The 55529-nt window shown below is 60.9% G+C and carries 39 protein-coding genes and 1 riboswitch; of the genes, 18 read left to right on the top strand and 21 right to left on the bottom strand.

The features are described from left to right. Positions 1–89: 89 nt before the first annotated feature. Together JKL48_RS19180 and JKL48_RS19175 are read right to left on the bottom strand one after the other, a co-directional pair. A complete protein-coding gene (locus JKL48_RS19180) occupies positions 90–884 on the bottom strand; it encodes a hypothetical protein (protein ID WP_201986097.1) in 795 nt (264 codons plus the stop codon). A 198-nt stretch (positions 885–1082) separates the two neighbouring features. Continuing rightward, positions 1083–1814, bottom strand: a complete 732-nt coding sequence (locus tag JKL48_RS19175) for a hypothetical protein (protein ID WP_201986095.1) — start codon at positions 1812–1814, stop codon at positions 1083–1085. 479 nt (positions 1815–2293) lie between these two features. Between JKL48_RS19175 and JKL48_RS19170 the strand changes: the two genes are divergently transcribed. Beyond that, a complete protein-coding gene (locus tag JKL48_RS19170) occupies positions 2294–3694 on the top strand; it encodes a mercuric reductase (RefSeq protein ID WP_201986093.1) in 1401 nt (466 codons plus the stop codon). Between the two features lie 256 nt (positions 3695–3950). On the opposite strand, the gene JKL48_RS19165 is transcribed toward JKL48_RS19170, so the two are convergent. The 14 genes from JKL48_RS19165 to rhaT form a co-directional block, all read right to left on the bottom strand. Next, positions 3951–4271 (bottom strand): PIN domain-containing protein, encoded by a 321-nt coding sequence (locus JKL48_RS19165; protein WP_201986091.1) that lies wholly within the window; start codon positions 4269–4271, stop codon positions 3951–3953. Continuing rightward, entirely contained in the window at positions 4252–4509 is a 258-nt protein-coding gene (locus JKL48_RS19160) for a hypothetical protein (protein WP_201986089.1), read from the bottom strand. The genes JKL48_RS19165 and JKL48_RS19160 overlap by 20 nt, the downstream gene beginning before the upstream one ends. Positions 4510–4570: 61 nt before the next feature. Further along, on the bottom strand, positions 4571–4858 hold the full coding sequence (locus tag JKL48_RS19155) for a DUF2442 domain-containing protein (protein ID WP_201986086.1): 288 nt from the start codon (positions 4856–4858) through the stop codon (positions 4571–4573). Continuing rightward, entirely contained in the window at positions 4842–5075 is a 234-nt protein-coding gene (locus JKL48_RS19150) for a DUF4160 domain-containing protein (RefSeq protein WP_201986084.1), read from the bottom strand. The genes JKL48_RS19155 and JKL48_RS19150 overlap by 17 nt, the downstream gene beginning before the upstream one ends. A 61-nt stretch (positions 5076–5136) precedes the next feature. Further along, entirely contained in the window at positions 5137–5502 is a 366-nt protein-coding gene (locus JKL48_RS19145) for a hypothetical protein (RefSeq protein ID WP_201986080.1), read from the bottom strand. A 73-nt stretch (positions 5503–5575) separates the two neighbouring features. Further along, entirely contained in the window at positions 5576–6841 is a 1266-nt protein-coding gene (gene icd, locus JKL48_RS19140; protein WP_201986077.1) for an NADP-dependent isocitrate dehydrogenase, read from the bottom strand. A 142-nt stretch (positions 6842–6983) separates the two neighbouring features. Further along, positions 6984–9869, bottom strand: a complete 2886-nt coding sequence (locus tag JKL48_RS19135; protein WP_236668916.1) for a M16 family metallopeptidase — start codon at positions 9867–9869, stop codon at positions 6984–6986. 545 nt (positions 9870–10414) lie between these two features. Continuing rightward, positions 10415–11218, bottom strand: a complete 804-nt coding sequence (locus JKL48_RS19130; protein ID WP_201986069.1) for a rhamnogalacturonan acetylesterase — start codon at positions 11216–11218, stop codon at positions 10415–10417. Between the two features lie 135 nt (positions 11219–11353). After that, a complete protein-coding gene (locus tag JKL48_RS19125; protein ID WP_201986067.1) occupies positions 11354–12121 on the bottom strand; it encodes a rhamnogalacturonan acetylesterase in 768 nt (255 codons plus the stop codon). Between the two features lie 160 nt (positions 12122–12281). Then, on the bottom strand, positions 12282–14582 hold the full coding sequence (locus JKL48_RS19120; RefSeq protein ID WP_201986058.1) for a sugar-binding domain-containing protein: 2301 nt from the start codon (positions 14580–14582) through the stop codon (positions 12282–12284). 184 nt (positions 14583–14766) lie between these two features. Next, complete coding sequence (locus tag JKL48_RS19115) at positions 14767–16716, bottom strand: rhamnogalacturonan lyase (RefSeq protein ID WP_201986049.1); 1950 nt, start codon at positions 16714–16716, stop codon at positions 14767–14769. Positions 16717–16878: 162 nt separating this feature from the next. Beyond that, the gene (locus tag JKL48_RS19110; RefSeq protein ID WP_201986047.1) at positions 16879–18396 is read right to left on the bottom strand and encodes a RagB/SusD family nutrient uptake outer membrane protein; all 1518 of its coding nucleotides are present in this window, start codon (positions 18394–18396) and stop codon (positions 16879–16881) included. A gap of 32 nt (positions 18397–18428) precedes the next feature. Next, positions 18429–21557, bottom strand: a complete 3129-nt coding sequence (locus JKL48_RS19105; RefSeq protein ID WP_201986044.1) for a SusC/RagA family TonB-linked outer membrane protein — start codon at positions 21555–21557, stop codon at positions 18429–18431. A gap of 408 nt (positions 21558–21965) precedes the next feature. Further along, positions 21966–23048 (bottom strand): L-rhamnose/proton symporter RhaT, encoded by a 1083-nt coding sequence (rhaT, locus tag JKL48_RS19100; protein WP_201986035.1) that lies wholly within the window; start codon positions 23046–23048, stop codon positions 21966–21968. Positions 23049–23373: 325 nt separating this feature from the next. Between rhaT and JKL48_RS19095 the strand changes: the two genes are divergently transcribed. The 8 genes from JKL48_RS19095 to JKL48_RS19060 all read left to right on the top strand — a co-directional run bounded on the left by JKL48_RS19095 (position 23374) and on the right by JKL48_RS19060 (position 33486). Further along, complete coding sequence (locus JKL48_RS19095) at positions 23374–25482, top strand: bifunctional aldolase/short-chain dehydrogenase (protein ID WP_201986028.1); 2109 nt, start codon at positions 23374–23376, stop codon at positions 25480–25482. Between the two features lie 278 nt (positions 25483–25760). After that, the gene (locus tag JKL48_RS19090; protein WP_236668915.1) at positions 25761–26804 is read left to right on the top strand and encodes a GntR family transcriptional regulator; all 1044 of its coding nucleotides are present in this window, start codon (positions 25761–25763) and stop codon (positions 26802–26804) included. 255 nt (positions 26805–27059) lie between these two features. Then, positions 27060–28340 (top strand): TIM barrel protein, encoded by a 1281-nt coding sequence (locus JKL48_RS19085; protein WP_201986027.1) that lies wholly within the window; start codon positions 27060–27062, stop codon positions 28338–28340. Then, positions 28337–29734 carry an FGGY-family carbohydrate kinase gene (locus JKL48_RS19080; RefSeq protein ID WP_201986026.1) on the top strand — a complete coding sequence of 466 codons (1398 nt, stop codon included), beginning with the start codon at positions 28337–28339 and terminating at the stop codon, positions 29732–29734. The genes JKL48_RS19085 and JKL48_RS19080 overlap by 4 nt, the downstream gene beginning before the upstream one ends. A 188-nt stretch (positions 29735–29922) precedes the next feature. Further along, positions 29923–30663, top strand: coding sequence for a (Fe-S)-binding protein (locus JKL48_RS19075; RefSeq protein WP_201986025.1), 741 nt, complete (start codon positions 29923–29925; stop codon positions 30661–30663). A gap of 145 nt (positions 30664–30808) precedes the next feature. Continuing rightward, positions 30809–32209: a lactate utilization protein B gene (locus JKL48_RS19070; RefSeq protein WP_201986024.1), complete on the top strand. Its 1401-nt coding sequence runs from the start codon at positions 30809–30811 to the stop codon at positions 32207–32209. Next, entirely contained in the window at positions 32206–32775 is a 570-nt protein-coding gene (locus JKL48_RS19065) for a LutC/YkgG family protein (protein ID WP_201986023.1), read from the top strand. The genes JKL48_RS19070 and JKL48_RS19065 overlap by 4 nt, the downstream gene beginning before the upstream one ends. Before the next feature lie 132 nt (positions 32776–32907). Next, positions 32908–33486, top strand: coding sequence for a hypothetical protein (locus tag JKL48_RS19060; RefSeq protein WP_201986022.1), 579 nt, complete (start codon positions 32908–32910; stop codon positions 33484–33486). Between the two features lie 456 nt (positions 33487–33942). On the opposite strand, the gene rhaM is transcribed toward JKL48_RS19060, so the two are convergent. From rhaM to JKL48_RS19035, 5 genes are all read right to left on the bottom strand, one after another. Then, positions 33943–34257 (bottom strand): L-rhamnose mutarotase, encoded by a 315-nt coding sequence (rhaM, locus tag JKL48_RS19055; RefSeq protein WP_201986021.1) that lies wholly within the window; start codon positions 34255–34257, stop codon positions 33943–33945. A 258-nt stretch (positions 34258–34515) separates the two neighbouring features. Then, positions 34516–37365: a glycosyl hydrolase gene (locus JKL48_RS19050; RefSeq protein ID WP_201986020.1), complete on the bottom strand. Its 2850-nt coding sequence runs from the start codon at positions 37363–37365 to the stop codon at positions 34516–34518. Positions 37366–37518: 153 nt separating this feature from the next. Beyond that, positions 37519–38652, bottom strand: a complete 1134-nt coding sequence (locus JKL48_RS19045) for a glycoside hydrolase family 88/105 protein (RefSeq protein ID WP_201986099.1) — start codon at positions 38650–38652, stop codon at positions 37519–37521. A gap of 124 nt (positions 38653–38776) precedes the next feature. Next, positions 38777–40000 carry an oligogalacturonate lyase family protein gene (locus tag JKL48_RS19040; protein WP_201986019.1) on the bottom strand — a complete coding sequence of 408 codons (1224 nt, stop codon included), beginning with the start codon at positions 39998–40000 and terminating at the stop codon, positions 38777–38779. 33 nt (positions 40001–40033) lie between these two features. After that, positions 40034–40834, bottom strand: coding sequence for a polysaccharide deacetylase family protein (locus JKL48_RS19035; protein WP_201986018.1), 801 nt, complete (start codon positions 40832–40834; stop codon positions 40034–40036). A gap of 277 nt (positions 40835–41111) precedes the next feature. Beyond that, positions 41112–41206: riboswitch (SAM riboswitch) on the top strand. Between the two features lie 320 nt (positions 41207–41526). Here JKL48_RS19035 and JKL48_RS19030 point away from each other — a divergent pair. From JKL48_RS19030 to JKL48_RS23645, 9 genes are all read left to right on the top strand, one after another. Further along, the gene (locus JKL48_RS19030) at positions 41527–42285 is read left to right on the top strand and encodes a phosphoadenylyl-sulfate reductase (RefSeq protein ID WP_201986017.1); all 759 of its coding nucleotides are present in this window, start codon (positions 41527–41529) and stop codon (positions 42283–42285) included. A gap of 63 nt (positions 42286–42348) precedes the next feature. Continuing rightward, on the top strand, positions 42349–43260 hold the full coding sequence (gene cysD, locus JKL48_RS19025; protein ID WP_201986016.1) for a sulfate adenylyltransferase subunit CysD: 912 nt from the start codon (positions 42349–42351) through the stop codon (positions 43258–43260). A gap of 117 nt (positions 43261–43377) precedes the next feature. Next, positions 43378–44667, top strand: a complete 1290-nt coding sequence (locus JKL48_RS19020) for a sulfate adenylyltransferase subunit 1 (RefSeq protein WP_201986015.1) — start codon at positions 43378–43380, stop codon at positions 44665–44667. Between the two features lie 145 nt (positions 44668–44812). Beyond that, complete coding sequence (gene cobA / locus JKL48_RS19015; RefSeq protein WP_201986014.1) at positions 44813–45619, top strand: uroporphyrinogen-III C-methyltransferase; 807 nt, start codon at positions 44813–44815, stop codon at positions 45617–45619. Between the two features lie 46 nt (positions 45620–45665). Beyond that, the gene (locus tag JKL48_RS19010) at positions 45666–47486 is read left to right on the top strand and encodes an assimilatory sulfite reductase (NADPH) flavoprotein subunit (RefSeq protein ID WP_201986013.1); all 1821 of its coding nucleotides are present in this window, start codon (positions 45666–45668) and stop codon (positions 47484–47486) included. Positions 47487–47837: 351 nt separating this feature from the next. After that, positions 47838–50762, top strand: coding sequence for a TonB-dependent receptor (locus JKL48_RS19005; RefSeq protein ID WP_201986012.1), 2925 nt, complete (start codon positions 47838–47840; stop codon positions 50760–50762). Between the two features lie 8 nt (positions 50763–50770). Then, positions 50771–51535 carry a DUF2490 domain-containing protein gene (locus JKL48_RS19000; RefSeq protein ID WP_201986011.1) on the top strand — a complete coding sequence of 255 codons (765 nt, stop codon included), beginning with the start codon at positions 50771–50773 and terminating at the stop codon, positions 51533–51535. Between the two features lie 176 nt (positions 51536–51711). Continuing rightward, positions 51712–53412: an NADPH-dependent assimilatory sulfite reductase hemoprotein subunit gene (locus tag JKL48_RS18995; RefSeq protein WP_201986010.1), complete on the top strand. Its 1701-nt coding sequence runs from the start codon at positions 51712–51714 to the stop codon at positions 53410–53412. Positions 53413–53462: 50 nt separating this feature from the next. Further along, entirely contained in the window at positions 53463–54956 is a 1494-nt protein-coding gene (locus tag JKL48_RS23645; protein WP_317191971.1) for a TSUP family transporter, read from the top strand. The last annotated feature ends 573 nt before the right edge of the window (positions 54957–55529 follow it).

Here is a 55529-nt window from a genome sequence, read left to right as displayed (position 1 = left end):
TCCATCAGCCAGCAAAAAGCCCCGCCGGAAAATCCGAACGGGGCCTTATACCTGTCAACCTTTAGCCGGACGAGACATAGTGGGTTGCGTTATTTCTTGTGCCCTATCAGTAAATCAGGACGTAAAATAATGCCGGCGCTTAGCAGGTACGAGGTAGAGGACGTGCGATTATCGGAGGGATTGGCCCGGTCGCTGCCAAGAGGCATCGACAGTCCGATGGCGGTGTAGAACCGTAGGGGCCCCTGGCCGAAGCGCAAGAAAGCCGACGGCTCCACGTAGACGTGGGTACTGGCCACAATGGGCACGTCGGCATACGTCAGGCGGGTGTAGTCAAGCCAGACGGCCCGCAAAGAACCGCCAATGCGCGGGCCGCTGTCGTCGTCGGCGCTGGCAAAATACACCTGGCCGTAGTACCGGCGGTAGCGGGCGTCGTACACGCCCTCGCTGGTGGGCAGTGGAAACGGGAAGAAAGGCGAGGCAGGCTTGTAGTTATCGAAGGCAAAGAAGTTGCTGCGCCCCCAGCCAATGCCACTCATCACGGCCAGATAACCGCTTTTCGCACTGGAGTTATAAAGGCCCAGGCCCAGGCCGCCTTGCCCATGCGTGTCCTCGTAAGTATTGGTGCCGCCCTGCCCATTGCTTGTGCTGCTGACGCTTTTGCCAATGCCGGTGGCTAGCTCGCCGGTAAGCAGCACGTGGGCCACGGGCGACCACGCGGCCTGCGCTTCGGCATAGCGCAGGGTCCGGAGGCCAGCCGCTACTTCCACCTGGCCTTTTTCGAGAAGCGGTGTGCTGGGCGTGGTGGGCACGTATACCGCCGCGCAGCTGCTGAGCAGTGCGGTGCTGGCCAGCAGCAAGGGAGCAAGTGGTAGCGGGTTTTTCATGGGCGGAGCGGGTATGGAGCGGCAGTTGTTCCAAAGAAACGCGCTGCTATCGTCGCCCTCAAATCAATTTGTTGTGACACCTGACTTTACAGCCGCGCTACGCTACGAGCAGAATCCCGCACAGCATCGAATCAGCCAATCCGCAGTGGCCAATACGCCGCTTCTAAAGGATTTTACAATACGTGCATGCTCTACCACTCAATCCAACGTGGTGTTTTTGTCCAGGTTAATCACAATGCCTACCTGAAAGACCGAATTGGCGGCTTTCAGGTACTTGTTGCTGCGGAAGCCGAAAATCTGTCCGCTGATGAGCTGCAGCTGCACAGGGCCGGCTATTTGGGTGCGGGTGAAGGTGATGGGCTCGAAAAACACGTTGTTTTCGCCGGGCGTGGGCATCTTGTCGATGGTGAAATTATTGAGCTGCATGTAGCTCAGGCGCAGGGCCGCGCCGTAGGTCAGCGGAAAATCGTGGTTGAACAGGTGCAAGTTTTGCTTCTTTTTGCGGGCGTAGTTCACCTGGGCAAATACCTTGGACAAGCTGCCGTCGAGGGTGCGGGTGGTAATCTGGGCCTCGTTGCGCTCGAGGCGCTGGGTACTGCCGCCGCCGCCGCCCACGTACACCTCCAGCACGCGCTTGTCGGGCAGGCGGGTGAAGTAGCCGAGGCTGGCTTCACCGAAGTCGATGTCCTCCGTGCGGTCGCTTTTCTTGCGGTGCAGCGAGGAGAAAGTCCCGGCCACTGCCAGGTGATTGGTGAGGCCATAAGCCGCCTGAAAGGCATAATTGGTGTGCTGGTTGGTGCTGACTGAGCCGTAGAATTCGCCTTGGTGCGTGAGCATGGGGGCGTGCGGAGGTGGCGGAAAGTAGAGCGAGGCACAGCCCGTGAGGCCCGTGAGAATGAGCAGAAAAGCTACGCGCAGCAGGTGCTTCATAGGGTCAGGATATGGAGAACATGAATCTTCGTGTCATCCTGAGCGGAGCGAAGGACCTTATCACCGTTGAACAGCACTCGTTCGGTGAAAGTCCCGAGGGAATAAGGTCCTTCGCTCTGCTCAGGATGACAGATTTTAAAAAGCGAATTACTAGGGCAGTTTTGGTATCAGTGTACATTCCGAAGCAACGGCAGTAGTAGCGCGAACGGTGTAGTTCGCGTACTCCGCGCCGTTAACCCGTGCCGTGAAGAAAGGGCAAACGGCGCGGCGACGCGAACTACACCGTTCGCGCTACTATACAATGACCCCGAAACTGCTCTAAACAGCTTCAGAAGAACAAATAGTAGCCAGGCAACGCCTGATACGGCAATTTCGTGTTTCTGCCGGACTTCGTCCTGCTTTTCTACGCCCCGTTCCGGCGCCCCGACAAGCATAACCGTATGTAACCCGACTGTTCTCTTTCCAAACTGCGCCACACCATGCCCGCCGATACCTTTGATGCTCTTATTATTGGCGCTGGCCAGGCCGGCACCCCCTTGGCCTACGCGCTGGCCGAAGCCGGCCGCCGCGTGGCCTTCATCGAAAGTGATTTTCTGGGCGGCTCCTGCATCAACTACGGCTGTGCACCCACCAAGGCCCTGCTGGCTTCGGCCCAACGCGCCCACCACGTGCGCACGGCCGGCACGCTCGGCATCAAAGCGCCCGAGCCGGTGGTGGACTTCGCAGCCGTGATTGAGCGCATGCATACGCTGCGCCAGCACTCGCGCGACAGCCTGCACCGTAAGCTTACGGAGGACCGCGACGGCATTACGCTCATTCGGGGGCGGGCGCAGTTCACGGCCCCACACACATTGCAGGTGGCGCTGGCGGGTGGCGGCGAGCAACAGCTCACGGCCCCGCTCATCTTCATCAATACCGGCACCAGCGCCGCCGTGCCCGACATCGAAGGCTTGGCTGACAGCGGCTACCTCACCAGCGATTCGCTGCTGCTGAACCTGAAGGAACAGCCCGAGCACCTGCTCATCATGGGCGGCAGCTACATCGGGGTCGAGTTCAGCCAGATGTTCCGCCGCCTGGGCACCCGCGTCACGGTCATCGACAGCAAGCCCCGCCTGATGTCGCGCGAAGACCCCGACGTGAGCCACCCGCTGGAAGAACTGCTCACCGAAGCCGGCGTAGAACTGGTGCTCAGCGCCGAAACCCGCCGCGTGAGCCGCGCCGCTGACGGCAGCATCACCCTCACCGTGACTACCAAGGACGGCGAGCGCCGCCTGCGCGGCAGCCACCTGCTGGTAGCCGTGGGCCGTGAGCCCAATACCCAAAACATGGGCTTCGAGCATACTGGCATCAAGCTGGATGAAGACGGCTACATTAAAGTGAACGAGCACCTGCAAACCGGTACGCGCGGCGTGTATGCGCTGGGCGACGTGAAGGGCGGCCCGCAGTTCACCCACATCAGCTACGACGACTACCGCATTGTGCGCGACGCGCTGCTGCACTCCGGCCATCGTACTACCGAGCACCGGCCCCTCCCCTATGTGGTATTCACCGAGCCGCAGCTGGGCCGCATCGGCCTCTCGAAGAATCAGGCCAGGGAAAAGGGCATCCCCTACCGCGTGAGCCGGCTGCCGGCCCGCACCATCGGGAGGGCCGTGCAGACGGGCGAAACCGACGGCTTTGTGGAAGTGCTGGTGGGCGAAGACGACCGGCTGCTGGGCGCGGCCGTGTTCTGCGAGCAGGGCGGCGAAATCATGACCATGTTCCAGCTGGCCATGGCGGGCCGGCTGCGTTACCAGGAATTAGAGGACATGATTTTGGCCCACCCCACCTGGGCCGAGGTGCTGAACAATGCGTTTCAGCGGCTAAAGCCAGGAGAATAGCTGCTGCAAAACCACCGACAAGGTTCGGCTCAAGGACTACACCTTGCGCAACGTGCGCCATCAGGTGCGCAAGAAGCAGGGTAGTAATGCTCCGGCGGGTGGCCAGCAGCCGGGCTAGGCTTTTGAATTAGGCATGAAAAAGGGCACCCGCTTGGCGTGGGTGCCCTTTTTGGTTATTGCATCCAGTTGGCTAATTGCAGCCCCTCAATGCGTTCGAAATGCCGGGTATTACTTGTGGCTAATACGAGGTTATTGGCTAGGCCACGCCGGCAATGAGGGTATCAGTAGCGCCGATGCTCAGGCCCCGGCTACGCAAATCGGCTTCGATGCGGGCGGAATAATTGACCGATTCAACCGTCAGGGGAATTACCCGGTGCAGGCGGGCCAGGGCTTCGAATTGCCCCATCTGCTGCCGGGCATCTTTGTAGAGCAGGCCGCTCGGCGACTCGTAGTAGGTGATGATGCTCAACTGCAACTGCCCGTGTTCCAAAATATACCGCTTGGCGTGGTCAACTACCGAAGGCTGGCGGCGCACGAAGTGCGACATGGTGTCGGTATCAAGCAGCGTCGGCTTCATCGGCAAGGAAGGGGTTGGGCCGCGTGAACAGCTCGGCCCGTAGCTGCCGCTGGTAGGCGTCTATTTCGGCCCAGGTTTCGGCCGGCAGGTCGTCGGTGCCTTGCAGCAGGCGCAGGGTTTCGGCCAGCAGCTTGCGGTTGGCTTCGGCTTTCAACTCCTGCACCAACTGATACACTTTGTCCAGATGCTCTGGCGGCACTTGCTGTAAGTCGTGTACAATGGCTTCAATGGTTGTCATAGCGGGATGGGGCTTGAGAGTGCTATACTAAACTACGCGGCGGGCGGCAAAGGTGCCGGGATTACGCCGCTCGCTGGTCGCCGCCCGCCAGCAGCCCGGCCACTGATAAGTCTTCGTTCAGCTCATCCCAGTGCAGCCCCCGGCCCCCGCCACCAATCTCGACTTGGAGCCGCTGCTCCGGCCGGGCCGCTTGCAGCCTTGGGAACCACAGCAACGGCACGCTCACGGTGCGCCCGTCGGTGAGTTGGACGTGCATGGTAATATCGTCGAAGGTCACGGCCTGGGCCAGGGCCGTAGTGGGGCGGTACGAATGCGTGAGCGACGGCCGCTCGTTAGGCGAAGTAATCATTCCAGGCTTGCAAAAATGTGGGTTGGTATTCCTGAATCAGTTTAGCGACGGAGTTGAGTTCCGGGTTGCTGAAGCCGTGGTTAGCGGCTAGTTCAATAGGAACAAGCCAGAACTTGGCTTCGTTTCCGGCGGCCCGCACATGAATATGCGGCGGTTCGTTCGATTCGTTACTGTAGAAAAAGAAGCGGTAGGGGCCGACGCGGAGGATGACGGGCATGGATGAACGTGTTACGCTTCTAGAAATTCCCGCAACGGTTGTAGTTTGATAATGGCCACAATTAATCACAGGCAGGCTGCAAATGAATTATATATGCCCTACTATTTCTTCTAATGGCTACTTTCAATTCTCCTTGCTTCTTTTTCACGGAATCTCCAACTTCAATAAATTTGTAGAATTTGCCAGTATCATCCCGAAAATTTAAGTCTCTGGTGAATCCTTTTAATTCGCCATCAAGCACAATACGAAGCATCGGATAACCGTGCTGTGAAGGGTCGTTCCATTTCTTACTAACGATGCCTTTATAGTGAGCATCTTTTTGCAATCCGTACTCTGCACATTCAGTTATTCCCGAATCAGCGCGATTAAGCGCATAAATTCCGAGAATGCAGCAAAAAAGAAAAATGAAATAGATAGTAACTCTCATAACTGCAAACCCCCGCGCCAGCCTTGCAGCCGACGCGGGGGTTTTTCTTGTTGCTTAGGCAGCAGCCAAGCTACTACATATTCTTGATAATCTCCTGGCCGAATTCGCTGGTTTTGAGCAGAGTGGCGCCTTCCATCTGGCGTTCGAAGTCGTAGGTGACGCGCTTGCTGGCGATGGCGGCTTCGAGGCCTTTGTTGATGAGGGCAGCGGCTTCTTTCCAGCCCATGTACTCCAGCATCATCACGCCGGAGAGGATGACCGAGCCGGGGTTCACCTTGTCCTGGTTGGCGTATTTGGGGGCCGTGCCGTGGGTGGCTTCGAAGATGGCGTGGCCGGTGAGGTAGTTGATGTTGGCGCCCGGCGCGATGCCGATGCCGCCCACGATGGCCGCCAGGGCGTCGGACACGTAGTCGCCGTTCAGGTTCAGGGTGGCCACCACCGAGTACTCCGCGGGGCGCAGCAGAATCTGCTGCAGGAAGGCATCGGCGATGCTGTCTTTAATGATGAGCTTGCCCTGCTCCACGGCCTGCTTCTGCAGGGCCTCGGCCACTTCCACCCCTTGTTTGGCCACAATTTTATCGTACTGCGCCCAGGTGAAGACTTTGGGGCCAAATTCCTTTTCGGCCAGCTCGTAGCCCCAGGTTTTGAAGGCACCTTCGGTGAACTTCATGATGTTGCCCTTGTGCACGATGGTCACGCTGGGCAGCTTGTTTTCGAGGGCGTACTTGATGGCGGCGCGCACGAGGCGCTCGGTGCCTTCCTTGCTCACGGGCTTGATGCCGAACGAAGACGAATCGGGGAAACGAATTTTCTTCACGCCCATCTCGTCCTGCAGAAATTCGAGCATTTTCTGGGCTTGGGGCGTGCCGTTCATGTACTCGATGCCGGCGTAAATGTCTTCCGTGTTTTCGCGGAAGATGACCATGTCGGTCAGCTCCGGGTGCTTCACCGGCGAGGGCACGCCGTCGTAGTAGCGCACGGGGCGCACGCAGGCGTAGAGGTCCAGTTCCTGGCGCAGGGCCACGTTGAGCGAACGAATGCCGCCGCCCACGGGCGTCGTCAGCGGGCCTTTGATGCCCACGAGGTATTCGCGGAAGGCGTCGAGGGTTTCGTTGGGCAGCCAGTTGTTGGTGGCCTTGTAGGCTTTCTCGCCGGCCAGCACTTCCTTCCACACCAGCTGCTTTTTGCCGCCGTAGGCTTTTTCCACCGCGGCGTCGAACACCAGCTTGGAGGCACGCCAAATATCCGGCCCCGTCCCGTCGCCCTCAATGAAGGGAATGGTGGGTTTGTCCGGGACGGTCAGCTTGCCGTTTTTAATGGTGATTTTTTGCTCTGCCATGTGGGTATCGTCGTTTATGTAAGTCTGTCATCCTGAGCGCAGCGAAGGACCTTATCGCGTCAGGTGTGGTAAGTAAAATTCAACTGAGCGCAGGCGGGATAAGGTGCTTCGCTGCGCTCAGCATGACAATCGTCGGATTGTGCTAGTACCCGAAAATCTCCTTCAGCGTGAGCTGCTGCACCTGGCCGTACTTGGCCAGCTCCTTGAAATTGAGCCGGTCCTTCGAGCCAATCACCAGAATCACCTGGTTCTGGCCCTTAATCTTGGCCTGCTGAAACTTCTTCAACTCGTCGAAAGTCATTTTCTGGGTGCTGGCGTACACGTCGCGGCGGATATCGTAGTCGAGGCCGAGGCGCTTGGCGCGCTCGTAGCTCATCAGAATGTTGCCCTTGGTGATGCGCTCGGTGCTGATGCTGTTGCGGATGGCGTTTTTGGCGATTTCGAGGTTGGCATCGGCCACGGGCATGTCGGTGAGCAGGGCTTCCATGCCGGCCATGGCTTCGGGCAGCTTGTCGCTCTGGGTGCCGATGTAGCTCAGGTTATAGTTGGAGCGGCCCAGCTTGTCGGCGTTCGAGTAGCCGGAGTAGGCCGAGTAGGCCAGCGCCTTGCTCTCGCGCAAATCCTGAAACACGATGCTGCCCATGCCGCCGCCGAAATACTCGTTGTAGAGCGCCACCGTGGGCGCGAGGTCCTTGCTGTACAGGTCACCCTTGGTCAGGAACAGGATTTCGGCCTGCACCATGTTGTAGTCGACCCAATAGACCTTTTTGTCCTTCAGGGGTTGCTCGGCGAAGTCCTTAGCCGCTGGGGTGGGCGTGAGCTTGGCGGGCGTCTGGTGGAATTGCCTTAAAACATCAAAAATGTCGAGGCGGTCATATTCCTCCTCTGCAGCCCGATGTGCCTTCGCTAATTCAGGATTGCCAATTTCATCAGGAGTGACATTGAATTGGGACATGACCTTGACGTTGAATCTGCGTGGGCCATAATACAGCACCCGGTGCTGATACGAAGTCAGCTTCTGAATGAGACTCGTCAGTTGCTCAGGCTTCACCGCTTTCAGCTCTTTCTCGCTCAGGATGTTTGTGAATGGGTTTTTCGGACCGTACTTCACATAGTTCACCATCGCCTGATTCAAAATCACGCGTTTTTCGAGCTTGGCATCCTGGCGCTGCTTAAGAATGCCGGCCACCATGTTTTTCAGGGCGGCGGCATCGGGCTTGGGGGCGTGCAGCAGCTGCTCAAACAGTCGGAGTGCCGGTTCCAAGTTGGCGTCGAGGCCGTTGAGGGTGACAAAGGTGCGGTCGGCCCCGCTGTTCACGCTGAATGAGCAGCCCAGCTTGTAGAACTCCTGCTGCAGCTGCGCGGCCGAGTACTGGCCCGCGCCGAGGTATTGCAGGTAGTCGGCGGCCAGGCCCCAGCGCGGGTCCTGGTTGTTGCCCAGGTCGAACACGTAGTACAGGTTGAACAGGCCGTTTTCGGCGTTGTGCGTGTAGTACAGCGGCAGGCCGGGCTTGATTTCCGTTTCTTGAATGTCCTTTTTGTAGTCGACGAAAACAGGAGTCAGCTCGGTGCTAGGCATGGCCGTGAGCTGCTTGTAGTAGGCCGAGGCCGCGTCGCGGTTGGCCGGCACGGGCGTGATGGCGGGCTTCACCACCTTCACCTTGTTGGGGTCGGTGCCGGTGCGCTTGAACACGGTCACGAAGTTCGGGCCGTAGTTGTCGTTGGCGAATTTCACGATTTCAGCCTTCGTGATTTTGCCGAAATCGTCCTGCTGCTGCAAGTAGTCTTTCCAGTCGATGCGCTCGATGAAGGCCTCGTACATGGCACTGGCGCGGGCCTCGTTGCTTTCGTAGCTCTTGGTGCGCGTCAGCTTCTCGTTGTTGATGATGGCCGGAATCAGCCAGTCGGGGAAGTTGCCGGCTTTCACCTTGGCCAGCTCGCCGAGCAGCAGGGCGCGCACGTCTTCCAGCTTCTGCCCCTGGCGCGGCGTGCCGTAGATGACATGGGTGGAATAGTCGTCGTTGAGGTCGGTGAACGAGGCGGCTTCTAGCACCTTCTGCTGCTGGTTTAGGTCAAGGTCGATGAGGCCGGCCTGGCCGTTGGTCAGGATTTTATCCAGCATGCGCAGCCGCACGGCATCTTTCGAGGCCTTGCCCGGCAGGCGGAAGCCCAGCATCACGTTTTCCGACTGCGGCCCGAGCACCTCCTTGGTAATGGGAGCCGTAATCGGCGCTTCCACTGGCGCGTTGAAGGCCGGCACCGGCTTGCTCGGCATGGCGCCAAAATACTTGTCGATGAGCCGAATGGTCTGGTCATAATCCAGGTCGCCGCTCAGGCACAGCGCCACATTATTCGGCACGTAGTACTGGCCGAAATACTTCTTAATCTCGGTGATGGACGGGTTTTGCAGGTGCTCAATCGTGCCGATGGTCGTCTGCGTGCCGTAGGGGTGCGTGGGGTAGAGCGCACCGTTAAGCGCCTCAAACTCCTTGTTGAAGTCGGAATCGAGCCCGCGGTTTTTCTCCTCGTACACGGCCTCCAGCTCGGTGTGGAACAGGCGCGGCACCATTTCGCGCAGGCGCTCGGCCTGAATGGCGGCCCACTTCTCCAGTTGGTTGCTGGGGATGTCTTCCTGGTACACCGTTTCTTCGTTCGAGGTATGGGCATTGGAACCTTTCGCGCCGATGGCGCCCATCACCTTGTCGTACTCGTTCGGCACGGCGTAGCGGGCGGCCACGCCGGAGATGGAGTCAATCTGGTGGTAGGTGCGCTTGCGGGCGGCGGGGTCGTTGCGCTGGCCGCGGTACACTTCGTAGAGCGCCTCAATCTTGTCCAGCTCCACTTTTTCCTTGGCCCAGTCCTGCGTGCCGAGCTGCGAAGTGCCCTTGAACACCATGTGCTCCAGGTAGTGCGCGAGGCCGGTGGCGGTGGCGGGGTCGTTCTTCGAGCCGGCGCGCACAGCCAGATAGGTCTGAATGCGCGGAGCGTCCTTATAATCTGAAAGATAAACGGTTAGGCCGTTATCCAAGTGGTAGATGCGTACAGCCAGTGGGTCGCCGGGTACTGATTCGTAACGGTATTCTTTCGGAGCCGCAGGAACAGTTGCGACAGCCGGTGCGGGGGCCGCAACTGTGGCAGAGGTAACCGGCTTACTAGATTGACATTGCGTAGCAACACCCAACACCGCCAGGGCCGGAATTAACAACAGAAAATTCTTTTTCACGAAGGGCGCAGGCGGATGCAGTTAGGGATTCAAAAAACAAAGGTAGCTGGCTGATAGGGGAATAAAAAACGAATTTTTTGCCTATCTTAGTGGATTGCTTCGGCCTGAAGAAAGCACCTCATGTAAACATTCGCTTCGCCCCCAATCGTTTGCAGCAATTCCCGCGTCTTTGTAATTTCCCTACCTGCGCTGCTGCCCCCTGCGCATCAGCGCTACCACTGCCGGGCCGCTGAACTGTGCTGTTCCCATACAACCTCCTGCGCAACCCTCAACGCAGGGCTTCAGAGGCGCTAGAAAACATTCACTATGCTGTTTTGCATCGGCTACCCAAAGCCGCACGGAGCAGGTTGTTACCTCTTAAGCAGATAATTCCGCAGCCCCAGCCCCTTAGTGGCCTTGATGCCCTCTGCCACGGTGGCTGCATTCAGCTGCGCGCCGGCTTCGATGGTGTGGGTGTGGTCCTTCGAGGTGAAATAGACGGTGCCCACTTTGTTTTCGCCTTCGCGGTCGTACTTATCAGCCACCAGCTTATTCAAATCGATAAAGTACGCGCCGCCCTGCTTGGCGGCTTCGGCGGCCCACTGGGTGTAGCCGGTGGTGGCGCGGTTCACTTTGCCGTCCTTCCAGCCGTTGCGCGGCACCAGCGAGCAGACCACTGGCGTAGCGCCTTTGGCCTTGGTTTCGCTGATGACTTTGCGCAAATACCAGCCGTAGCTGTGCACCACTTCCTGCTGCTTGGTGAGGGGGTTGTAGATTTCCTGGCTTTCCTCGCCGTTGCTTTTAATGGTGCCGCGGGCGCGGGCGGTGTCGGCCAGCGGGCCGTCGTCGTTGTGGCCGAACTGCATGATGACGAAGTCGCCGGGCTGGAGCTTGGCGCGCACGGCCTCCCACAAGCCCTTGCTTTGGAAAGTGCGGCTGCTGGTGCCACCCAAGGCGTCGTTTTCGATGCGGATGCGGGTGGTATCGAAGTGCGCGGGCAGGTAGTTGCCCCAGCCCCAGAGGCCGCCGTCGCCCTTGCCCTTGCCGTTTTTCACGGTCGAGTCGCCGATGAGGTAGAGGGTGGGTTTGCGTTTGGGCGCGCGGGCAGTGAAGCCGGCCAGTAGCAAGGCCACGAGGACCAGGCCGTAGGCGAGAGTGGTTTTGGTGGATTTCATAAGATGGTGTTTTTAACCGGCTGTCATCCTGAGCGCAGCGAAGGACCTTATCACGGCTGAACAATTTGCAGCAATTATTGCAACCATGATAAGGTCCTTCGCTGCGCTCAGGATGACAAAATTTCCTGGCCGACTTTACTTCTTCAGGTACTTATTAAGCGCCAGCTTCTTCTGGCTCCGGATGCCATCCACCACCGATTCGGCGTTGAGGCGGGCGCCGGCTTCGTTGGTGTGGGTGTGGTCGCCGGGGAAAAACTTCTTCACCTCGTCCGGGCCCAGCTTCTCGTATTTCAGAGCCGTGATGTCGTTCAAATCAATGAACGCCACGCCTTCCTGCTGGGCCACTTCCTGCGCCCATTTACCGAAGTCGTTGCTGGCCCGAATGACTTTGCCATCCTTCCACTCGTTGCGCGGAATCATGGAGCAGACCACCGGCGTGGCGCCTTTGGCCTTGGCTTCGCGGATGAATTTGCGCAGGTAGAAGCCGTAGGTGTTCACCGTTTCGGGGTGGCCGTCGGGCCACACGAGGCTTTTGGTTTCCTCGCCAGTGCCGCGCAGCACGCCGCGGCGGCCGGCCTTGCTGGTGTCGGGCACGCTGCCCTCGTTGTGGCCGAACTGCATGATGAGGAAATCGCCGGGCCGAATGGCGTCGATGGTCGTTTTCCACCGGCCTTCGGTGATGAAGGTGCGGGTGCTGCGGCCGGCCTTGGCGTTGTTGCGAATCTTGATTCTGGTGGTGTCGAAATACGTACTGATGACGTTGCCCCAGCCCATCTGCGGCTTGTTAGAGTTGTTCACCGTCGAGTCGCCGATGAGGAACAGCGTGGGCGGCGGGCTGGGCTTGTGGAAGCTGGCCAGCAGCAGGAAAAGCGCCGAAAGGGCGAGTAGGGTTTTCGTTTTCATAGTTTGACTAATCTAGTGGCCCGTCATGCTGGGCGCAGCCGAGGCATCTCGCGTGCGCAACGCAATCCAATCGGCCCAACGGTTTTGATTACTTCGGCACGCGAGATGCCTCGGCTGCGCTCGGCATGACAGGCTTTTTGTGTCTATTCAATTGCTGTGCCTACTTCGTCGTTTCCATCGTCACGGTGCCCTCGGTCAGGCCCGGCGCGGAGGCCTTCACGGTGATGCCAGGACCGGCCGATTTCGCCTTCACGATGGCGATGCACTGACCTTGGTAGGCTTTGCGCTGGTTGGCCTGGTAGCCCTCGTGGCTGGCCACGTTGCCGTTGTCGACGGCCGCCAGCACGGCCGGACCGGTCATGGTGAAGGTGATTTGGTTATCGGCATTGGGGCAGAGGACGCCGTTGGCATCCACCACGCGGGCGGTGATGTAAGCGGCGTCGTCCCAGGCGGCGCCCAGCTTGGGGCGGCTGGTGGTGAGGATGATGCGAGCGGGCGGGCCGGCGGTTTTCAGCTCATCGGTGGCTACTTCCTGGCCTTTGTTGCGGGCCACGGCGCGCAGGGTGCCTTTGGCGAAAGTCACGTCCCAGGCACGGGGGGCGTCGTTGGCAGGCTTGGGCTTGCTGCCCAGGGACTGGCCGTTGAGGAACAGTTCCACTTCGTCGGCGTTGCTGTAGGCTTCCACTTTGCCATCATCGTAGGTATCGAAGTCGGTGGGCGTCCAGTTGGCCACCCAAGGGCCGGCGCCGGCGTTACCTTCCTTGCGCACGAGGTGCACCACGGGCTTATCGCTCCACCAGCTCTGGCGCTGGTAGGCAATGGGTTTCCAGCCGCCCACGCGGTCGAACAGGCCGAGGTCGGAGGTGGTGGCAGGCCAGTCATTTTCGCCCAGGTAGTCGAAGCCGGCCCACAGGAACTGTCCGGCCATGAACTGGTTGTCACGCAGGGCCAGCCAAGCGGTGAGCGTGTGGCCGTTTTCGGTGCCAATGACCTTGCGCTCGGGCTTGGCCTGGTGGGCAGCTACCAGCTCGTTTTCGCGGTAGTTCTGGCCCACCACGTCCATCGTTTCCACGAAGCCGTTCTCGTATACCTTGCTCTGGCCGGGCCGAAACAGCGCCATCGTGACGGGCCGCGTGGGGTCGAGCTGGTGGATGAGGTCCTGCTGCATCTTGTATTTCTGAAAACCCTCGGGGTTGTTCAGGTTGTCGTGGATTTCGTTGCCCACGCTGTATATCACGATGCTCGGGTGGTTGCGGTCGCGCAGCACCATGCTGCGCGTGTCGGCCTCCCACCATTTGGTAAAAAAGCGGTTGTAGCCCTGCTCGCCGTTGTTTTTGGCCGCCGTCCAAGTGTCAAACGTCTCGTCCATCACCAGGAAACCCATCTGGTCGCACAGGTCCAGAAACTCCGGCGCCACGGGGTTGTGGGCCGTGCGGATGCCGTTCACGCCGGCCTGCTTCAGCAGCTCTAGGCGGTGGCGCCAGCCGTCGAGGGGCACGGCGGCACCCAGGCCGCCTGCGTCGTGGTGCAGGCAAGCGCCCTTTATTTTCAGTGAAACGCCGTTCAGAATAAAGCCTTTGGCGGCATCGAATTTGGCATCGCGCACGCCGAATGGCGTCGTCACCTCATCGAGCACGGCGTTGCCTTGCCGCAACGTCGTCACGGCCTTATACATATTGGGACTATCGGGCGACCACAGCAGGATTGACCGGTTGATGGAGGCCGGCAAACTTATTTCGGCAGATTTTCCCGCTGCTACGGTACTCTTGGCTTCAAAAGGTCCATAGGTCCGGTTGCCGTAGGTGATGGTGGTTTGCAGCACAAACTCGCTGCTGGTGGCCGATTGATTGATTACATCAGCCGTCACATTCACCTTCGCCGTCTCGTGGTTGATGTCCGATGTAGTAACGTACACGCCGCCTTCGCCAAAATGCACGGGAGCGGTGCTCACCAGCCGCACGTGCCGGTAGATGCCCGCGCCAGTGTAATAGCGCGAGGCCGGCTGCACCGAGTTGTCGGCGCGCACGGCCAGCACGTTGGTTTGGCCCTTGCCGAATTTCAGGTGCTTAGTCAGGTCGTAGCTAAAGCTGCTGTAGCCGTAGGGCCGCTGGCCCAGCGACACGCCGTTTATCCAGACCTCGCTGTTGGCCATCACGCCATCAAACTCGATGCGGACGCGGCGCTGGGCGTCGGTAGCGGGCAGCGTAAAGGTTTTCCGGTACCAGCCGATGCCGGCCGGCAGGTAGCCGCCGCCGCGGCTGGTGGGGTTGGCCTGGTCATAGGGACCTTCGATGCTCCAGTCGTGCGGTACGTTCAGCGTTCGCCACTTGGCATCGGCGAAGGCGGGGGCTTCGGCGCCTTTGGCATCGGCTTTCAGAAAGCGCCAGTCGGCATCGAAGGGCGTGGTGACGCGCTGGGCCAGCGCCGGGAAACTGCCGAGTAAAATTACTGCGGTAGCCATGTGGCAGGCCACTAGGAGGAATCTATTCATTAAGTCGTTTTCGGGTGAAAAAGGAGGCTTTTGGTTGTCAAATGTTCGGTTAAATGCGGCTGGCGGCGTCCTGCACTTACCTGCGCTGTAGCGTGGACTTTTAGTCCGCGCCTGTATCAAGCGGCGCTGTTCCGGCGCGGACTAAAAGTCCACGCTACAGGTTCTTCATGCCTTCGCCCAGGAAAAAGCCAGGGTGCGGGGGCTGGTTGTAGCCCACGTTTTCGCGGGCTACGCCGAGGCGGTAGGCGCGGTCCTGCATCAAGGTTACGAGGCGGTGCGTGGTCGGGATGGTGGTGCTGAAGATGAGCAGGGCCGTGTTGTCGGCGGTGCGCCACACCACTTCCTCGCGCCAGTCGCCCAGCAGGTCGGCGCTGAGGCAGGGCGTGGCTTTGGTGCCGTTGCAGGAGGCAGCGCCGAAATCCTTGCCTTCGAGCAGCTTATTGAGTTGGCCGGCCTGGTAGTCCCACTTTTCCACGCGGGTGTCGTTCAGCAGCTCGCGCAGCAGGTCGCCGTCCCACCACAAGCCGAAATTGACGGAGCGCGGCGACGGGCCGATTCTTTCACCCTTGCAGGTGAGCAGGCACAGCTCGGGGTTGCTCACCCACAGCTCGGCGCCGGGGTGGCGCGGGTCGATGTCGGCCGCCATGCCGCGGCCCACGTCCTCGCCGGGCAGCTTCGAGACGAGGATTTTACCGGTGCCGGCGGCGTAGAGGGCGGCGCCGGGGCCGTTTTCGTGGCCGGGCACCTTCTCCTCGTTTTCGTGCACGCCCCAGGCTTCGAGGCCGGGCAGGCTGGGGTCGAGGTCCGACACGTGGAGGGCGTCGCCGTGGCGCAGGCCGGTGCTGAACAAACCCGTGCCGTTGTCGTCGACCACCATCGAGCCGTACACGATTTCGTCTTTGCCGTCGCCGTCCACGTCGTTCACGCTCAGACCGTGGTTGCCCATGCCGGAGAAGGGGTTTTGAGCGTCTTTCGAGTCGAATACCCAGCGCGAGGTGAGCTGGCCGCCGCGCCAGTCCCAGGCGGCCAGCACGGTGCGGCCGTAGTAGCCGCGGCACATCACCACGCTGGGTCGCTGGCCGTCGAGGTAGGCCACGCAAGCCAGCATGCGGTCCACGCGGTTGCCATAGCTGTCGTTGCCGCCGTTGCCGCCGATGCCGCCCCAACCGCCCAGCTCGCCCCGGGCGGGCAGGTAGGGCGTGCTGGCCAGGGCCGCGCCGGTCCGGCCATCAAAAACCGTGAAGTATTCCGGCCCAGCCAGGATGCGGCCGTACTTGCTGTCGCGCGGGCCGGGCACGGGCACGCCATCCGTTGGCACGGTGAGGGAGCGGTAGTCTTTGCTGGCGTCGCCGAGGGTTTTCCCCTGTCCATCCACGGTGCCGTCGGCGGTTTTGCAGGCCACTTCGGCCTTGCTGTCGCCGTCGAGGTCGTACACCATGAACTGGGTGTAGTGTGCGCCGGCCCGGATATTTTTGCCCAAGTTGATGCGCCACAGGCGGGTGCCGTCCAGCTTGTACGCATCGAGAATGACGGGGCCGGTGATGCCGCTGGAGCCGTTGTCGCGGGCGTTGGTGGGCTCCCACTTCAGCACAATTTCGTACTGGCCGTCGCCGTCGAGGTCGGCGGTGCTGGCGTCGTTGGCGGTGTAGGTGTAGGGGCTGGTTTCGGAACCGCTGCTCACGGTGCCGCCAGGCGGCGGCTGCAGCGGCAGGCGCAGGTAGCCGTCTGCCCAGGCTTTGGCGATGGCCGAAGGGTCGGGAGCGGCTTTAGACCCAATTAATTCGACCGTGTAGGTGAAGGGAGCACCTGCCACTTTATCGTATTCGTCCTGCCAATTGGTTTTGGTCGTGATGGGCTCTTTGTTCAGTTTAAACGGCTTGCCATCTCGGCCCAAACGGTAAATGTTAAAGGCAGCGTTGGCAGGGTCGGAAGCCAGCAAGCGCCAGCTGATGAATGCGCCAAAGCCCTGGCTGGCTGGCAGAGCCACCACTCCCCTACCCAAGCGCTCGGGCTGCGCCTGCGGGGCAGCAGGTGTCGGTGCCATCGAGGGGCCGGCGCCCAGCAGCACGGTTGTCAGCAGCAAAGGCAAAAAGCGTGCTTTCATGTACGAAGGTTGGGAGAGCGACCTGTATTAAAAATGAACGTCATGCCGGGCGTTGAGGAAGCATTTCTACCACAAAAGCAATGGTTACTCTTGCGGTAAAGATGCTTCGACTGCGCTCAGCATGACGTTTTTTTGCTACAACCTCAGTTAAAAGCCGGCGGCTTAGTTGTAGCCGGGGTTCTGCTGCCAGAAGCCGGGGTTGATGCGCAGCTCCAGCAGCGGAATGGGGAACAGCAGGTCGTGGTCGTCGAGCTGGCGGGCGGTGAGCGGGGTGGTCAGGCGCTTGTAGGCCGTCATCACCGAAATGGCTTTGCCGGTGCGCACCAGGTCGAACCAGCGAATGCCTTCGGCGGCAAACTCGTACTTGCGCTCCTTCAGAATGGCGTCGATGAAGGCCGTCGCATTGGCCGTTTCGGGCGAGGTGGTGGTGTAGGCGGCGATGCCCGAGCGGGTCCGAATCTGATTCACCAACGACAGCGCCAGCGGCTGCACCGAGTTGCTTTCGTAGGTCAGCACTTCGGCGTACATCAGCATCACGTCTTCGAAGCGGATGATGGGAAAGTTGTTGGAATAGTCGCGGTTGTTTTGGGGCGCGGTGGTGCCTTTTTCCAGGAACTTGGTGAACTGGGCGCGGGTGGTCGTAATTGCGCCGGTGGTGGGGTTCACGTACACGGTGTCGAGGGTGGCGCGGCGGCGCAGGTCGCGCATGGGCCAGTTCTTGCCCAGGAAGTCGGGGCTGGGCGTAATGTCGGTCTGGCTGGGCGCGAAGGGCGACCACCACGACGGAAACACGCTGCCCTGGTCCCACGGAATGGTGCTGCCCAGGCCCACGCCGCCCGAGGCGTACTGAATTTCAAACACCGCGTACTTGTTGTCGTTCACGGTTTTGAAGAGGTCGGCGAAGTTGGCGGCCATCGAGAAGGTGGTAGTGCCGGCGGCGGCGTACACGTCCATCAGCTGCTGCTTGGCCAGCGGCAGGGCGCTGGCGTCGCGCAGCGGGTAGCCGTACATGGTGAGGTACACGCGGGCCAGCATGGCCTTGGCGGCCCATTTGGTGGCGCGCCCCTTGTCGGTGCTGCTGTAGGAAGCCGGCAGGTTGTCGGCGGCAAACTTCAGGTCATCGACGATGAGCTTGTACACATCGGCAATGGGCGAGCGAGGCACAGTCTTCGACTCTTCAATGCCCAGCACGTGGTCCACGATGGGCAGTGGGCCCCAGTAGCGCACCAGGTCGAAGTAGGCATAGGCGCGCAGGAACCGGGCTTCGCCCTTGAACTGGTTGACGCGGGCAAAGCTAAACGGCTGAATTTTTTCCAGCAGGATGTTGGAGCGGTACACCACCTCGAACAGGTCGGTCCAGGTGGTCTGGAGCTGGCTCAGCTGCGAGGTAGCCGTGAAGTTGCTGATGTCGCTGAAGTCGCGCTGCACCGTCTGCACCTGCGCGTTGATGTTGTCGGAGCGAAACTCCGACATGTTCCAGTTCGAGCTTTGCGGAAACGACAGGGCGCCGTTGTAGATGGCGATTACGCCCTGGTTCACCTGCGACTCGTCCTTGTAGAACTCGTCGGCCGTGTTGTTGGCCACGGGCGGAATGTAGAGGTCTTTCTCATTGCAGGCCGTGGCCAGCACCGTGCCCAGGCCCAGCGTGGCGGCGCACGCGAAAAGTTTAAATGCGTTCATCGGAATGTCGGTTTAAAGGGATGGGAAGGCGCTTATATCGACAGGTTGAAGCCGAACGTGTAGGTTTTGGCCTGCGGGTAGCTGCCGTTGTCGTAGCCGCCGGCCTGCAGGGCCTCGGGCGAGTAGCCGCCGGTGTAGTTGTGCCAGATGTAAGCGTTTTCGAGCGCGAAATACACGCGGGCCCCGGAGTAGAAGCGCTTGGTGGGCAGGGTGTAGCCGAGGGTGATGTTCTTCACGCGGAGGTAGTCGGAGCTATACAGCCAGCGCGAGTCGAAGTAGGCACCGGTGGTGGCGCTGATGGACGGCGTCATGCCGTCGCCGGGGCTGTCGGGCGAGCGCCAGCGGTTATTCCAGTTGGTGGCGTGGTTGTAGAGGTAGCCCATGCCCGGCCGGTCGATGGAGCGACCGATGAGCGAATACAAATTGCCGCCCTGCTGGGCGTTCACCAGCACGCTCAGGTCGAAGTTTTTGTAGCGGAAGTTGTTGCTCACGCCGAAGGTGAACTTGGGGTTCGGGTTGCCGATGATGGTGCGGTCGTCGTTGGTGATAACGCCGTCGCCGTTCACGTCGCGGTACTTGCTGTCCCCCACCCGCGAGCCGGCCATTTTGGGGCCCGCGTCCAGCTCGGCCTGGTTCTTATACACGCCAATGGCGTCGTAGAGGTAGAAGGAGTTGATGGGCACGCCCACCTGCAGCAGGCTGGTCAGGCTCTGGAAACCGCCGGGCACGGGGGTGTCGTCGTAGCCCAGCTTGGTCACCTTGTTGTCGTTGTAGGAAGCGTTGAACGAGGTACTCCACTCGAAAGCGCCCACCAGGTTGCGCGAGTTCAGGCCCAGTTCCACGCCCACGTTGCGCACGTTGCCAATGTTTTGCAGGCTGCGCGTGAAACCCGTGATGGACGACACCGGCACCGTGTAGAGCAGGTCGGAGGTATTTTTGATGTAGTAATCCGCCGTCACCGACAGGCGGCTGTTGAGCACGCTGAAGTCGAGGCCGTAGTTCCAGCTGGCCGTCTGCTCCCAGCCCAGCACGTCGTTCTGGAAGTTGCTGGGGCTGTAGCCGGTGGTGGGCGTTTGGTTGGTGCCCAGCGGATAGTTGTTCACGCCGAGCACGGCAAACTGCGAGTTGCTCGGAATGCGGTTGTTGCCCGTCACGCCGTAGCTGGCCCGGAATTTCAGGTCCGAGATGGCCGATACGCCGGCCATGAACTCTTCGCCCGATACGCGCCAGCCCACGCTCACGGCCGGGAAGTAGCCAAACGGCCGGTTGTTGCCAAATTTCGAAGAGCCGTCGCGGCGCAAGCTGGCCGACAGCAGGTACTTCTGCTTGTAGTCGTACTGCGCCCGGGTGAAGTAGGACAGCAGCAGGTCCTTCACCGGTACGGCGATGTTGTTCTGGTTGGTGGTCGAGTTGGCCCGGTCGAACAGGTAAGTCCAGTCATTGGGCAGCTGGGTGTTTTCCTGCTGCGACCGGTCTTCCTGGGTGCGCTCGGCCGAGTAGCCCAGGATGGTGTTCAGGTGGTGGTCGCCAAAGGCGCGGGTGTAGTTCAGCACGCTCTGGAAGAGGTAGCGCTGGTTGAAGGTCTGGTAGTAGCGCGAGCGGCTCAGGGCGCCCTCATTGGTAGCATTGTACCAGGTCACGACCGTGCTGGTGGGGTAAAACTGCTGGTCCTGGTAGTAGCCGTTGTCGAGCGCGCCCAGCAGTTGCAGTTGCAGTCCCTTGTAGAGGTCCAGGTTCAGGCCCATGTTGGCGTTGAGGCGGGTGCGGGTGCCGCTCACGTCGCTACGCTCCATCACCGCCACGGGGCTGATGTAGTTGCCCGAGTAGTTGTAGCTGCGGTAGGGCTGCGCGCCCACGTAGTTGCCGGCCTCTTTGGGCCCCACGGGGGGCATCTGGGCGGCGTTCAGCGCTTGCGCGCCGGTGCCGTCCACGCGGCCCAGGCTGGCCCACTCCATGCTGGGCGCCAGAGTCATAAACAGCTTGATGCCCTTCTTAATCTGGGCATCGAAGTTGGCGCGTAGCGTGGCGCGCTTCAGGTTGGTGCCCAGCACCACGCCGTCCTGGTCCAGATACGAGCCGTTGATGTTATACGTCACGTTGTCGGTACCGCCCGACACGCCCACGGTGTATTGCTGCATTTTGGCTTTCCGAAACAGCGCATTCTGCCAGTCGGTGTAGGCTAGGCTGTCCTGGCCGTATTGCCATTTGGGGTCGTAAGTGTAGCGAATGACGTTGGTGCTACTCGGCGGCACGCCGTTCACGGTCAGGCGCTGCAGGCGCGTGGCGCGGGAGTCTTCCGGCTTGTTCAACGCCGGATTCTGGGCCACCCAGTCGAGGTCAATACCCTCTTTGCGCATCTGAATCCAATCTTCGGGCGACTGCACGCTCAGCTTGCTTTCCACCTTCTGCACGCCCGTGAAGCCCGAAAACTGCAGCTTGGCCGCGCCTTTCCGGCCGCGCTTGGTGGTCACGAGCACCACACCGTTGGAACCGCGCGAGCCGTAGATGGCGGCCGAAGCGGCGTCTTTCAGCACCTCAATGTTGGCCACGTCGGTGGGGTTGATGCCGCGCAGGTTGTCGACCGGCACACCGTCCACCACATACAGCGGCTCGTTCGAGGCGTTGATGGAAGCCGCGCCGCGCACCCGGATTTGCAGGTCGGCGCCGGGTTCGCCCGAGGGCGTTTGCACGTACACGCCGGGCATCTGGCCTACCAGCGCGTTTTCGATGCGGTTCACGGGCCGCTCCTCAATCTCCTTGGCGGTAATGCCCGTCACGGCGCCGGTCACGTTGCCGGCCTTCTGGGTGCCGTAGCCCACCACCACTACCTCGTCGAGGCCCTTGGTGTCGGGGCTCAGCGTAGGGCTGATGGTGGTTTGGCCGTTGATGGCCACTTCCTGGGTGGCGTAGCCCACAAAGGAAAACACCAGCGTGCCGCCCTCATTGGGCACTTGCAGCGTGTAGGTGCCGTCGGGGCCGGTGCCGGTGCCGGTGGTGGTGCCTTTCAGCAGCACCGTCACGCCGGGCAGGGATTCTTTGGTGTCGGCGGTGTTCACTTTGCCGCTCACGGTTCTCGTTTGGGTTTGGGCCAGTGCAGCCGGCGCATACAGCGCCGCCAGCACCAGCAGCAGAAGGCGGGTCAGCTGGTATATTTTGCTCATGGAAAGGATGATTGGTGGGTTTTGAATACGAGGGAGCCACCTGTGAGTGAGGGCTTCCTTAGGTTCTGACAAAGCACGAGCTTCCCACCGCCCACACTCACCTGTGCTCTCCTGAATTTGCTGATTCTTATACTATTTTCCCCTCTTTTCTACAGCATTCAAGCCCTATAAATGAAGAGCCAGCCCTTCACCAAAGAAGTATTTTGCTTGATTATCAACCGCTATTTCCACCCCAATGCCGAGGCTGATGAAAGCTATAATTTTTTGCCGATTTTTATTCGACCCGGCTGCCCAAAAACGAGTAATTCCCCACCACTCCAACATGCCGGACAAGAGCCATTTACAAACGGCAGGCCCCTCCGACAAGTGTTGTCGGAGGGGCCTGCCGTTTGTAAATGGCCGAACGGTTTATTCGTTGACAACGGCCGTTTCCTGCGCTGCCTGGCTGTGCTCCGGCGACCCTAGGTAGTTGCCATAGCCTACTACTACGGTAGAGAGCACCACGGCAATAATGCCCAGCGTAACGGTACGCATGGTGGTCCGGTTGGCGCCGCGCCACTCGTGCAGCACCAGGCCCCACATGCTGCTGAAGGCAATGATGAAGGCCATGTGCAGCGTCCAGCCCGAGAAGCGGTAGGCGCCCATCTGGCTGTCGCCCATGCCGTAGAAGAAAAATTGGAAGTACCACGTGGTGCCGGCCAGCGCGCAGAACAGAATGTTGCGCAGGGCCGGGTACGAGGGGTTCAGGTAGTCGGTATAGGTCTTGTTTTTAAGGTTGAGGTAGAGGCACCAGATGGCGTTGGTGGTGAGGCCGCCGGCCAGAATGATGACCAGAATGGCGTTGTTCACAAACAGCGGGTTGGTGCCGTTGGCTTCGGCCAGCTTGGCAATGGGCTGCCCGGCCGTGAGGCCGAACGAGAAGCAGGCGCTCATGATGCCCGAGAACACGGCTACCAGCAGCCCTTTTTTCAGGTCGAACTCGGCAATGGATTCCTGCTTCTGCTCGGTGGTCAGCGTCTTTTCTTTCAGCAGGCCCGCCCGGCCGCAGATGAGAATGCCCAGCACACACACGCCCAAGCCCAGGATAATGTACCGGCCCGACGGCGTGGCCAGCAGCGCGCCCATCTTGCCTTCGTAAATGGGAGGAACCAGCGTGCCAAACACGGCGCACAGCCCCAGCGTGACGGCCATTCCCAGCGACAAGCCCAGATACCGCATGGCCAGGCCAAACGTGAGCCCGCCCGTGCCCCAGAGTATGCCCCAGAAATACGCCCAGGCAATGGTCGAATTATCGGCCTGATGCAGCACTTCGAACAAGTGCGGCACGGTGAGGTAGCCCAGAATCCAGGGCGCCAACAGCCACGATACGATGCCGCCCACCAGCCAGTAGCTTTCCCAGGCCCAGCCGTTTATTTTCTTGTACGGCAGGTAGAAACTACCGGAAGCGAAGCCGCCCAGCGCATGAAGGATAACTCCCCAGATAACAGCCATAGTTACGTCGATTTTAGGCAAAGCTGCCCGGTAAGTGAGTCCAAACCCTCCTGTGCTCTCCTGACCGCGAAATAACAGCGAAAGCGCCGCCCGGACGACGTAGGGGCGGGGCCTGCCCCCGCCCGGGCGCTCGCGCCGTCTTAACGATTCCGTTCAACGACGGGCGGGGGCAGGCCCCGCCCCTACATCGTTCAGCAGAGAGTATAACATTTTATTTACCTCCGAAGCAGGAGAGTGCAGGATGTTGACCGCCCCGGCCACCGGGCACCTTTGTACCATCGCAAACCTATTTCGAATTCCGGTTAACGCATCTGCACCATCTCTCATGGAAAAAACCCTCACTTTCCAGCACGTCAGCTACCTCTGGGACGAAGCCAAAGCCGCCGAGCTGGCCGGCGACGAAGTAGCCCTTTTCCTCTACCGCTCCAACCTGCTCGGCGCCGACCTGCGCCTGACCAACTACGCCGGCGGCAACACCAGCTGCAAAATCACTGAAACCAACCCCGTGACCGGCGAAGCCGCCGAAGTAATGTGGGTGAAAGGCTCGGGCGGCGACATCGGCACCCTGACCCGCTCGGGCTGCGCCAACCTTTACGTAGAAAAGCTGCACCAGCTGAAAAACCGCTACCGCGGCCTCGAATTTGAAGACGAAATGGTAGGCCTGTTTGAATACTGCCTCTTCGACCCCAAGTGCGCCACGCCCAGCATCGACACCCCGCTGCACGGCCTGCTGCCCTTCAAGCACATCGACCACCTGCACCCCGATGCCCTGATTGCCATTGCGGCCAGCAAGGACGGCGAGCAGATTATGCACGAAATCTGGGGCGATACCATGGGCTGGCTGCCCTGGCAGAAGCCGGGTTTCGACCTTGGTTTGCAACTCGAGAAAATCGTGGCCGACAACCCCGGCCTGCGCGGCGTCATCCTCGGCGGCCACGGCCTGTTCACCTGGGGCGACACCTCGTACGAGTCGTACATCAACACCCTGGAGGTAATTGAGCAGGCCGCCACCTACCTCGAAGCCAACTACGGCAAGAAAGCCCCGGTTTTCGGCGGCGTGAAGCGCGAGCAAACCCTCGACGCCGCCGGCCGCCGCAACGCCGCCGCCGCCGTGATGCCCGTGCTGCGCGGCCTAGCCAGCAGCCAGCGCCGCATGCTGGGCCACTACACCGACGATGCCCGCGTCCTCGAATTCGTGAACTCGCACGACCTGGCCCGCCTCGCCGCCAAAGGCACCTCCTGCCCCGACCACTTCCTGCGCACCAAAATCCGCCCGCTCGTACTCGACGCCGACGTGATGAACGGTGACGCCGCCAGCGTAAAAACCTACTTGGAAGCCCAATTCGAAGCTTACCGCGCCGACTACGCCGCCTACTACGAGCGCAGCAAGCACCCCAACTCGCCCGCCATACGCGACGCCAACCCGGTTATCATCCTGTGGCCCGGCGTGGGCTTGTTCTCCTTCTCAAAAGACAAGCAGACCGCCCGCGTCGCCGCCGAGTTCTACACCAACGCCATCAACGTGATGCGCGGCGCCGAAGCCGTGAGCACCTATCAGGGCCTGCCCGAGCAGGAAGCCTTCAACATCGAATACTGGCTGCTGGAAGAAGCCAAGCTCCAGCGCATGGCTCCGCCCAAAGCCCTGTCAGGCAAAATCGCCTATGTCACCGGCGGCACCGGCGGCATCGGCAAAGCCATCTGCGAGGAGCTGCTGAAGTTCGGCGCCTGCGTGGTAGCCGTGGACCGCGACCGCCTTGAAGAAACCCAGGCCGACCTGCGCAAGCAATTCGGCAAGGACAGCGCCATCACCGCGCCCATCGAAGTAACCAGCGCCGAGAGCATCGCCGAGTCTTTGAAAGCCGGCATCCTCCAATTCGGCGGCGTCGACATCATCGTGAACTGCGCCGGCCTGTCGATTTCCAAGCCGCTGGCCGACACTACCCAGGCCGACTGGGACATCCTGAATGATGTGCTGGTGAAGGGCCAGTTCCTGGTGAGCCAAGCCGCTGTGGCCATCATCCGCCAGCAGGCCCTGGGCGGTGATATTGTGAACATTGCCAGCAAAAACGGCCTCGTTTCGGGCCCCAACAACGTAGCCTACGGCACGGCCAAAGCCGCCCAGCTGCACATGAGCCGCCTGCTGGCGGCGGAACTGGGCGGCGACAAAATCCGCGTCAACACCGTGAACCCGGACGCCGTATTGCGCGGCTCGAAAATCTGGGAAAGTGGCTGGGCAGCCGGCCGCGCCAAGGCCTATGGCATCTCCATCGAAGAGCTGCCGGCCTACTACGCCAAGCGCACCCTGCTGGGCGAAGAGCTGCTGTCGGAAGACATTGCCAAAGCCGTGCGCGTGTTCGTAGACGGCTCGCTGAGCAAGTCGACCGGCAACGTGCTCAACGTAGACGGCGGCGTGGCCATGGCCTTCGTGCGCTAACCTGTTGGCTGCTTGACGAATAATTAGAACGTCATGCAGAGCGTAGCGAAGCATCTTTACCGCAGTAGTAATTGATTTACTGTTGAGGTAAAGATGCTTCGCTACGCTCTGCATGACGTTCTTGTTTGTTAGGGCCGCCCCTCTATTCCCCACCTATCCACTGGCATTGCGGAAAAGGCTACATTTGGGTAACGCCTCGCGTTTTTCCCCTCTCCCACTTTTCTCTTTGCGCTGCTGAATTTCGCCGCTTCCAACCGGGTTTTCCTAAGTAGAAAAGCATGAAATCGCACGACTTGCCCTCCACCTCCGGGATGTATCAACTTCAACTAAAGCCCCTCGATAAAACGCCGAAGTACAAGCAGATTGTGCAGTCGGTCATCATGGATATCGAGCGCGGCGTGCTGAAAAACGGCGACCACCTGCCCAGCATCAGCGAGCTGAGCGTGGAGCACTACCTAGCCCGCGACACCGTGGAAAAGGCCTACCGCGAACTGCGCGAGCGGGGGTTCATCACGTCGGTGCAGGGCAAGGGCTACTACGTGGAAGCCAGCGACACCTCGAAACTGAAGATTCTGCTGGTCTTCAACAAGCTCAGCTCCTACAAAAAAATCATCTACTACGCCTTTCTCGAAACCCTTGGCGACCGCGCCACCGTCGACCTGCAGATTCACCATTATAACGTGAATCTGTTTCAGGAAATCATCGAGAAGAACCTCGGCAAGTACAACTATTACGTGGTGATGCCGCACTTCGCGCTGAACAGCGACAAGGCCCAGTCGCGGGCCGTGCTGAACACCATTCCCAGCCAGGAGCTGGTGCTGCTCGACAAGGACATTCCTGAGCTAACCCACGACTGCCTGCGCGTATTTCAGGACTTCGATAAGGACATTTTCAACGCCCTGGAAAGCTCCGAAGACCTGCTTGAAAAGTACTCCCGCCTGGTGCTGGTGCTGCCTTCCGACGCCAACCACCCGGAGGAGTTGCCCTGGGGCTTCCGCTCCTTCTGCCTGATGCGCAATAAAGAGTTTGCCGTGGTGGAAAACGCCATGAACGAGGTAGTGCAGGCCGGAACCGCTTACGTGGTTATCCGCGAAACCGACTTGGTAGAATTGGTGAAGAAAATCCGCCAGACCAGCTACCTGCTGGGCCGCGAAGTCGGCATCATTTCCTTCAACGAAACGCCCCTCAAAGAACTGCTGAACATGACGGTGATTACCACCGACTTCGAAGCCATGGGCAAAACCGCCGCCACGCTGCTGCTGGAGAAGCAGCGCGTGAAGGTGAAGAACCCGTTTTACACGATTCGGCGGGGGTCGTTGTAGGGCAAGCAGACGAGGAAAGAACGTCATGCCGAGCGCAGCCGAGGCATCTCGCGTGTAGCAGTAATCATAATCGTTAGGCGATTGAGTTGCTACCACAAGCGAGATGCCTCGGCTGCGCTCGGCATGACGTTCTGATAATTAACCCGCTCAAATTTTCCGTCGCCAAAAACAGGAGAGCCCAGAACAGTTCGCCCTCACAGAAACGGGTAATTTGTATCTACCCATTCAACACCGGACATTATTCCCTCGCCAACTATGTTCTCTGACCAACGCCTAGCCGAACTCAACCAGCCGCTGCTGGCCGACCATAAAACGAATTTCCAGCACCTCGCCGAGTCGCCGGGCTTGCGCCATGCCGATGTAGCGGCGGTGGTTAAAAAGCTGATTGATTTTCAGGTGGCGATTCCGAGCTGGGCGCTGGGCACGGGCGGCACCCGTTTCGGCCGTTTCGCAGCTGGCGGCGAGCCCGCGACGCTGGAAGACAAAATCAGCGATGTGGGCATTCTGCAAGCGCTGAACCGCTCGTCGAACTCCATCTCACTGCACATTCCGTGGGATATTCCACAGGACATTCCCGGCCTGCAACAGCTGCTGAAGGAAAAAGGCCTGGTGATTGACTCGGTGAACTCCAACACCTTCCAGGACCAGAAAGACCAGCCGCAGTCCTACAAGTTCGGCTCGCTCAGCCACACCGACAAGGCCGTGCGCGAGCAGGCCATTCAGCACAATATCGACTGCGTGCGCTACGGCAAGCAGCTCGACGCCAAGACGCTGACCATCTGGCTGGCCGATGGCTCCAACTTCCCGGGCCAGTCGCACCTGCGCCGCGCGTTTCTGCGGACGCAGGAGTCGCTGGCGTCCATCTACGAGGCGATGCCTTCCGACTGGACCATGCTGGTGGAGTACAAGCCCTACGAGCCCAACTTCTACTCGATGGTGATTCCCGACTGGGGCACTTCGCTGGCGCTGTGCCAGGCGCTGGGCCAGCAGGCGCAGGTGCTGGTTGATTTGGGCCACCACTTGCCCAACACGAATATCGAACAGATTGTGGGCCGTCTGCGGCAGTTTGGCCGCCTCGGGGGCTTCCACTTCAACGGCTCAATGTACGGCGACGACGACCTGACCACCGGCAGCATCAAGCCATTCCAGCTGTTCCTGATTTTCAACGAGCTGGTAGACGCCGCCCTCGATAAATCGGTGCCCGCCGAGGCCGTAGCTTACATGATTGACGCCAGCCACAACGTGAAAGACCCGCTGGAGGACCTCCTGCAATCGGTCGAAAACATCCTCTCGGCCTACGCCAAAGCCCTTTTGGTGGACCGCGAAGCCCTCGCCGAAGCCCAAGACGCCAACGACGTGGTGCGCGCCGAGGAAATCCTGCGCGACGCCTTCCTCACCGACGTGCGCCCGTTGGTTTCGGAAGCCTACCTGCGCAGCGGCGGCGCCATCCGGCCCCTCGCGGCCTTCCGCGCCGAGGGCGTGCGCGAGAAACTTATCCAGCAACGCGGCAAGCACAGCGTATCGACCGGGCTATGAATCCAGGCATCAAGAAAACTGTTTACGCCGTTTTCGACATTGGCAAGACCAATAAGAAGCTGATTCTCTTTGATGAGGACCAGCAGATTATCAACGAGGAGCTGCACGTGTGCACCGATGTGCTCGATGACGACGGCTTCGTGTGCGACCACCTGCCCCGCCTCACGGAGTGGGTGCTCGACCACTGGAAGCAGCTGCGCCACCACCCGCACTACACCGTGAAGGGCGTGAATTTCACGGCCTATGGCGCCAGCTGGGTGCACCTCGGCGCCGACGGCCAGCCCCTGCTGCCGCTCTACAACTACCTCAAGCCCATGCCGGCTGATATCGAGGCCAAGTTCTACGCCGAACTCAGCCAGTCGCCGGAAGAATTCGCGGCCGACACCTGTTCGCCGCGGCTGGGGCTGCTGAATTCGGGCCTGCAGCTTTATTGGCTGAAATACGCCAAACCGGAGAAATACGCCCAGATTCACACCTCGCTGCACCTGCCGAACTACCTCTCTTACTTGATTTCGGGCGAGAAATTCAGCGACTTCACGTCCATCGGCTGCCACACTGCCCTGTGGGACTACAAGCGCGGCGACTACCACGAGTGGGTGTACCGCGAGGGCATCGACGAGAAGCTGGCACCCCTCACCCGCGATTCCATCGCTTCGGTGGTGGACGGCATCATGGTGGGCGTGGGCTTGCACGACAGCACTTCGGCCGTGATGCCCTACTTGGCCGAGAATGATGAGCCCTTCGTGCTGGTTTCCACCGGCACCTGGTCGGTCACCATCAACCCTTTCAACAGCAACGCCCTGACGCCGGAGCTGCTGCGCCGCGACTGCCTCAGCTTCATGACGCCCCGGGGCGAGGCTACCCGCGCCGCCCGCGTGTTCCTGGGCCGCGAGCACGACTTTCAAGTGGAGCGCATTGCCGCCCACTTCCACGTCAAGCCCGATTTCTACCGCTCCATCGTGCTGGCCCGGCCGTACGATGAGGCGTCGGCCGGCTTCCGCCCCGCCTGCATGGCCGGCACCGGCCCCTTCCCCGACCAACCGGCCGAGGAGTGGGACTTGAGCGGCTTCCGCACCGCCTCGGATGCCTACCAGCACCTCATGCACGGGCTGATTAATATTCTGCTCGAATCCATCCATCTGGTGTGGCAGGGTGAGAAAACCATCTTCGTCGATGGCGGTTTCGCTCGTAATCCGCTCTTCATGCAAACGCTGAGCTGGAACTTCCCGAAGGCGGAAATCCGCACGCTGGAGGTGCCGCAGGCAACTGCTTTAGGTGCTTTGGTGCACCTGGAGCAGGGCGAGGCGCTGAAGAAAACGCAGCCGCTGTTTACCGATGATGAGGACATGCCTACCGCCCTGCGCGGCGATGCCGTGCCCGTGAACAAACATTAAAACGATGTAGAGACGCGTATTCGCGTCGCGTCGTTGTTGAACGAACCCCGAACGTCATGCCGAGCGTAGCCGAGGCATCTCGCTTGTGGTAGTAACTCAATCGTCAGAAAAAGATTAGTGGTGGCACGCGAGATGCCTCGGCTACGCTCGGCATGACGTTCTACTACTTCAAGCTACAAACCCCAAGAATGAAAGTCGCCCTATTCATCCCCTGCTACATCGACCAGTTCTACCCGCAAGCAGCCATTGCCACACTGCAGTTGCTGGAGAAGCTGGGGGTGCAGGCGCACTTCCCGGCCCAGCAAACCTGCTGCGGCCAGCCCCTGGCCAATAGCGGCTGCGAGCGCGACGCCCTGCCCATCTACAAGCATTTTGTAGAAACCTTCAGCGACTACGACTACGTGGTGGCGCCCTCAGGCAGCTGCGTGTACCACGTCCGCAAGCACTTCGACAAGCTGGACCAGACCGCCGACGTGCAGCACGTGCGCGGCGCGGCCTACGACCTGATTGACTTCATCAGCACCGTGCTGAAGGTGGAGAGCTTGCCCGGCGCCTTCCCGCATAAAGTGGGCCTGCACCTGAGCTGCCACGGCCAGCGCGGCCTGCACCAGGCCAACGAATCGGAGATGACGCCCGTGCGCGACGGTCAGCTTAGCCGCCTGCTGCGCTCGCTCGAGGGCATTGAGCTGACCAATCTGAACCGCAACGACGAGTGCTGCGGCTTCGGCGGCACGTTCTGCGTGAGCGAGGCCGGCATCTCGGCCCGCATGGGCCAGGACCGGGTGGCCGACCACGTACTGAACGGTACCGAGGTGCTCACCGGCAGCGACATGTCGTGCCTGATGCACCTCGAAGGCATTGTGCGCCGCGTCAAGCTGCCGATTCGGGTGATGCACGCGGCAGAGATTTTGAATGGTGTCGTGAGTTAAGAACTGTCATCCTGAGCGCAGCGAAGGACCTTATCACCGATGAACAGTTAGCAGTAAATCCAAATGGAACAGGCGTGACAAGGTCCTTCGCTGCGCTCAGGATGACAGATGAATCCGCCTATCCACCAATCCAACAGTTAATTCGATGAACCACGCCCTTCGCGCCGACAAGTTTTTGCTGGATGCCGACCGCACCACCTGGCACGACGAAACCCTCTGGTTCGTGCGCGAAAAGCGTGACCGCGCCGTGTACGCCGTGCCCGAGTTCCAGGACTTGCGCGAGCTGGCTTCTGGCATCAAAAACCACACCCTAAGCCGGCTCGACATGTATCTGCGAGAATTTGAGGCCGCCGCGCAGGCCAATGGCGTGCACGTGCACTGGGCCGCTGACGCGGCCGAGCACAACGCCATTATCCTCGACATCATCCGGAAAGAAGGCGCCACGCGCATCGTCAAAAGCAAGTCGATGCTGACCGAGGAATGCCACCTGAACCCGTACCTAATAAAGCACGGCATCGAGGTGGTCGATACCGATTTGGGCGAGCGAATTATTCAGTTTCGGGACGAGCCGCCGAGCCACATCGTGCTGCCGGCCATCCACCTGAAAAAGGAGGACGTGGGCGACACCTTCCACACGCACTTAGGCACCGACAAGGGCGAAAGCGACCCGCAGCGCCTCACCGAAGCGGCCCGCCAGCACTTGCGGGGCAAATTCATTGCCGGGCAGGTGGCCATTTCGGGCGTCAATTTCGCCATTGCCGAAACCGGCGCCGTGGTGGTGTGCACCAACGAAGGCAACGCCGATTTGGGCGTGAACCTGGCGGCCGTGCACATTGCCTGCATGGGCATCGAGAAGATTATTCCGCGGCTGAGCGACCTCGGTGTCTTCACGCGGCTGCTGGCTCGGAGTGCGACCGGCCAGCCGGTGACGACGTACACTTCGCACTTCACCAAGCCAGCAGCGGGCAAGCAGATGCACATCGTCATCGTCGACAATGGCCGCACGCAGCAGCTGGGCCGGCCCGATTTCCGGGCCTCGCTCAAGTGCATCCGCTGCGGGGCCTGCATGAACACCTGCCCGGTGTACCGCCGCAGCGGTGGTCACAGCTACGATTTTACCGTGCCCGGCCCGATTGGCGCCATCCTGTCGCCCAACATCGACATGAAGAAGCACAGCTCGCTGCCGTTTGCCAGCACGCTCTGCGGCTCCTGCACCGACGTGTGCCCCGTGAAAATCGACATTCACACCCAGCTCTACAAGTGGCGGCAGGTGCTGGGCGAGGCCAACGAAATTCCGGCCTCGAAGAAGTGGGGCATGAAATTTATGGGCCGCGTGCTGGCCAGCACCCGCGTGTACGGGCTGGGCGGGCAGTTTGCGCGCAAGGCCCTGCGCCTGCTGCCGCACGGCCTCACCCACGCCCCTTCGATGAACGCCTGGGCCGTGGCCCGCGAGCTGCCCGAGGCACCCAAGCAAAGCTTCCGCGAGTGGTACGCCCAGCAGCCCGCCCCCGCCGCCCAGCCCGCGCAACCTCAGATTCCCGCATGAGCACCGCATCCCGCGACCGAATTTTAGCCGCCGCGAAGGCCAACAAGCCCGAAGAACTGCCCCTGCCTGCGGTACCCGACTTTGGTGGAGAAGCCACCATGGAGCGGTTCACGACCGTGCTCACGGGCATCGGCGGCACGGTGGTGCGCATGGCGGCACTGGAGGAACTGGGGGAAACGCTGCAACGGCTTTTTCCCGACGCTCGCAATACGGCCGCGGCCCTTTTTCGCGGCACCGTGCCCGTGAATGCCCAGACGCCCACGGGCATTCTGGCGGAAATCGACCTGGCGGTGCTGCAAGGCGAGATTGGCGTGGCCGAAAACGGCGCCGTGTGGCTGCCCGAGGCGAACATGCTGCACCGGGCGCTGCCCACCATCACCCAGCACCTGGCGCTGGTGCTCGACCACCGGCGCCTGGTGGCCACCATGCACCAGGCCTACGCGCAGCTGCCCGACACGGGCGGCTACGGCAAGTTCGTGGCCGGCCCGTCCAAAACGGCCGACATTGAGCAGTCGCTGGTGATTGGCGCGCACGGGGCGCGCAGCCTGGTGGTGCTGGTGTATTAGGCGGGCGCAACCACCCGTAAGTGGGGTAATGGCAACCAGCCGATTGCAGTGCTTGGCCGATGTCGCAAAGCAAACGGTCGAGTTAAACGTCATAATGGGCACGAGGCTTTATCTATTTGCCTCATGCCCATTATGACGTCCTTTCTACAAAGCCCTTTGCTTTGGATGCTGCCGTTTGTGAGACGGCTAACCAAAGCCGGCCAGCAAAGCCCGCGGGCCGAAGCTGCGAAAGAGACAGTTCCAGTCTCCTTCTATCAACTCAGCAGCCAGTTGCACAACGGTCAGCCCTTCCCATTTGCGGCCCTCAAGGGCAAGCAGGTGCTCTTGGTGAACACGGCGCCCAATGCGACCGGCAGCCCGCAATACCAGGAGTTGCAGCAATTGGCCGAGCAGTTTGCCGAAGAGCTGGTGGTGCTGGCCTTTCCAACCGATGACTTTGCGGAATTACAAGCGGTTCCGTTGCCAAACAGAAGCAGCGCCGCTACTATTTCCCTGATGCAGCCCAGCGTGGTGGTTAAAACGACCGAGCAACACCCCGTGTACCAGTGGTTGAGCACGGCCCGGCAGAATGGCTGGAACGAACAGGCCCCGCCCCGCAGCTTTACCAAATACCTGGTGAGCCCGACCGGCCAGCTGGTACACTACTTCGGCCCCACGCTCTCGGCCCTGAGCGAAACAGTTATCGAGTGCATCAAGAACCCGGCTTCCTGAGCCAGCCGTTCTGCTATTCCGTCGCCAAGACAGCGGTACTGGCCAACGGGTTCATCTGGCCCAAAAAAGAAGCGGCTTCCAAAGGAAGCCGCCTCTTTGACTTTGTGTGTTTCACTTTAACTCACATTAAAACTTGTCATTCGGGCTGTTCTGCACAGCTATGCTTGTGATTGGAGGTCGTGTTGCTGCAGTTTTAACCGCTTGGCCTTCGCATTATCATTTTTGGGGGTAACACAACAACACTGACGTGGCCCGCGGCGGTATCTGAAGAGAGAGGACTCCCACCCATCTTGTCTCCACCCGGCCGCGCGCCAGTCAGGTTATTTGCACTCACACTACAAATCTGGAGATTGAGTACCCACTAACCTACCCGCACTCTCCTGATTTTTAGAAAAAAGAGTTAGTTTAACATCAGCGTAATGTAGGTCGCGGCGAACCCAAGGGCCAGTAGCGCGGCTACTCCATGTGGAACACGCGCTCCAGCGGCTGCACCACAGGCGAGCTATCCGGGTTGGTATCCATCAAATCGCCCATGTAGGCCCACCAGCGCTGCATAATTTCGGTGGCCGCCAAACCGTCGGCGGTGTGGCCGGGCACGCGCTTTTGCACGGCAAACAGCCGGCCGCTGGCCGCATCCAGGTAAATCGAATAGTCCCGAATACCGGCCTCGCGCAACAAGGCCGAAAGCTCGGGCCATATTTCGTCGTGGCGGCGCTGGTACTCGGCGGCCACGCCCGGCTTGAGCTGCATCGTGAAAGCGACTTCTTCCATAGAGTTTATTGGTTATTCGTTGTTGGTTGTTGGCTGTCAGTTGTTCGTTGTCAGTTGTTGGTTGTTCGTTGTCAGTTGTCAGGCATTTATTTTCCACCTGTCATCCTGAGCGCAGCGAAGGACCTTCTCACGTTTGAGCCGGTTGAGTTACCACTAACTGTTCATCGGGGATAAGTTCCTTCGCTGCGCTCAGGATGACAGGTGGAAAATAAATGCCTGACAACTGGCAACGAACAACTGACAACCAACAACTAAACCTTACTGAACTGGCGCGTTTACCGAGGTGGGCGTGAGGGTGACGGGGCCAAGCAAACCGGACTCCAACGGCTCCCATTTTTCGGTGGTGAAGAGGCCATCGGCGCCGCGGTTTTCCTTGAGTTTAGCGGGCATGTTGGTGTTATAGAATATTTTCCAGTCGACGTGGTTGCGGTCCATGTCGATAATGCGGTTGGCCATCAAGTTGCTGACCGTCACAGTCAGCGTGTTGCTGGCTTTGAGTTGCGCTTTGGGCACAAATACCTGGTACACCGGCCCCAACAGCGTGGTGGCAGGCTGGCCGTTTACTTGCACGCGGGCGCTTTGGGCCACGCGGCCGAGGTCGAGCACGAAGCCGTCGCCTGCGCCTTGCGGCATGGCAAACGTGGTGCTATAGGTAGCAGTGCCGGAAAACTTTTTACCCGCGTCGCCGGCCAGCGTGGTCCAGGAGGTCAACTCCTTGGTTTGCAACTTGGCGGGCAGCACCGGACCGCCGGAGATGAAGGTGAGGTCCCACGGATTGGTGAGGGGTTGGGGTGCCGCGTCGGACGTGAGGTACGGGTAGGGCGACGCCGCCACCAGTGCCTCGCGGGTGTCGAGCAGGCAGGTTTCGCCGGGGGCTAGTTGCACGTACACTTCGGGCTTGCCGCCGGTGGTGTTGCGCACGCGGGCCAGGCCGGCCTGCTCGGTCATGGGGTTGTAGCAGAGGGCAGCGCTGGCACGGGTTTGCAGCGTAATCCAGCCGCTGAAGGGCTTTTCGCCCCAATTGGCCAGGAAATAATAATGGCCTTGCACGTGCTGCCGCCGCAGAAACTGCAGCCCCTGGTCGGCCAGGGTTTCGCGCTGCACACCGGCCTGCGCCAGCAAGGCCGTCACGTCGTCGCCCAGCAATACCTTGCCCTGCCCGATGGTGGCTTGCCGGATGCCCGTAGCGCCGGGCTTGCCCACCTTGAGCGCGGCCACCAGCTTTTTGAAGTTGACCCGGCGGTTTTCGAGGTTGCCGAGGCCGGGCACATCGGCCGGCAGCTCGCCCTGAAACAGCACCGTGGCGCCGGCCTGGGCCAGTTGCACCACGCGTTCGAGCGTGGGCAGGGGCATGAGGTGGGCGTTGGGCACCAGCAGGGTTTGGTAAGTGGCCCCGCCACTGGTAGTCAGAGCGTTCACGGTTGCTTTCAGCTGCTGAACCTGCTTATCGGAAATAAAGTCGTAGCCGTAGCCTTTGCTGAGCAGCAGCTCGCTGGTGGCCTCAATGGGCAGGCCCTTGAAGCCGTGCTCGATGCCGTCGAAGTGCTGGAGCAGCACCTTGCCGGGCCGGGTGTAGGCGTCCGAAATGGGCAGATAAAGCAGCACGTCATTATCGGGGCGGCCGGCTTGCAGAAACGATTGGGCGCGGGCCGTGTACTGGTTCAGTTTGCCGAAATCGGTCCAGAACGGGTTTTGTGGGTTGAACTCCACGGCGGCGTAGAACAGCCAGCCGGGCCACTTGGCCGAGGGCGGCGAATAGGCCGTGCCGTGGTAAAACACATGGTTGACGCCGCCCAGCAGCATGCGGTCGATGGCCTTTTTCACGTCGCTCAGCTTGCTCAGAAAATGGTCATTCTCCCAGGTCGCCGTTTCGGCCGAGGTCAGCGGCTTGCCCGTGACGTGCGCAGCAGACGACGCAAACTTGATGCGCGTGAGGTTTTCGCCCTCCGTTTCGGGAATGTCGGTGGCGGCGTACAAGTCCAGGATGTTGGCCGGCGAGCCGTGGGCCTGGTTGCGAATCAGGGCGCTGTGGGTTTTGGCCCAGGCCCCCCAGGTTTTGGTGTAGTTTTCGAGCAGCAGCTCCGAAATCGTTTCCCGATAGTCGGTGAGCACGCGCTGGTTCTCATCCTCCGAGGCTTTGTTGAACAGCGCGGGCAGGTGCTGGCGCAAGTCGTAGCCGCGCCGCTGCTGGAATTCGGCAAACATCTGGGGCGTCCAGTTGGCCTCGCCCTGGGCGTCGTCCACTTCGTACGAATCGTTGAAAAACGCCCGGATGGGCTTCACATCGTGGCCCGTGAAGGCTTTGTCGAAATACGCCAGGTAGTGGTCGGTGGCCGTTTTTGAGAAGTGGTCAATCACGTCGCCCTCGCCGCCGGGGCCGGCGCGCTCCACCTGCTTGCCGTGCCCGCCCTGGAACAGCGCGTAGAGCGTCCAGGAGCCTTCCGGCGCCGTCCAGCTCAGCTTGCCATTGGCGCCGACTTTGCTGGTCAAATCCAGCGTCTGGCCTTTGTCGGAATAGGCCATCAGGGTTTGAAGCGGCAGCGGTTTTTCGAAGCGTACCTGCTCCAAAGCCAGCTTCTGCATGTTCTTGTTGGTGGCCACCGGGTCGCTCAGTTCTTTGATATCGACCTTGTGGCCGATGGCCGTGGCAATGGGCTTTTGCATAAAGCTCACCGGTTCCGTAAGGCCCGCGCCGCCTTTTACCTCGTAGGTTTTGTAGGCCACGTACTTCGAGGCATCGGCCGGCGATACCCACGGACCGCCAAACGGCCAGCCCGACGCCTGCGCCACATCAATGCCCAGCCCCAGCCGCTGCCCTTCGGCCAGGGTGTGCGAGAGCATATCCATCCATTTCGGCGAGAGGAAATCGATGAACTGGCTTTCGGCGCCCTTCACGCCGTAGATGGTCGTGATTTCCATGCCGCCGAGGTTGGCTTTCTGGTATTCCGTCATCACGGTGGTGAGGTCGGCTTTGTTCACGGCGCTGCCTTCCCACCACCAGCGCGTCCAAGGCTTGGTTTGCTGGGTGATGGCGGGCCACTTGGGGGCTTGTGCCTGGGCCGTGAGGCCGAGCGTGGCGAGGAAAAGCGAGGGAAGGAGTCGTTTCATGGAGTAATTGGTTGGCCCAACCAGCCGTTCAGTTAAGAACGTCATGCTGAACGCAGTCGAAGCATCTCTACCGCTTCGTTAGTTTATCATTGGTTAGTTGCGCGGTAGAGATGCTTCGACAAGCTCAGCATGACCGTGCAAAGGCATTCATTTTTACTTCAACTTATACACCTCGCTGCCTGCCAGCAGGAAGCAGCCCAGGCCGTAATCCTCAAAATCGGGCTTGCTGGTGAAGGTTACCGGCTGGCTGTCTTTGGGCTCTTTGCCGGTGCCCTGCACATAGCCCAGGAAACCGTCGGGGTGGATGCAGTCGGTTACCATGCTTTTCCAGGCTTTGGCGATGATGGGCTCGTATTTTTTCTTATCGAGCAGGCCGTGGTTCAGGCCCCAGGCCATGCCGTAGACGAACAGTGCCGTGCCCGTCATCTCCTTGCCGCCGAAGTGGTTGGCGTCGTGCAGACTCACATTCCAGAAGCCGTCGGGGCGTTGCAGGGGCGGCAGGGCCTGCATCATGCTCAGGTACATTTGCTCGTATTCGGCGCGGTGCGGGGCATCCTTGGGCATCACGTCCAGCACACGCACCATGGCGGCTACCACCCAGCCGTTGCCGCGGCTCCAGTAGCAGTCTTCGCCGTTGGGCTCTTTGTAAGGGGGCACAAAATCCTTGTCGCGCCACCACAGCTTGTCCTCGGGGTTGTAGAGGCCGTGGCCGCCGTGCTGGGTTTTGGAGTAGTTGTAGATGCGGTACATCTTCTCGTAGTAGGCCGTGTCCTTGGTCAGCACGCCCAGCTTGGCAAAGACGGGCATGGCCATTTGCAGCGCGTCAATCCAGTTCCAGTCGTCGATTTTCGGGCTGTTGACCATGTTGTCGATGCTGGCCTTGATATCGTGCAGCCGTTCCGGTTTGGGGTCAATCTGGTACAGCTCCAAGTAGGTCTGACCGGCGCACTGGTTGTCGGCGTTGCGGTCCGTAATGCCCCGCCGGATGCCCCATTGGTGCTTGGTGCCCCAGTCCACGGCGTAGTCGTAGTAGCGCGGCTGCTTATCGGTCTGGTAAAGGGCCATCAGGCCCTCGTAATACACACCGCGCGTCCAGATGTGGCTGGGCCGGGCAATATTGGTCACGATTTCCTTGCCCGTATCGGGCCACTTTTTCATGAAGTAGTCGTTGGTCAGCGTCATGCTCTTGAGCACGGCTTTCTTCTTCGGCAGCTTCTGGGCGGCGGCGGGCAGCGCCAGCAGCAGCGCGGCGCAGACTAAGTATTTCAGGATGGTTTTTAGGGGCATTGGGTTTAACAGGAACGTCATGCAGAGCGCAGCGAAGCATCTCGCATGCGCAAGTAATTCAATTGTCAATAGATTAGTGGTGGCACGCGAGATGCTTCGCTGCGCTCTGCATGACGTTCATGCTTCACGACGCCGACTTCGCAATTTCTACCGCGTACACCTGCGGCTGGCCCTCAAAGTTGGCCCGAAAAATCAGCCATTTGCCATCTGGCGAAAAATGCACGTTGGGCTCCAGCGCGTAGTCGTGCATCTTCAGGTTGGCCAATTTCTCGGCCCTAAAATGGTCGCCGTCGGGCGTGAACAGGTAAATCCAGTGGCCTTCCGACGACTTGGCCACCGAAGTCGGGTAGCCACCGTCGCCGGCAAAAATCTTCTGGTCGGCCGAGCTGGTGTAGTGCACGCTCCACTCGTCGCGGGTCAGGGCGTAGCTTTTTTCGGTGCCGGTTTGCAGGTTGGTGCCCGTCACGGCGAAGGTTTCACCGCGCGGCTTCTGGTGGTCGAACCAGATGGTTTTGCCGTCGGCCCCGAACCACTCGTGACCGGCAATTTCGCGGTCCAGCGTGCGCTTGTGAATCAGTTTCACGGCCTTGGTTTTGGTGTCGATGGTCCAGATGCGGTCCACCTTTTCCCACGGGCCTTCGTGGCAAAACATGAGGCAATGCGGGTCGGTGGGCGAAAACTGCACGTGGTTCAGCCAAGCCTTATCCGTAAACAGCTTGGTGAGTTGGCCCTTGCCGTCGGTGCTCACCATGAAAAGCGTGCGCGGCAATTTGGCGTCGTAGATGCGGTTGAAGAAGTCCTTTTTGGCCGGGTACTGGCGGTAGATTTCCTTTTCCGCGTCGCTGCCCCAGGCGCCGCCCAGCTCGGTTTCGTCGGCATTCAGCGTGGTAATGTCGGCCTTAAAATCGGCCGGAAACACGAACACCCGGCGCGTTTTCTTCGAGTCGATATGCGTCGCATACACCGTGTCGCCCACCTGATAAAACACTTCCCGGCGCTTCTTCGCCACAATCTCGCCGTGTACCTTGGCAAAGGGGCGGGTCAGCGGTTCGCTCCGGTGCGTCTTCAGGTTCAGCGCATACACCTGCTTGCCGGCCGGCGAGGTGTGGTAGTACACCATTTTGTCGCCCTCGGCCCCCAGGCTTTTCACAAAAGGGTTGTTGTGAAAGTAAAAGCTCTCGTTGGCGCCATCGAGTTGCGTGAGGCGCACCATTTTGTGGCCGGTGTCGGCGTCAATCCACTCGGCGGGCATGGGCTTCTGGCTGCCCGTGGCCAGCTTGGTTTGGGCCTGGCTGCCGAAACTTAGCAGCAGGCTGCCCAGGACGAATACGTAGCGGTTGGTTTTCATTGGGGTGGGATTTTAAAGGAGGTAAGGAAGGCGTTATTTCAGGTTTTCGTAGCGCGGAGTCAGGCGCAGGGCTTCGGCCACGTTCACGTAGCGCGCCAAATCGCGCAGGGCAATGACTTTATAATGGTGCTCGTGCAGGTAGCGCAGGTACTGCTCAAACAGCGCCGGCGGGGTCGTCACCCAGTCGTGGGCCACGTCGGGCACGCCGTGCACGGTTAGTATCACCACGCGGCCATCGTGCGCCTGCCGAATGGCGCCGTACACCTTGGCCGTGTCGGTGCCCGCAATGCTGAAGCTGGGCAGCAGCATGGGGTGGTCGTGGGCGGGGTCGTAGGTCCGGGCGCCGCCGGCGCGGGCAAACCGGTAGCCGCGCTCGGGCAGCAGCGCAGTGGCCGTGGGCGCCGTGTCGTAGGCCGGATACGCGAAGGTGACGGGCCGCGGAATGCGCCAGGCGCGGCAGCGCGCCTCGATGGAATCCAGCTCGGCCCCTAGCTGCGTCCGGTTCATTTTGTTGACGTGCTGGTGCGTGAGCGTGTGGCTGGCCACCTCAAACCCCAAGTTGTGCAGGCCCTGAATCTGGGCCCAGCTCATGTATTTGGTCTTGTCCGCAAACGGCGGCTCCCGGAACTCGCACACGAAAAATGTGCCGCCGAACCCGTATTTCTTCAGCAGCGGGGCCACGTAAGTGGCGTGGCTCACGGCGGCATCGTCGAAGGTGAGGACGATGAGGCGGTCCGGCACGGGCCGGCGCAGCACCTGCGCCGGGCTCCTATTGCCCGCCAGGCACAAGAGCAACAGCAGCAGAACCAGTCGAAAGCCAGCAGGAAGCGCCACGGGAGTTGGGTGGGAGTTGGTGAACCGCTGTGCAAGTACTTCCCAGCCGCTTCCCCAACCTTCCTGTACTCTTCGGTGAACTTGCCGCCGAAACCTTCCTGCCTGCCGCACGGTTCTTCACCCCCAGAACGCGCTACCACGGCTGGCCGCGCGGCAAAAACCACCGCTTTCTCAAAACGCCAGCCGTCCGTGGCCGTCCCAGGAAACAACAAAATTTTGTAGTTACAAAATTTTCGCTATTACCTTTGCAAAATCAATTCTTCCCGAAAAAGGATTGTTTTTATACAGAGGCGTGGAGAGACAGGCTCGACGAAACGCCGGCAACCCTCAGGCTAATCCCTGAAACGGTGCCAAGTCCTGGACATATAAAAACAAGTTGCCGTGGAAACCTCCAACAACTCCCGCCTGCTGACCGCCACCGCCTTTGCCTCGTCGCAAATGTGTTGTTGTATGGTGTGTCTGCCCGTCTGTATGACGACGGCAGCGGGTTGTTGTGCCTAGGTCCACTCCCCCTCCGGCCGGTTTCGTAGCTCCGCGGCGCTGATTTCAGTGCGCCGGGGCTGCGCTCTTTCCTGACTACTTCCGGCGTAGTTCGCCCACGTCCGCCCGGCTTGTTCCGCGCGCTGGGCTCCCCCACTCAAATCGGGCTTTCGCCAACTCCCACCCGGGAAAGCCGCATTCCGTTTGTACGCATGCACCTCGCAACCGAGGCGCTGGTCGATGACCTGCGCCGCTACTTAGTGGGCCAACCCGTGCCCGAAATCCTGAGCTTGCTGGCCGACCACTTTCCCGGCACAGCTTCGTTTTCGACCTCTTTTGGCCTCGAAGACCAGATTATCACCCATTTTATTTTCGAAAACGACCTGCCCATTCGCGTATTTACGCTCGATACGGGCCGCAATTTTCAGGAAACGTATTCGACCTGGAACAAGACGCTGCTGCGCTACGAAAAGCCCATCGAAGTATTCGCCCCGCAGACGGCCAGCGTGGAAAAACTGTTGCGGCAAAAAGGCCCCAACAGCTTCTACGAGAGCATCGAAAACCGGAAGGAATGCTGCAACATCCGCAAGGTGGAACCGCTGGCGCGCGCCCTGGCGGGGCAGAAAATCTGGGTGACGGGCATCCGGGCTGAGCAGTCGGCCAACCGCCAGACCATGCACCCGGCCGAGTGGGACGCCGCCCACCAGCTCATCAAAGTACACCCGCTGTTCGACTGGACCTGGGAGCAGTGCTGGGACTTTGCCCAGAAAAACGGCATTCCGGTCAATCCGCTGCACCAGCAGGGGTTTGTGAGCATTGGCTGCGCGCCCTGCACCCGCGCCATCAAGCCGGGCGAGGACTTCCGCGCCGGCCGCTGGTGGTGGGAAGACCAGGCCGCCAAAGAGTGCGGCCTGCACGCCACCGCCGCTCACCAGGGCCTCGACCCGGTGGTGGAAAAGCTACCCGCTTAAGCAATTATCATCAGCATTTTACTTGTGGCCGCCTTTTTATCGAGCCGGCATTATGACGCACCAATGGCTACTGTTAACCTGGATTATCTGGACCGGCTGGAGGCCGAGGCCATTCACATTTTACGCGAAGTAGCGGGACAGTTTGAGCGGCCCGCGCTGCTGTTTTCGGGCGGCAAAGACTCGATTGCCCTGACCCGACTGGCCGAGAAAGCTTTCCGCCCCGGCAAGTTTCCGTTCCCGCTGGTCCACATCGACACGGGCCACAACTTCCAGGAAATCCTGGATTTCCGCGATTCCCTGGCCGGTTCGCTGAGCGAAAAGCTGATTGTGCGCAAGGTGGAAGACACCATTCGGGAGCGCGGCCTGCGCGAGCCGGGCGGCAAATACCCCAGCCGCAACCCCTTGCAGACCTACACGCTGCTCGACGTGATTGAGGAGTTTGAATTCGATGCCTGCATCGGCGGGGCGCGGCGCGACGAGGAAAAGGCCCGCGCCAAGGAGCGCATCTTCTCGGTGCGCGACGACTTCGGCCAGTGGGACCCCAAGCGGCAGCGCCCCGAGTTGTGGAACATTTACAACGGCCGCATTCAGAAGGGCGAAAACGTGCGCGTGTTCCCCATCTCCAACTGGACCGAGCTGGACGTGTGGAATTACATCCAGCGCGAGAACATTCCGCTGCCCGACATCTACTTCGCCCACGAGCGCCAGTGCGTGGTGCTGCCCAGCGGCCAGCTGCTGGGCCTGAGCGAACACCTCAACCTGGACGACACCGATGAAATCGTGAGCCGCCGCGTGCGCTTCCGCACCGTGGGCGACTCTACCTGCACCGCCGCCGTGGAAAGCGACGCCGTCTCGGTCGACGACATCATTGCCGACCTGCTGCTGGCTAAGGTGAGCGAGCGCGGCGCCACGCGCCTCGACGACAACCTCTCCGAGACGGGGATGGAGGACCGCAAGCGCAACGGGTATTTTTAATTGATTAGTTGTCAGTTGCTTGTTGTCAGTTGTCAGAACTCATACGCTTTTCTGGCTGACAACTAGCACTTATGAACCGACTAACAACTGACAACGAGCAACTAACAACTATAGAAAATGGACCTCCTCCGATTTATTACCTGCGGCAGCGTCGACGACGGCAAGAGCACGCTCATCGGCCGCCTGCTGTACGACAGCGACTCCGTGTCGCTCGATGTGCTGGCCACGCTGGAAAAGCGCCGCCACGCCAGCGGCGACGTGGATTTGGCCCTGCTCACCGACGGCCTGAAGGCCGAGCGCGAGCAGGGCATCACCATCGACGTGGCGCACAAATACTTCACCACGCCGCGCCGCAAGTTCATCATCACCGACGCGCCGGGCCATGTGCAGTACACCCGCAACATGGTGACCGGGGCCAGCAACGCCGACTTGGCGATTGTGCTGGTCGATGCCCGGCAGGGCGTGATTGAGCAGACCCGGCGGCACACGCTCATTGCCTCGCTGCTGGGCATTCAGCACTTTGTGCTGGCCGTGAACAAGATGGATTTGGTGGGGCACGAAGAGGTGATTTTCAACCAGATTGTGGCCGACTACCAGGAAATTGCCGAGCAGTTGAAACTGCCCCACGTGGTGGCCATCCCGCTGAGCGCGCTGAACGGCGACAACGTGGTGCGGCGCTCCCGGCAGCTGGTGTGGTACCAGGGCCCCAGCCTGCTGGAGCACCTTGAAAGCGTGCCCGTGCCCGCCGATGCCAACCCCAATGAGCCCCGCTTTCAGGTGCAGTATGTCATCCGGCCCCAGACCGAGGAGCTGCCGGACTACCGGGGCTACGCCGGCCGCATTCAGAGCGGGACTTACCACGAAGGCGACCGGGTGCGCATCTGGCCGTCGGGCCTGGAAACGGTGATTGATGCCATTGAGGTAAGCCAGCGCGAAGTAGCGACGGCCACCGCCCCGCAGGCCGTGGTGCTGCGCCTGCGCGACGACGTGGACGTGAGCCGCGGCGACACCATTGTGCCCACCACCGCCCACCCGGCGGTGACCCGCGAAGTAGAAGCCACCCTGTGCTGGATGCACGAACGGCCCCTCAAAGCCGGCCGCAAGCTGCTGGTGCAGCACCACAGCGCCGTGGTAAAAGCGTCGGTGACGGCCATTGTGCACAAAACCAACGTGGCCACTTTCGACCAGGTGGGCACCGACACGGCCCAGCTCAACGACATTGTGCGGGTGCAGCTGAAAACGGCGCTTCCGCTGGTGGTAGATGACTACCGCCACAACCGCGCCACCGGGGCCTTCATCCTCGTCGATGAGCAAACCGGCGAAACCCTGGCTGCCGGCTTGGTCACCGAAACCGACCCGGAGCTTTTTGCCACGCCCATTCCGGCCGAACCGGCTTTTTCTATTTGATTTTGATAAAGCTGCAAAGCCCGTCATGCAGAGCGCAGCGAAGCATCTCGCATGCAATAGCGACTCAATCACTAAAAAATTAGTGGCAGCACGCGAGATGCTTCGCTGCGCTCTGCATGACGGTTAAATTATTAACACTCATCCAATGGCTAACTCTCTCTTCATTCCACGCCTGACCGTGGTGGGCGCCGGCCCCGGCGACCCGGAGCTTCTGACGCTTAAGGGGGCGCGGGTGCTGGGCTCGGCCGACGTGGTGCTCTACGATGCCCTCGCCAACGAGGCGCTGCTGGTCCATGTTCGGCCCGATGCACCGCGCATTTTTGTGGGGAAGCGTCGGGGATTTCACGGCCTCACGCAGGCCGAAATCAATGACCTGATTGTGGCGCAGGCCTACCGCTACGGCCATGTGGTGCGGCTGAAAGGCGGCGACCCATTTGTGTTCGGCCGGGGCCGCGAGGAAATGCTTTATGCTGAGCAGCACGGCCTGAGCACGGAGTACGTGCCCGGCATCAGCAGTGCCATTGCGGCGGCGGGCAGCCTGGGCATTCCGGCCACGCACCGGGGGCTGAGCGAAGGATTCCGGGTGCTGACCGCGACCACCGCCGACGGCCAGCTTTCGGCCGCCGTGGCCGAGGCAGCGCAGTCGCCCCGCACAACGACCATCATCCTCATGGGGCTGAACCGCCTGGCCGACATCACGGCGCTGTTTGGCCGGCACGGTGGGGCCGACGTGCCAGCGGCCGTGGTCCAGGATGGCACCTTGCCCACGGCCCGCCTTGTGACCGGCACCGTGGCCGACATCGCCGCCAAAGCGGCCCGCGCCGGGCTGCGGGCCCCGGCCATCATTGTGGTGGGCGAGGTGGTGCGACTGGCGACCGGCGCGGCTGCGGCCTTGCCGGCGGGCCTGGCCGACCTGCTCACGGAAGTTGCGGACTACGCCAAAGTGGCCTGAGTTGGCCCATTCTCTTTGAATATTATCAAGCCCTATTTCCCTTCCCGTGAATCCGACTTTCCCACTTTCGCCCCTGCCGGCGGGCTTCGATGAGGCCGCGCTGAACAACCTTACTACCGGCCTCAACGCCCAGCAGCTAGTGTGGCTGAGCGGCTATTTCTACGGCCAGGCCAGTGCGGCCACGGTGCCCGGTGCCCAGCCCGCCACAGCAGCATCGGCCCCGGCGCCGGCGCCGGGCGAAAAGCTCACCATTCTGTACGGCTCGCATACCGGCAACGGCAAAAAAGTAGCCCAGCAAGCGGCCGAATCGGCGCGGCAGCGCAGCCTGAGCCCGGAGGTGTTCGACATGAACGACTACCCCACCCGCCAGCTGGCCCAGGCCGAGAACCTGCTGCTCATCGTGAGCACCCACGGCGAGGGCGAAGCGCCGGTGGCCGCCGAAGAGCTGCACCGCTTCGTGCTGGGCCCACGCGCCCCGAAGCTGCCGAAACTGCGCTTTGCGGTGCTGGCGCTGGGCGACAAAAGCTACCTGCACTTCTGCCAGACCGGAAAAGACTTTGACCAGCGCCTGGGCGAGTTGGGCGGCCAGCGCTTGCTGGAGCGTGTGGATTGCGACGTAGACTACCATGCCAGCGCCGAGGCTTGGATAAGCGCTGCACTCGATAAAATTTCGGCCAGTGCCCCGGTGCCCGTTGCGGCTGCCGCGGCCCGTGTAGCGGCTGTTAAGGCAGAGCCGGCCCCTTTCCCGGCCATCACGCGCACCAATCCGTGGCCGGCGCGGGTGCTGGAAAGCATTCAGCTGAACGGCCGCGGTTCGACCAAAGAAACCCACCACATTGAGCTGGATTTGGCCGGCTCGGGCTTGGTGTACGCGCCGGGCGATGCGCTGGCGGTGCTGCCGGTGAACGAAGACAGCCTGGTGGAAGAAGTGCTGCGCGCCGCCCGCCTCAGCGACACGGCTCCGGTGACGCTGGGCAACGAAAAAAGCCGTCCGCTGGCCAACGTGCTGGCCAAGCGCCGCGAGCTTACGGTGCTGACCCGCGACGTGGTGGAGCGCTACGCCGCCCTCACGCCCCACGCCGAGCTGCACGCCCTGCTGGCCGATACCACCCGCTTGCAACCCTACCTCTACGGCCGCGACGTAGCCGATTTGCTCACCGATTTCCCCACCGACCAGCTCACGGCCCAGGTGCTGGCCGAAACGCTGCGCCCGCTGCCCAGCCGCGCTTATTCCATTGCCAGCAGCCTGCTGGTGCACCCCGACGAGGTGCACCTGACGGTGAGCGCCGTGCGCTACGACGCCCACGGCCGCCGCAAGCACGGCGTGTGCTCGTCGTACCTGGCCGACCAGATTTCGGTGGGCGACACGGCCCGCGTGTTTGTGGAAACCAACGAATATTTCAAGCTGCCCACCAACCCGGCCACCGACATCATCATGGTGGGCGCGGGCACCGGCGTGGCCCCGTTCCGCGCTTTCGTGGAGGAGCGGGTGGAGCTCGGCGCCACCGGCCGCAACTGGCTGCTGTTCGGCAACCCGCACTTCACCACCGACTTCCTGTACCAGGCCGAGTGGCAGCAGCACCTAAAACGCGGTGGTCTGGCGAAGCTGGACGTGGCTTTCTCGCGCGACCAGGCCCAGAAAGTTTACGTGCAGGACCGCCTGCTGGAAAACAGCCGCGAAGTCTTCGCCTGGCTTGAAGGCGGCGCGCAGTTCTACGTCTGCGGCGATAAGAAGCGCCTGGGCGGCGCCGTGCAAGCTGCTTTGACTGAAGTAGTGCGGCGGGAAGCCGGCCTCTCCGCTGAAGATGCCGCCAGCTACGTCCGCGACCTTAGGAAGCAGCGCCGCTACCTGGAGGACGTGTATTAAACGGCCGTCATGCAGAGCGCAGCGAAGCATCTTGCGTGCTCAAGTAACCCTATAGTTTGTCACGCACAGTGCAGCGAAGCACCTCTCCCGCCTCGTTGCAAAACATTGATTACTACCCCAAGCGAGATGCTTCGCTACGCTCTGCATGACGGTCTGAATTAAATCAAGCCTGCAATCATCCACCCTCTTTCTGAACTATGAAACCGCTTTTCATCCCAAGCCTGATTGTCTCCGCAAGCCTCGCTGGTTGCTGTTGTTGAACCTGCTTTCGCCTGAGCGCCGGGCCACCACCTCGCGCCCCTCCCAAAACCGGCAAAGTGCCTTCAACAACTTCCCTGCAATCATTTTGAGATGAAATTTTATTCTCCAACCCTCTGGATTTTTCTGATTCTGCTGCTGGTCAGCGCCACAGCCGCCTTTGCCCAAACCGAACTCATTGCCATCAGTGGCGAAGTGCGCGAAAAGGGGACCAACGAGCCCCTGCCCGGTGTGAGCGTGAGCGTGAAAGGTGCGACGATGGGCACCCAAACCGATGCCAGCGGCAAATTCGAGCTGCAAGCCAAGCTGCAATACCCGTTTGTGCTCGTGTTCAATGCCATTGGGCATGATGCGCGCGAGATTGAGATTGCCAAAGGCAGCCGCCGCATTGCCGTGTCGCTGGATTCCCGCGAAATCATCACCAACGAAGTCGTGGTGTCGGCTTCGCGGGTAGAGGAAAGCCGGCTGAAGTCGCCGGTGGCCATTGAAAAGCTCGATATCCGGGCCATCAAGGAAACGCCCGCGCCCAGCTTCTATGATGCACTGGAAAACGTGAAGGGCGTGCAGATGACCACCAGCAGCCTCACCTTCAAGGTGCCGAATACCCGGGGCTTCAATATCCCCAACAACTTCCGGTTCATGCAGTTGGTGGACGGCGTGGACATGCAGGCCGCCACGCTGGGCGTGCCGCTGGGCAACGCCATCGGGCCCACCGAGCTAGACATCGCCAGCGTGGAAATCACGCCCGGTGCGGCCTCGGCGCTATACGGTATGAACGCCATCAACGGCATGGCCAACCTCACCACTAAAAGCCCTTTTACTTACCAGGGGCTGAGCGTGTACCAGAAAGTGGGCGTAAACCACGTCGACGGCATTGACCGCGACCCGAGTGTACTTAATGAAACGGCCATTCGCTACGCCCAGGCGTTCAACAACCGCTTCGCCTTCAAGGTGAACGGCAGCTTTATGCGCGGCACCGACTGGCTGGCCAACACCCAAACCGACCAGAACCCGCAGAACCTGGCCTCGGCCAATCCGCGCTTCCCGGAGCTGAGCGGCAGCCTCAACCCCGCCGCCGACCTCTGGAACCGCTATGGCGATGACAACTCGGGCAACGTGAGCATCCCCGTAACTTATAATGGCCGCAACGAAACCTTCAACGTGCGCCGCACCGGCTACTACGAAAAGGACCTCACCAACCCCATCGTGCGCAACATCAAGGCCGACGCCAGTTTGCACTATAAAATCAAGGAGAACCTGGAGCTGAGCTACGGCTACCGCTTCGGCCTGATGGACGGCGTGTTTCAGCGCGGCAACAAGATTCAGCTCGACGGCGTGACCGTGCAGAACCATAAAGTGGAGCTGCGCGGCAAGGACTTCACCGCCCGCGCCTACATGCTGATTGAGGACACCGGCAATTCCTACAACCTCAACCCCTTGGCCCTCAACCTCGACCTGCAAAACGGCGCTACGGCCCTCACCACCGGCAGCGGCCCCAAAACAAGTTGGGGCGACAAATTTCAGGCTTCGTTGCAAAGCCAGCTCAACGGCGGCGTGGCCCTGGCCACAGCCATGCAGCAGGCCCGCGTGGTGGCCGATGCCGGCCGCGCCACACCGGGCACGCCCGAGTTCAACGCCCTCAAAAACCAGATTGTGAACACCAACAACTGGGACAGCGGCGTGACGGTGAAGGGCGCCCCCACGCCCGGCGGCGCGGCCCTCACCCAGCGCAGCCACACCTACCACGCCGAGGGCACCTGGAGCCTGGGCGACCGCATCAAGTTTGCTGATGTGCTGCTGGGCGGCGATGCCCGCATGTACGAAGTGCTGCCCGATGGCAACAACTTCGTCGATTTCAGCCGCCCGCTGACCGAGCGCACCCAGCCCGGCGGCAACAACCAGTACTATAAAAAGGTCGGTGGCTTCGTGCAGGCCAGCAAGTTGCTGCTGCAGAACCACCTGAAAATCACCGCCTCGCTGCGCGCCGACTACAACCCTGAATTCGACCCCAAGCTGAACCCGCGCGTGGCCGCCGTCTACACCGTGGCCGAGAAGCACAACTTCCGCGCCTCGTATCAGAACGGCTGGCGCTTCCCATCGCTGTTTGAGGCGCTGTCCTTCGTGAACAACGGCAACGTGCGCCGCGTGGGCGGCCTGGCCCGCGTGAACGAGGGCCTGAACTACCTCGACAACTCCTACACGCTGGCCTCTATCACCACCTTCAACGCGGCGGTGAACGCCTACGTGGCCGCCAACGCCGGCACCACGGCCGCGCAAGCCGCCGTGCGCCCCGAAATCCGCAGCCTGCTCACCGTCGGCAACCTGCCCACCGAGCAGCCCGAGCAAATCAACGCCTACGAGGTGGGCTACCGCAGCGTCCTGTTCGACAACAAACTTTCCATCGACGCCGACGCTTACTATAACGTCTACTCCGGTTTCCTGGGCCAAGTGGAAGTGAGCGTGCCCAAAAATGCTGCCGGCCAGCAGGCAGCCGTCGGCTCCGATGACGCCGTGCTGGCCGCCTTGAACAGCAACCGCTCGGCCCGGCAGGACCGGTACCGCGTGTACACCAACGCGTTGAACAAGTACAAGAGCTACGGCTCGACGCTGGGGCTGACCTACAATTTCTTCCAGAAATTCACTGTCGGCGGCAACGTGAACTACAACGCCATCACCACCAATTCAGCTTCCGACATCTTCGTGACGGGCTTCAACACGCCGCATTGGGCCACCAACGTGAGCTTCGGCAACCGCGAAGTGGTGCACAACCTGGGCTTCAACGTGGTGTGGCGCCACCAAAGCACTTTCTACTGGGAAAGCCCGCTGGCCAACGGCCAGGTGCCCGCCTACCAAACCGTGGATGCCCAAGTGAACCTGCGCGTGCCGGTGCTCAAAACCACCATCAAAGTGGGCGGCGCCAACCTGCTCAACAACCGCTACATCCAGTACGCGGCGGGCCCTACCATCGGCGGGCTCTACTACGTGGCCCTCACCTTCGACAACACCGTCCTTCGCTAGGCTGAAACATGAAACGGCTTCCCATTCTACTCGGTTTGCTGGGGCTGGCGGCGCTGCCGGCACGGGCCCAGAAGCAGTACGTGCAGGAAAAGCAGCTCTGGCTGGGCGTGTTCAACCAAACGCGGTTTTCGCAGCGCTGGGGCACCTGGACCGACTTGCACCTGCGCCTGCACGAGCATTTCGTGAACCGCCTGTTCCAAGGCGTGGCCCGCGTGGGCCTCACCTACTACCTCACCGACGACGTGCGTCTCACCGCCGGCTACGCCTACGTGCACCACTTCCCCGACGGCGCCCGCACCGTGGGCCAGCCCGAGCACCGGCCCTGGCAGCAGGTGCAGTGGTTCACGAAGTTTCCGAAGGCCCGCCTCATGCAGTGGGTGCGGCTGGAAGAGCGGTTTCGCCAGCAGGTGCTCAACAACACCGACTTGGGCTCCGACTACAACTTCAACTACCGCACCCGCTACAACGCGGCGCTGTTTCTGCCCCTCACCAAGAACGGCTTCGAGCCCGGCGGCCTGCAGTTTCTGCTCAACGACGAGCTGATGGTCAACTTCGGCGAGGAGATTCGCTACAACACCTTCGACCAAAACCGCCTGTTTGCCGGGCTGGTGTACCAGGTCAACAAGCACGCCCAGATTCAGGGCGGCTACATGCACCTGCTGCAGCAATTGCCGGCCGGCGATGTCTACCGCAACCAGCACAGCATCCGGGTTTTCTACTTCCACAACTTCGATTTGCGGCCGCCCGCCGCGCCTGTTCCCACTCCGCAATAAGAACGTCATGCAGAGCGTGGCCATGGCGCCTCACCCCCCGGCCCCCACTCCGAAATGGAGAGGGGGTGCCAGCCGATAATTACCTATTACATCACATCAGACAAACAGCCGAGCTGCCATGGCTCCCCCTCTCCATTTCGGAGAGGGGGCCGGGGGGTGAGGCGCCCATCAGAACAATGCCCGATACCCCTAAATTATCCGAAGTTGAAATCGTCAAAGACGCCAGCAACTACCTGCGCGGCAGCATTGTCGAGAGCCTCGGCAACCGCATCACCGGCGCGCTGAACCACGACGACACCCACCTCATCAAGTTCCACGGCTCCTACCAGCAAACCGACCGCGACCTCGACTCCGAGCGCAAGCGCCAGAAGCTGGAGCCGCTGTTTTCCTTCATGATTCGGGTGCGGGTGCCCGGCGGCGCGGCCACGCCCGCCCAGTGGCAGCGCATGGACGAGCTGTCCGATACCTACGGCAACGGCACCATCAAGCTCACCACCCGCCAGGCCTTCCAATTGCACGGCGTGCTGAAGCGCGACCTCAAAAACACCATCCAGGGCTTCAACGACGTCTTGCTGGACAGCATTGCCGGCTGCGGCGACGTGAACCGCAACGTGATGGCGCCCGCCAACCCGCACGAATCCGCGGTGCACCGGCAAGTGTACGAGGCGGCCGTGGCCATCAGCACCCACCTCACGCCGCGCACCACCGCCTACTGGGAGCTGTGGCTGAACGGCGAGCAGCACAGCACCACCGAGCCGGCCGACGAGGAACCGATTTACGGCAAAACCTACCTGCCGCGCAAGTTCAAAATTGCGCTGGCCATTCCGCCCTATAACGAAACCGACATCTTCGCCAACGACATTGGCCTCATCGCCGTCGAAAAAAACGGCGAATTATTGGGCTACAACGTGGCCGTGGGCGGCGGCCTGGGCATGACCTTCGGCCTGCCCGAAACCTACCCGCGCCTGGCCGACCTCATCGGCTTTGTAGCCGCCGATAAAGTGGTGGACTTGTGCGAGAAAGTCGTAACCATTCAGCGCGACTGGGGCAACCGCGAAAACCGCAAGCTCTCGCGCCTCAAGTACACCATCGACCGCGTGGGCCTGCCGGCGTTTCAGGCCGAGCTAAACCAGCGCCTGGGCTACGACCTCGCCCCGGCCCGCCCCTACCGCTTCGAAAGCTCCACCGATGCCTTCGGCTGGTCGGGTGATGCGGCCGGGCTGTCACACCTCACCTTGTTCATCGAAGGCGGCCGCATCCACAACCTGCCGGGCTACGCCCTCAAAACCGCGCTGGCCGAAATTGCCGCCTTCCACACCGGCGAATTCCGCCTCACCGGCAACCAGAACCTGGTGCTGGCCAATATCGAGCCCGCGCACCGCAGCCGCATCCAGGCCGTTCTGGAAGCGCATGGCGTGTGGCCGGCCACCCTGCGCCTCACGGCCCTGCGCCAAAACGCGCTGGCCTGCGTGGCCCTCAACACCTGCTCCCAGGCCTTTGCCGAAGCGGAGCGCTACCTGCCACAGTTGCTCGACAAGCTCGACGCGGTAATCCGCGCCCATGGCCTGGCCGAAGCCGGCATCCTGATTCGGATGACGGGCTGCCCCAACGGCTGCGCCCGTCCTTACCTGGGCGAAATCGGGCTGGTGGGCAAGGCCGTGGGCCGCTACAACCTGTACCTCGGCGCCAATTATGCCGGCGAGCGCCTGAACAAGCTTTACCGGGAGATGCTGGATGAAGACGGCATTTTGCGCGAACTGACACCCCTGCTGGCCGATTATGCGGCCCGGCGCCAGCCCCGGGAAGGCTTCGGCGATTTTGTCATTCGCCAGGGCTACGTGCAGGCCACCACCCACGGCCAGAATTTTCACGCCTGAAACCCCGTAACTTAATGGCCGTTGACCACCTCGCTCCGCCTGCGCCTCTCGTGACTCCTACTTCCCCGCCGCCCGCTGCGCCGCCCGCCACCAATTCCCTGTTTCCGGTTTTCCTGAAGCTGGAACAGTTTAACGTGTTGCTGGTGGGCGGCGGCAACGTGGGCCTGGAGAAGCTCTCGGCCATTTTGCGCAACAGCCCGGCCACGGCCGTTACGGTGGTGGCACCGCTCATTTTGCCCGAGCTGCGGGCGCTGGCCGCCCGCCATCCGCGCGTGCAGCTGCACGCCCGCCTGTATGCCGACGACGACCTCGACGACCGGGATTTCGTGTTCGTGGCCACCGACGACCCGGCCCTGAACCGCCACATCAAGGCCACAACGGCCGGGCGGCGCATCCTCACCAACGTAGCCGACACCCCCGAGGAATGCGACTTCTACCTTTCGTCGGTGGTGCAGAAAGGCGACCTGAAAGTGGCCATTTCCACCAACGGCAAGTCGCCCACGGTGGGCAAGCGCCTGCGCGCCGTGCTGGAAGAAACCCTGCCCGGCGAACTCCATACCCTGCTCCAAAACATGACCGTTATCCGGCAGCGGCTGAAGGGTGATTTTGGGCAAAAAATAAAGTCCCTGAATGCCGTCACGGCCGAGCTGGCCTACGGCCCCGCCTACGAATCGCCGGCCACGGCTTATTGGCGGCGCATTGCCACGGGGGCGCTGGTCACCTTCGCGCTGTTCATTCTGGTCAACATCCTCTCCTATTATTTCACCTGGCAGCAAGCCTGGGACGTGTTCGGCAACTCGGGCCTGTTCTACAAATTCGTGGCCGTTGGCTTCATCGCGCAGCTGATTGACGGCATGCTGGGCATGGGTTATGGCGTGGTGTCGGCCATCAGCCTCATGTCGCTGGGTTTGAGCCCGGTGTCGGTCAGCGCCAGCATTCACACGGCCGAAATGTTTGCCAGCGGCGCTTCGGGCTACAATCATTACCGCTTCGGCAACGTCAACAAAAAACTGTTTCGGGTGCTGCTGCTGCCCGGCATTGCGGGCTCCATCAGCGGGGCGTTGCTGCTGACGTACTTTGGCGAGCAATACGCCGGTTACATCAAGCCCGTGTTGGCCGTTTACCTGCTCATTCTGGGCCTGCGCATCGTCAGCAAAGCCATCCGCAAGCAGCAGGAAAAGCGCCGCAAAGTGAAGCACGCGGGCTGGCTGGCCGGCGCGGGAGGCTTCCTGGACTCGTTCGGCGGCGGCGGCTGGGGCCCCTTGGTCACCAGCACTTTGATTACCAATGGCCGCACCCCGCGCTTTGTTATCGGCACAGTGAGCCTGGTCGAGTTTTTTGTGACTTTCGCCAGCGCCCTCACGTTTTTTTCCATCCTGGGCATCAAGCACTGGCAGATTGTGGCCGGGCTCATCGTAGGCGGCGTAGCCGCGGCCCCCATCGCGGCCAAGCTGGCGGGGCGCATTCCCACCCGCTGGATGTTTCTGGGCGTAGGTTTGATGGTGATTGTGTGGAGCTTATGGGCGCTACGCAAGCTGTTTTAGCGCACGTTTAGGGCCAAGACACTCGGCGCTTCCAGGCTACTTGGCAGCGGCCTTTTCATCGCCAAGCAGGACACTGGATTTTGGCTTGAAAATGTCCTGAAAAATAAATTTTCCACTGAAGCCCAGCAAAGCTTGCACGGTATATGCACTGCGCCTATTTTAGCGAAGTGGATACCAGCTGCCGGCTATAAGCTGAGAAAACACCGGACTCTTCACTGAAAAGCCTCGACCTATCGGACGGGGCTTTTTAGCCCTCAGGAGGGCGCAAAACTGCTTGCCAGTGCCGACTGAGCAAGGAGCAATGCGGAACTCCGGAACGGCCAGTCGTCGGCCGCAATCCAGTCAGACAACGGTAGAACGCCATGTTACCGCGCACGCGCAGACCGCGTCGCCTGAAAGCATTTTATCTATAGCATTGCATTATTGCTAAAGCGGTTCCCAAGTCAGTGTACAGACGACAGTCAGTAGCACAAACTACACCGTTCGCGCTACTATATGTACGCTTCCCCGTCAGGTAGGCCAGCGAAAAGTAGAGGTTAGGCGGCTTGACGGAACTCGGTTGGGGTCATGAAG

It is taken from the genome of Hymenobacter rubidus (assembly GCF_016734815.1).
Taxonomy (GTDB): Bacteria; Bacteroidota; Bacteroidia; order Cytophagales; family Hymenobacteraceae; genus Hymenobacter; species Hymenobacter rubidus.
Note: the sequence above shows the minus strand (reverse complement) of the source record. Positions and strands in the feature narration are given on the sequence as shown.

What these genes read in the sequence shown, in the direction of transcription:
- JKL48_RS19180 (WP_201986097.1), bottom strand. Translation starts at nt 884, where the DNA reads ATGAAAAACCCGCTACCACTTGCTCCCTTGCTGCTGGCCAGCACCGCA.
- JKL48_RS19175 (WP_201986095.1), bottom strand. Translation starts at nt 1,814, where the DNA reads ATGAAGCACCTGCTGCGCGTAGCTTTTCTGCTCATTCTCACGGGCCTC.
- JKL48_RS19170 (WP_201986093.1), top strand. Translation starts at nt 2,294, where the DNA reads ATGCCCGCCGATACCTTTGATGCTCTTATTATTGGCGCTGGCCAGGCC.
- JKL48_RS19165 (WP_201986091.1), bottom strand. Translation starts at nt 4,271, where the DNA reads ATGAAGCCGACGCTGCTTGATACCGACACCATGTCGCACTTCGTGCGC.
- JKL48_RS19160 (WP_201986089.1), bottom strand. Translation starts at nt 4,509, where the DNA reads ATGACAACCATTGAAGCCATTGTACACGACTTACAGCAAGTGCCGCCA.
- JKL48_RS19155 (WP_201986086.1), bottom strand. Translation starts at nt 4,858, where the DNA reads ATGATTACTTCGCCTAACGAGCGGCCGTCGCTCACGCATTCGTACCGC.
- JKL48_RS19150 (WP_201986084.1), bottom strand. Translation starts at nt 5,075, where the DNA reads ATGCCCGTCATCCTCCGCGTCGGCCCCTACCGCTTCTTTTTCTACAGT.
- JKL48_RS19145 (WP_201986080.1), bottom strand. Translation starts at nt 5,502, where the DNA reads ATGAGAGTTACTATCTATTTCATTTTTCTTTTTTGCTGCATTCTCGGA.
- icd (WP_201986077.1), bottom strand. Translation starts at nt 6,841, where the DNA reads ATGGCAGAGCAAAAAATCACCATTAAAAACGGCAAGCTGACCGTCCCG.
- JKL48_RS19130 (WP_201986069.1), bottom strand. Translation starts at nt 11,218, where the DNA reads ATGAAATCCACCAAAACCACTCTCGCCTACGGCCTGGTCCTCGTGGCC.
- JKL48_RS19125 (WP_201986067.1), bottom strand. Translation starts at nt 12,121, where the DNA reads ATGAAAACGAAAACCCTACTCGCCCTTTCGGCGCTTTTCCTGCTGCTG.
- JKL48_RS19120 (WP_201986058.1), bottom strand. Translation starts at nt 14,582, where the DNA reads ATGGCTACCGCAGTAATTTTACTCGGCAGTTTCCCGGCGCTGGCCCAG.
- JKL48_RS19115 (WP_201986049.1), bottom strand. Translation starts at nt 16,716, where the DNA reads ATGAAAGCACGCTTTTTGCCTTTGCTGCTGACAACCGTGCTGCTGGGC.
- JKL48_RS19110 (WP_201986047.1), bottom strand. Translation starts at nt 18,396, where the DNA reads ATGAACGCATTTAAACTTTTCGCGTGCGCCGCCACGCTGGGCCTGGGC.
- JKL48_RS19105 (WP_201986044.1), bottom strand. Translation starts at nt 21,557, where the DNA reads ATGAGCAAAATATACCAGCTGACCCGCCTTCTGCTGCTGGTGCTGGCG.
- rhaT (WP_201986035.1), bottom strand. Translation starts at nt 23,048, where the DNA reads ATGGCTGTTATCTGGGGAGTTATCCTTCATGCGCTGGGCGGCTTCGCT.
- JKL48_RS19095 (WP_201986028.1), top strand. Translation starts at nt 23,374, where the DNA reads ATGGAAAAAACCCTCACTTTCCAGCACGTCAGCTACCTCTGGGACGAA.
- JKL48_RS19090 (WP_236668915.1), top strand. Translation starts at nt 25,761, where the DNA reads ATGAAATCGCACGACTTGCCCTCCACCTCCGGGATGTATCAACTTCAA.
- JKL48_RS19085 (WP_201986027.1), top strand. Translation starts at nt 27,060, where the DNA reads ATGTTCTCTGACCAACGCCTAGCCGAACTCAACCAGCCGCTGCTGGCC.
- JKL48_RS19080 (WP_201986026.1), top strand. Translation starts at nt 28,337, where the DNA reads ATGAATCCAGGCATCAAGAAAACTGTTTACGCCGTTTTCGACATTGGC.
- JKL48_RS19075 (WP_201986025.1), top strand. Translation starts at nt 29,923, where the DNA reads ATGAAAGTCGCCCTATTCATCCCCTGCTACATCGACCAGTTCTACCCG.
- JKL48_RS19070 (WP_201986024.1), top strand. Translation starts at nt 30,809, where the DNA reads ATGAACCACGCCCTTCGCGCCGACAAGTTTTTGCTGGATGCCGACCGC.
- JKL48_RS19065 (WP_201986023.1), top strand. Translation starts at nt 32,206, where the DNA reads ATGAGCACCGCATCCCGCGACCGAATTTTAGCCGCCGCGAAGGCCAAC.
- JKL48_RS19060 (WP_201986022.1), top strand. Translation starts at nt 32,908, where the DNA reads ATGACGTCCTTTCTACAAAGCCCTTTGCTTTGGATGCTGCCGTTTGTG.
- rhaM (WP_201986021.1), bottom strand. Translation starts at nt 34,257, where the DNA reads ATGGAAGAAGTCGCTTTCACGATGCAGCTCAAGCCGGGCGTGGCCGCC.
- JKL48_RS19050 (WP_201986020.1), bottom strand. Translation starts at nt 37,365, where the DNA reads ATGAAACGACTCCTTCCCTCGCTTTTCCTCGCCACGCTCGGCCTCACG.
- JKL48_RS19045 (WP_201986099.1), bottom strand. Translation starts at nt 38,652, where the DNA reads ATGCCCCTAAAAACCATCCTGAAATACTTAGTCTGCGCCGCGCTGCTG.
- JKL48_RS19040 (WP_201986019.1), bottom strand. Translation starts at nt 40,000, where the DNA reads ATGAAAACCAACCGCTACGTATTCGTCCTGGGCAGCCTGCTGCTAAGT.
- JKL48_RS19030 (WP_201986017.1), top strand. Translation starts at nt 41,527, where the DNA reads ATGCACCTCGCAACCGAGGCGCTGGTCGATGACCTGCGCCGCTACTTA.
- cysD (WP_201986016.1), top strand. Translation starts at nt 42,349, where the DNA reads ATGGCTACTGTTAACCTGGATTATCTGGACCGGCTGGAGGCCGAGGCC.
- JKL48_RS19020 (WP_201986015.1), top strand. Translation starts at nt 43,378, where the DNA reads ATGGACCTCCTCCGATTTATTACCTGCGGCAGCGTCGACGACGGCAAG.
- cobA (WP_201986014.1), top strand. Translation starts at nt 44,813, where the DNA reads ATGGCTAACTCTCTCTTCATTCCACGCCTGACCGTGGTGGGCGCCGGC.
- JKL48_RS19005 (WP_201986012.1), top strand. Translation starts at nt 47,838, where the DNA reads ATGAAATTTTATTCTCCAACCCTCTGGATTTTTCTGATTCTGCTGCTG.
- JKL48_RS19000 (WP_201986011.1), top strand. Translation starts at nt 50,771, where the DNA reads ATGAAACGGCTTCCCATTCTACTCGGTTTGCTGGGGCTGGCGGCGCTG.
- JKL48_RS18995 (WP_201986010.1), top strand. Translation starts at nt 51,712, where the DNA reads ATGCCCGATACCCCTAAATTATCCGAAGTTGAAATCGTCAAAGACGCC.